A 54,178-nucleotide genomic window follows, 5' to 3' on the forward strand; every position below is an offset into this window, starting at 1 on the left:
AACCGGAACCGGAAGTGGCGCTCCGACCGGGGCCAGGTGGCGATCGAGTACATCGGCTTCGTACCGATCCTGCTGTTCGTCGCCCTCTGCGGGATCCAGCTGGGCTGGGTGGCGTACGTCCACGAGCAGGCCGACACGGCAGCCCGTACGGCGGCTCGGGTGGAGGCCCGTAACGGCGAGGGCGGTGAGGCGGCGGGGGCGGCGGCCGTCCGAACCGGCCTCGGAGCGAAGGTCAAGATTTCCAAGACCGCGGATGCCGTGACCGCAGTGGCGACGATAGAGATCAACTCCATCGTCCCAGGACTCGACCTGGACGACGCCGTGGCCACGGCGGTCATGCCCAACGACGACCCGAAGGTGACCGGACCATGAGCCTGCGTTCCCGGGTCAACACCCCCGACGACCGCCACAGCCCGCGCGAGGACGGACGCCTCGTCTCCTCCTACCGCGCCAAGCTGCTGGAGGAGATCGACCTCGCCGAGATGTCCGCGCTCGCGCCCGCCGAGCGCCGGGCGCGCCTGGAACGCGTACTCGGCCACATCATCAGCCGCGAAGGCCCCGTCCTCTCCACGGTCGAACGCGCCCAGCTGATCCGCCGCGTCGTCGACGAGGCCCTCGGGCTCGGCGTGCTCGAACCGCTCCTCGAAGACGCCTCGATCTCCGAAATCATGGTCAACGGCCCCGACCACATCTACGTGGAACGCGCCGGCCGGGTCGAACAGCTCCCCATCCGCTTCGCCTCGCACGAGCAGCTGATGCAGACCATCGAACGCATCGTCTCCACCGTCAACCGGCGGGTGGACGAGGCCAACCCGATGGTCGACGCGCGGCTCCCCAGCGGCGAGCGCGTCAACGTCATCATTCCGCCGCTCTCCCTGACCGGCGCCACCCTCACCATCCGCCGCTTCCCGCGTGCCTTCACCCTGCACGAGATGATCGCCCTCGGCTCGCTCGACGAGCAGATGCTGCTCCTGCTCTCCGGCCTCGTCGCGGCGAAGATGAACGTGATCGTCTCCGGAGCCACCGGCACCGGCAAGACCACCCTCCTCAACGCCCTCTCCGGCCTGATCCCGGAGGGCGAACGCATCATCACCATCGAGGACTCGGCCGAACTCCAGCTCCAGCAGGCCCACGTCATCCGCCTCGAATCCCGCCCCGCGAACGTGGAGGGCAAGGGCCAGATCACCATCCGCGACCTGGTCCGCAACTCCCTGCGCATGCGCCCCGACCGCATCATCGTCGGCGAGGTCCGCGGCGGCGAGACCCTCGACATGCTCCAGGCGATGTCCACCGGCCACGACGGCTCCCTGGCCACCGTCCACGCCAACAGCTCCTCGGACGCCCTGATGCGCCTGCAGACCCTCGCCTCCATGTCGGAGGTCGAGATCCCCTTCGAGGCCCTGCAGGACCAGATCAACAGTGCGGTGAACGTCATCGTCCAGCTCACCCGCTTCGGCGACGGCTCGCGCCGCATCACCGAGATCTCCGTCCTCGAATCGCACGGCCGCGAGCCCTTCCGGATCACCACGGTCTGCCGCTTCGGGGCCCAGCCGATGGGGGCGGACGGCCGCGTCCGCGGCTACTTCGAGTACTACCCGCTGCCCCGCAGGATCGCCGAACGCCTCTACATGAACAACCAGCCCATCCCGCAGGCCTTCGGCGTCGCGCCGGAAGACCCCCTGACCGCCCGCATCACCCGGACCGCCCTGTGAACCCACTCGTCCTCGCCACCCTCGGCGCCACGCTGCTCGCCTGCGTACTGGTCGTCGCCGGCCTCCAGGCGTACATGGCCGGCCGCGCCCAGCGCGCCGCCCTCATCGAACGCCTCTCGGCGAGTGGTGTCCCGGAGCCCGTCGGCCGGCGCCGCCGCTTCCCGACGGTAGACCGGCGGCTGCGCAAGACGAAGCTCGGCCGCCGGATCGAGCTGAAGCTGGCGACCACCGGCCTGGACCTCACCCCCGGCGAGTTCTTCGTCTACATGCTGGGTTCGATCGCGGGGGTCTGGCTCATCGCCTCCTCCCTCCTCGCACCGTTCTTCGGCCCGGTGGCGGGTGCCATCGGCATCTGGGCGGCGAACGCCTTCCTCAACTGGCAGCGGGCGCGCCGTACGGAACGGTTCATCAACCAACTCCCGGACCTGGCCCGCATCCTCGCCAACGCCACCCAGGCCGGACTGGCCCTGCGTACGGCCATCGGCATCGCCGCCGAGGAGCTGGAGGCACCGGCCGGCGAGGAGCTGGCGCGCGTCGCCGACCGCCTCGCCGTCGGCCACTCGATCGACGACTCCCTCGGCGAACTCACCGAGCGCCTGCCCTCCCGCGAACTGGTCGTCCTCGTCTCCACGCTCGTCCTGTCCGCCCGCGCGGGCGGCGCGATCGTGGACAGCCTGCGCAACCTCACGGTGACGCTGGAGCAGCGCAAGGAGACCCGCAGGGAGATCCGTACGCAGCTCTCCCAGGTGACGGTGACGGCGTACCTGGTCCCCGCCATCGGCCTCGGGTCCCTGCTGATGGTCGACCTGATGATGCCGGGCGCGCTGGACCGGATGACGGGCGCGTTCATCGGCCAGACGGCCGTACTCATCGCCCTCGGCCTCTTCGCCCTGGGGTTCATCCTCATCCGCCGCCTGTCGAAGATCGACGTGTGAGGGGGCGGACGGGACGATGATCGGACTCCTTCTCGCACTGGCCGTGGCCCTGTCGGTCCTCGGCGCGTTCCACGGCATCCGCCTCTACCGCGCGGACGTGAAGCTGCCCACGGACCTCGCGCTCGCCCTGGAGGTCGGTGCCACCCGTACGACGGCCGTCGGCTCCCTGGTGGACCGGATGGGCATCCGCTGGGCCCCGGCGGTGCTGCGCCTGATGGGGCCGGCGCGCGTGGCCCGCAAGCGCCGCCAGATCGACATGGCGGGCAACCCGGCAGGCCTCACGATCGACCGCTACGCGGCCCGGCGGGCGGTGTACGGGGCCCTGGGCGCCCTCGGCGCCTTCTCGATGCTGATCAACGGTCAGCTGGTCGCCGCACTCCTCATGGTGGCCTTCGGCCTGTTCTGGATCGAGGCCGGCCTGTGGTCGGCGATCCGGGTCCGCCGCGACCACATCGAACGCACCCTGCCGGACTTCCTGGACGTGCTCGCGGTCGTCGTCAGCGCCGGGCTGGGCTTCCGGCAGGCGCTGGAGCGGGTGGCGGACAAGTACGAAGGCCCCTGGGCCGACGAAATCCGCATCACACTGCAGCAGATGAACATGGGCGTCAGCCGCCGCCAGGCCTTCGACGAACTGCGCCGCCGCAATGACAGCGAACAGGTCGCGCAGTTCGTGACGGCCCTGCAGCAGGGCGAGGAGCTCGGCTCGCCGATCGTCGAAACCCTGATCGCGATCGCCGAGGACATGCGCCGCACGGATGCCCAGAACGCCCGCCGCCGCGCGGCCCGGGCCGTCCCCAAGGCGACGTTCGCCGTGACCATGTTCATGCTGCCGGGCACGCTGATCCTGCTCGTCTGCGGTTTCGTGTACGGCGCGAACGTCGACTTCGACGCGCTGTTCGGGGGTGGCTGAGCCATGGCCCGGCTGAGCGTGCTCATCGCGGACGGCAACCCGGTCATCCGGGCGGGCCTGGCGGCCATCCTGTGCACGGCCGAGGACCTCGACGTCATCGCCCAGGCGGCGGACGGCCGCGAAGCCCTGAGCCTGACCCGCCGGCACGCCCCGGACGTGATCCTGCTGGACGTCCGGATGCCGGGCGTGGACGGGATCTCCGCGCTGCCGCACCTGGTGCGGCTGGCTCCCGTACTGATGCTGACGTACAGCAGGGAAGCCGAAATCATCTGCGAGGCCCTGTCGTTGGGCGCCGGCGGCTATCTCGTACACGGCGAGTTCACGACGGACGACCTGCGGAGGGCGGTACGCGACGTCCCGCTGGGCCGCCCCCACTTCACGCCGACGGCGGCGAGCGCACTGCTCGCGGAGCTCCGGGCCTCTTCGCATCCGCAACGAGTTGTGGCACAGTCTTCTGAGCGGATGCACAACTCTGTTGTCTTCGGGCTGAGTTCCCGGGAGGTGGAGATCATGGATCTGATCGCGTCCGGGATGAGCAACCAGCGGATCGCGGCGGCCTGCTTCATCAGCGAGAAGACGGTCAAGAACCACATCAACCGCATCTTCGCGAAGCTCCAGAGCGCCACGCGCAGCGAGGCGATAGCCCGCTGGCTGGGAACCGCCCGTCCAGGAGTGACCGGTCATGGGTAGACAGAGTGCGCAGTGGGTCCGTAATTGGGCCCCGGGACCCTTGGTGACGACTGGTGACTCGCCGTACCGTCCGCAGATCGACACCGGTACCGGCCCGGGAGGGAACCCCCATGTCACAGAACACGCTGCTGAAGGCCGCCGTGGAGGCACGGATCAGGGTGAACGGCTGGACGGACTCGGCCGTGACGAGACTCCGCAAGCGCCACGCGAACCCCGACCGCGGCCAGACCGCCTTCGAATACCTGGGCATCATCTTGGTGGTCGTGGTGATCGTTGGAGCGATCGTCGGTTCTGGGGTGGGATCGGAGATCACGAAGCGGATCAAGCAGGCGGTGACGGATATCAAAGCCGGCTAGTGGATACGAGGGGGAATCATGGGCGTGACCGGGGGCAGGCGTTTCCCATCTACGTAGTCGTCGTGGCGGGTTTGCTCTTCGCCGCGCTCGCCTTCTTCGTCATCGGTCAGGCGTCAGTCAGGCGAAGCGACGCCCAGGGGGCCGCGGACGCTGCCGCCTTGGCTGCTGGGCGTGAGGCCAGGGACGCGGTACTGCTCGGTCTCGACCTCGCCGCATTGAAGCCTGCGGACTGGCAGAAGATCGTCGATGGGGTCTTTTTCAAGGCTGGTGGAGCCTGCGCGGCGGCGGAAGCCTTCGCGGCGAAGAACGATGCAAAGGCGACAGGCTGTGATCCCTCCCGCCTCCCGAGGTTCACCGTCACGGTGGAGACGAACGGGACAGTCGGAGAGTCAGTGATTCCTGAGACCGGCAGCATGCATAGCACCGCAACAGCCACGGCCTTGATCGAGCCTAAGTGTCGACTTGGCGCGGTTGCCACCCCGACTCCCACTCCCACCTCGACGGCCGGGGCCGAGTCGCCGGCCCCTACGCCTACTCCGCCAACGGTGAACTTCACGTGCAATGGGGAGCCGGTCGAACTGGATCCGTCGAAGCCAGGCTCGCTCAGTGCATTGACCAAAAAACTGTTCAGTGTGCGACTCGTCGGCTGACAAGGAACGAGAGACAAGGAAGCGTTCATAGATGAGCATTCGGCGCGTGGTGAAGGTCCGTGGGGGAATGGCCGTTGCATGTGCGGCGGTCATGGCCCTCACGCTGGCCGGCTGCGGTGGCGACGGAGACAGCAACAAGCCGAAGGAGCCGCAGAAGTCCTCGACGCTGCAGTCTCAAGGATCTGGATCTCAGAACCCGGCGCCGAGTGCTAACCAGGGCTCAGAGCCAACCGAGGTCATCGCCACGCTGAACGGACAGACCGGGATGACCCTGCTGATCAACTCCGCGCGTCGCGATCCCGGCGGCTTCCTCACCGTGACCGGGCAGATCAAGAACACGGGTAGTCAGTCGTACAAGGACACCGTTGCTTGGCGTGGGATCGAGCTCAAGGGGACTGGAGAGTCGGTCGCCGGTGCAACACTGGTCGACAAGGTCGGCAAGAAGCGCTACTACGTGCTTCGAGACACGGAGTCCAGGTGCTTGTGCACAACCGGGGTCTCCAGCGTCGATGCCGGTCAAGTGATCCCCTTCTTTGCCCAGTTCCCAGCACCGCCGGCTTCTACCAACGAGGTGGAATTCAGCCTCCCGACCTTCGCCACGGCCGCTGTCAAAATCTCTGGGTGACCCCATGACTACACGCCATCAAGTAGCTGCAACTGTCATAGTGTCTGCACTCGTTGTCGCTGGAGGGCACCTCATCGGCGCCACTGCCGCCTACGCCGACGACGTCAAGCCGTCCGTACCCCCCGGCACCGAGCCATCCGCCTCCGCACCCGTGCAGATCGACTCCAACGCCCCCGGGCTCAAGATCCCGCAGGGTGGGACGCTCGCCCCCATCAAGGTGCTGGACATCGCCGAGGTCGTCGAGGATCTCGGTGGGGAGCAGCGGCGGCAGGAGACCAATCAGACCGTCATGATGGCGCTGCAGTCGGAGGTGTTGTTCCCGGAGAACAGTGCCGTGTTCAACGCGCAGGCCGCCGCCCGGATCCAGGCCATCGCCAACGAGATCAACACGCAGAAAGCCACCCGCATCCGCGTCTTCGGGTTCACCGACGACCAGGGCAGCTACGAGCACGGCAAGGAGCTGTCCAAGCAGCGCGCCGATGCCGTGCAGGCCGAGCTGGCCAAGACCGTCACCGATCCGAACGTCGTCTTCGACGTCCGCGGCTACAGCGAGGACTACCCGATCGCCGACAACAGCACGGAGGAAGGCCGCAAGAAGAACCGCCGCGTCGAGATCACCTTCCCCCGCAGTACCGGCGGTGGCTGAGGGGCCGACGGCTTCCCGGTGTCCGGGTAGCGCCGGGCCGCACCTCGTGTGCGTAGATCTCCGCGCAGGGACGCAAGGCCGTGCTCTCGGGCGGCTGGGCGTCTGCGCGTCACCGTGACAGACGGACCGATGACGCAGTCCCTCGGTCGGTGGAGCCGTTGCCGCGGGTGTATCCCGGCCCGGGCGTCGCTCGTCGTCGCCGGCGACCGGAGGTACAGCTGCCGTACGACCCCCTCGACCGTGGTTCCTCCGGCCCGGTCCGGCAGCCGGTGCTGAGCCCGACGAGCATCGCGAGGGAGGCTGGCACGCAGGAGGCCGGCGGTGGAGGCGGCGGCGGGAGGCTTCCACGATCGTTCCGAGGGCGAGCGACTGGGCCAGTACGCACAGGACGAGCTCGGTGACGAAGGGCCATGTCCCGGGCCGGCCGTCCCCGGGGGCCATGTCATGGGCCAGTCCCGCCAAGAGGGACAGCGGGAACGCGCACAGGGCGGGCAGTACCCGTACGAGGCCAGGGTCCGACGCGAACAGCGTGACGGCCGTCGCGATGGCCACGGCGACGCCGACGAGACCAGGTAGATCACCAAAGCACGAGCGGTCATCGGGTTCCCCCCGGGGTGTGTGGACTCCCTCCATGGTCGGGAGCGCCCGGGGTCTTGTCGTGAGTGCCCGTACCCAGGATGTGCACAGTGCGGTGCGTGAGGTCCGGCCCCTCCCCTGTGGGGGCCGGACCCGTGCGCATCAGCCGAACTGGCCCGGCTGGTAGTCGCCCGCCGGCTGCTGGACGATCACGTTCATCCGGTTGTACGCGTTGATCAGGGCGATGAGGGTGACCAGCGCGGCCAGCTGGTCCTCGTCGTAGTGCTTGGCGGCGTCGGCCCACGCCTCGTCCGTGACGCCGCCGGCCGCGTCGGCGATGCGGGTGCCCTGCTCGGTCAGTTCCAGGGCCGCACGCTCGGCGTCGGTGAACGCCTTCGCTTCGCGCCAGGCCGCGACCAGGTTCAGCCGCAGCGGATCCTCGCCGGCGTGCGAGGCGTCCTTGAAGTGCATGTCGGTGCAGAATCCGCAGCCGTTGATCTGGCTGGCGCGGAGCTTCACGAGCTCCTGTGTGGCGTGCGGCAGGGTCGAGTCCGAGATGACCTTGCCCGCGGAGTTGATGTACCGGGCGAACTTGGTCGCGACCGCGTTGCCGAAGAGGTTGAGACGCGCTTCCATCGTGATCTCCTTGCCATGTCGACGGTTACACAGCTTTGACGGAATGCGCGGCCCGGATGTGACAGCCCCACGGGACACGATGGTGTGACCTGTATCACACATCCAGGAGGAGCTCCGCGATCTCCCGGGCCCGGTGGGCCGGCTCCGGGCCGGGGGTGAGGGCGGCCACCGCCGTCGCCCCTTCGGTCAGGATCAGGAGCCGGTCGGCGAGGGCGGGATCGGCGGTCAGGTCGGTCAGCAGGGCGTGGAGTTCCGCCTTGTGGGTGCGGATGATCTCCGGGGCCGCCGCCCCCAGTTCCCCGTACGCGTTGAGGAACGCGCAGCCCCGGAAGTCGGGCTCGGTGAACCAGTCCGCCAGCCAGTCGAAGACCGCGAGCACGCGCGCACGCGGCTGCGCCGGGGCGAGGGCCGCGGTGCGCAGGGAGTCCAGCCAGCGCCGGTCGCGGCGTTCCAGGTAGGCCGTGACCAGGGACTCCTTCGCCGGGAAAACGCGGTAGAGGCGCTTGAGGGGGACCCCGGAGGCGGTGCGGATGCGGTCCATGCCGACGGCCTGGATGCCGTGCCGGTAGAACAGCTCCTCCGCCGCGTCCAGCAGTCGGGTCCGTGCCTCTTCATCGTCCATGAGGGCAGGGTAGCCCGTTTCCCCTTGCGGTGAGAACGCTCGTTCTCGTACGGTGAGTGGCGAGGAGAACGTCCGTTCTCACCCTTCTCCCCTCCGGAGGATCCGTCGTGACACGTCCGCCCCTGCCGCCCTTCACCGAAGAGTCCGCCCGCGCGAAGGTCCAGGCCGCCGAGGACGCCTGGAACAGCCGCGACCCCGAGCGCGTCGCCCTCGCCTATACGGAGGACTCGGTCTGGCGCAACCGCGACCGCTTCCTCACCGGCCGCGCCGAGATCCGCGCATTCCTCGCCGACAAGTGGGAGCGCGAGCTCGACTACCGGCTCCGCAAGGAGCTGTGGGCCTTCACCGGCAACCGCATCTCCGTCCGCTTCGAGTACGAGTGGCACGACGCCGCCGGCCAGTGGTTCCGCAGCCACGGCAACGAGCAGTGGGAGTTCGACGACGACGGCCTGATGAGGCGGCGCGAGGCGAGCATCAACGACGTCCCGATCGCCGCCGAGGACCGCCGCCTCCCTGCCGCTTCGGGAAGTGGCACGGGGAGGTGACGGTGATGCAGGGGTCCGGCCCGGTCGCCCTCGCCCTCCTTGTCAGGCCAAGGCCCTACGCCTCGTGGTGGGCCTGGGTGATGAGGTCCGTCGCGACCTCCAGTGCCGCCAGGCGGGTCTCCTCCGGGTTGCCCTCGACGTGCTGGAGGAACATCATCCCGGCGTGCAGCGTGAACAGCGCGCTGACGCAGCGGACCTGGTCCGTCAGCGGGCCGTCCTGCGTGCGGAGCAGTTCCACCAGCGTGAAGAGGCGTTTCTTGACCGTCTCGCCGATGGTGAGCTCGCGCGTCGTCGCCTGGTTCTCCTGCATGAAGCGGTACAGCACGGCGCCGCCCGCCATCGCCTCGCTGTAGCGGCGCAGCACCTCGCGCTTGGTCTCCAGGGTGCGCGGCTGGCCCTCGGCCCACGTGATCAGCTCGTCGATGGGCCGCGTCAGGTCCTCGAAGATGCTGATGATGATGTCTTCCTTGGTCTTGAAGTGGTAGTACAGCGCCGCCTTCGTGACCTCCAGCCGCTCCGCGATCTCGCGCAGCGACGTCTTCTCGTACCCCTGCTCGGCGAAGAGCTCCAGTGCGACGTCCTGGATGCGCTGACGCGTGTCGCCACGGCGTCGCTGCGGACTGCTGCTGGACATGGCTCTCCCCAATTACTTACTTGACGCCCGGCTAGTTGCGGGTCTACCGTCCCCATTGTAGTGAACTAGCCGGGCGGCAAGTAAGTGCCGGTGCGGGTCGTAGTGCGAGCGGTAGGGCCAGGGGAGTGGACATGGTGGACAAAGTCAAGCCTGCGGGGACTTCGGAGGAGGTGAAGCCGCGCAGCGTACGGGTCGTCCTCATGGCACTCATGATCGCGATGCTGCTGGCGATGCTCGACAACATGATCATCGGCACCGCGATGCCGACGATCGTCGGCGAGCTCGGCGGCCTGGAGCACCTGTCATGGGTGGTCACCGCCTACACGCTGGCCACCGCGGCCTCCACTCCCATCTGGGGCAAGATCGGCGACATGTACGGGCGGAAGGGTGCCTTCCTCACCTCGATCGTCATCTTCCTGATCGGCTCCGTGCTCAGCGGCATGGCCCAGGACATGGGCCAGCTGATCGGCTTCCGCGCGATCCAGGGCCTCGGTGCCGGTGGTCTGATGGTCGGCGTCATGGCGATCATCGGCGACTTGATCCCGCCCCGTGAGCGCGGCAAGTACCAGGGCATGATGGCCGGCGTGATGGCCCTCGCCATGATCGGCGGCCCGCTGGTCGGCGGCACCATCACCGACCACTGGGGCTGGCGCTGGTCCTTCTACATCAACCTGCCGCTCGGCGCGGTCGCGCTGGCCATGGTCACCGCCGTGCTGCACCTGCCCAAGAAGCGTTCGCAGGGCAAGATCGACTACCTCGGCGCCGCGCTGCTGACCGTCGCCATCACCTCCACCGTCCTCGTGACGACTTGGGGCGGCACCGAGTACGCGTGGGGCTCCGTCGAGATCCTCGCCCTCATCGTGGTCGGCGTCCTGTCGACCGCCGCGTTCCTCTACGCGGAGACCAAGGCCGCCGAGCCGGTCATGCCGCTGCACATCTTCCGCAGCCGCAACTTCACCCTCATGTCGGTGATCGGCTTCCTCGTCGGCTTCGCGATGTTCGGCGGCGTGCTCTACCTCCCGCTGTTCCAGCAGTCGGTGCAGGGCGCCTCCGCCACCAACTCGGGCCTGCTGCTCCTGCCCATGCTGCTCTCGATGATGGTCGTCTCGCTGATCGCGGGCCGCGTCACCACCAGCAGCGGCAAGTACAAGATCTTCCCGATCGCCGGCGGCGCGCTCATGGTCGTCGGGATGTTCCTGCTCGCGACCATGGACACCGGCACCACCCGCCTCGTGTCGGGCCTCTACATGGCCGTCCTCGGCGCCGGTCTCGGCTTCCTGATGCAGATCACCATGCTGGTCGCGCAGAACAGCGTCGAGATGAAGGACATGGGCGTCGCCTCCTCCTCGGCGACCCTCTTCCGTACGCTCGGCGGTTCCTTCGGCGTGGCCCTGATGGGATCCCTCTTCACCACCCGGGTCACGGACACCATGGCCGAGCGCCTGGGCCCGGAGGCCGCCGCAGCCGCGGGCTCCGCCCAGCTGGACGCCGCGAGCCTGGCCAAGCTACCCGAAGCGGTACGCGACGCCTATCAGCACGCGGTGGCCGCCGGTACGCACTCCGCGTTCCTGCTCGGCGCGGCCATCGCCGTACTGGGCTTCGCGGCGGCCTGGTTCGTCAAGGAGGTCCCCCTCCGCGGTGCGGGCCCGGCTGCCCCGCCCGCCACCGCGGACGACGACAAGGCGGCCCCGGCCGCGCAGGAGTCGCTCGCGCACTGACCGGGTACGCACCGCACCGGCATCAGCGCCGGCATCAGCGCCGCCAGGGAGGCGGCACCACCGGGACGACCGGGGGTGCCGCCTCCCGGCCTGTCCGGGCCCGGCTACCGGGGGTCGTCCGTCTCCCAGGGGTAGGTGAAGGCGCCGGGTCGCAGGCCCCACGCGGCGAGCACGACGAGCAGACCGGCCTCGTCCGCCGCGTCCGCGGACGCGACGAGGACCGCGCCGATGTCGTGGTCGAAGCCGTCGAGGCGATCGCCGTCGTACTCCCAGTGCTCCAGGCGGAAGCGGCGGTCCGGGTCGCCGCGCACCCAGCCCTCGTCCCGCGCCCGGTGGTCGGCCCGGCTCCGGGCGGGGGCGATGTCCACGAACGCCCGCCGCTCGGGGCGGGAGGCAGGGACTTCCGTCACCAGTCTGCGGCCCAGGCGGAGCGTGGCCAGTTTGTCCCGAGGCCAGTCGGGTCCGTCATGCATGCGCCCCGTTTTCGTCCGGCCCGCCGTCCCGCGTGCCGGTGAACCACCTTCGCTGTGACGGGACTTGGCGCCCGGCGGCGCGGAGTCCGGGGATCGGCCCGTTTCGGGCGGGTTCGCGCGGGCAGGTATGCAACTCCATGGAGGACTAAAGTCCCATCGGTCCCAACCGTCCCATAACAGGGAATTTATGGGCTATTTGGCTGGAACTCCTCGGCGGCGGTGAACGTCCTGATCCACAGAACGCTCACAAAGCGGATGGGGAGGGGACAGTTCATGAGTTTCTTGGCGCGCGCGAACAAGAAGGGCGTCCGGGCCGGTGCCGCCGTCGTGGCTTCGGCCGCCGCCGTGGCGGCGACCGTGTGGGGCGTGGCGGCCCTGGTCGGACCGGACGGAACCGCCGCCTCCCAGCAGAACGTGGCCCGGCCCGGCGCCGGTGACAACTCCGGCCGTGGCGACGACGGCCGGCCCGGGCAGCAGCCGCAGGGGATACCCGAGGGCATAGCCCACGCGTCCGAGAGCGGCGGCAACGCCGTCAACATCACCATCGACGACGGCCCGGACCCCCGCTGGACCCCGAAGGTGCTGGACGTACTCCGGCAGCACGACGTCAAGGCGACCTTCTGCATGGTCGGGCCGCAGGCCAAGGCCCACCCCGACCTGGTGAAGAGGGTGGTCGCGGCCGGACACCGGCTCTGCGACCACACCATGAGCCACGACACGGCCATGGACAAGAAGTCCGTCGCCTACCAGGAGCAGCAGATCCTGGAGGCGAAGAAGCTGATCGAGGAAGCCGCGGGCAGCGGCGCGAAGGTCGAGTACTACCGGGCCCCCGGCGGCGCGTTCACCCCCGACAGCCGGCGCATCGCCGCCGCGCACGGCATGCGGCCGCTCGGCTGGAACGTCGACACCAAGGACTTCGACAAGCCGGGTACGGCCGCCATCGTGAGCGCCGTCAAACGCGAGATCGGCAACGGTCCGACGGTGCTCTTCCACGACGGCGGCGGCAACCGCGCCCAGACCGTCGACGCCCTCGACCAGGTGCTGACCTGGCTGAAGGAGCAGGGCCGGCCCACCGGGTTCCCCGTCCGCACCGCCCCGGACACCCCCGCCCCCGCAGGCGCCCCCAACGCGCCCGGCGCGCCCGGCGCCTCCTGACACGCCGTCCGCCGCGCGAACGGGTGACGGTCGACGACGCGGACCCGCCCGCGTTGTTCCCTGGTCGGGCACGGACGAACGTACGCCCGACCAGGAGGCTCCTGTGGCCATCGCCCCCGCCAGACTGTCCGACCCGGTGGTCGGCGCCCTCGTCGCCGCCGTCAACGCACACGACAAGGACGCCTTCCTCGCGGTCCTGACCGCCGACGCGACCATGTCCGACGACGGCTCCGACCGCGATCTGCACGACTGGATCGACCGCGAGATCTTCGACTCGGGCGGCCACATGGACGTCCAGTCCGAGTCCGACGGCGGCCGCACCCTCCTCGTCACCTACCGCAACGACACCTGGGGCGAGATGCGCACCACCTGGCGCTTCGTGATCGCCCCCGGCGGCGGCCGGATCAGCCGCTTCGAGACCGGTCAGGCCTGAACGGACCCCTTGGCGGCTTCCCGGGCGGGCTTCAGTTCCCGCGCCACGCCCAGCACCGCCGCCGTCAGGCGGTCGTTCTCCGGGGCGCGCCCGCCCGGGAAGGCGTAGCGGCGGCGCGTGTAGCCGTACGCGATCCCCGTGACCGGATCGGCGAAGCCCTGGGCGCCCGCGGCGCCGGAGTGTCCGAAGGCCCCGGGGCCCACCGCGGGCTGCTGCGCGAAGCCGAGCCCGAAGTGGTCCGGCTCCGCGGTCACCGCGTCCTGGCCCGGTGTGTGCAGCCGCGCGAACTCGGCGGCCGTGTCCGGCGCCAGCAGCGGAGCCCGGCCGTCCACCACGCCGATGGCCGCCGCGTACAGGCCCGCGACCCCGCGCGCCGAGCCGACGCCTCCCGCCGAGGCCGGGCCGAGCGCCCGGGTCTTCGGGTGGTTGGCGTGGGCGACCGGGTCCATCGGCGGCTCGCGGTGCGCGTTGAAGGCGACCGCCAGCAGCCTCGGCGGCGGCCCGGCCGCCTCCCGCGCCGCCCGCTGCCCGGGCGTCGGCAGCATCTCCAGCACCGGCTTCCACCGGCCCTCCTGGGAGGCCGGCAGGCCCATGTAGAGGTCCAGCCCGTACGGGGCGCGCACGCGCTCCTCGTACAGCTCCTGGATCGACCTGCCGGTCGCCCGCCGGACCACCTCGCCGGTCAGCGCGCCGATCACGAAGGCGTGGTAGCCGTAGGCCTCGCCCGGCACCCAGAACGGCTTCTGCGCGGCCAGCCGGGCCGCGATCAGCGCGTCGTCCGCGATCTCGTCGTAGTCGAAGCCCTCGTCCGTGCCGATCAGCCCCGACCGGTGGGCCAGCAGCTGGCGCAGCGTCAGCCGCTCCTTGCCGTCCCCGGTGAACTCCGGCCAGTACGAGGACACCAGGCGCTCCAGGTCCAGTACGCCGTCCTGCACGAGCAGCGCCACCACCAGGTGCGCCGCGCCCTTGGTGATGGAGAAGACCCCGCTGACGGTGTCCCCGTCGGTGTCCTCGCCCGCCCACAGGTCGACCACGCGCCGGCCCCGGTGGTGCACCACGAGCTGGGCCTCGGGGGAGTGCGGCTCGGCCGCCACGAAGGCCGCGAACTCCTCCCGCACCGGCTCCCAGCCCGCCACCACCGTGCCGCCCACGCCACCGCACACGCCACCGCCCACGCCGCCGCTCGCGTACTCGCCCACCGGATCCCCCGTCGATCGTCGCATCGTCATATCTCCTGACCCGGAACGGGAGTTGATCACCGGGTATTCCGCGGCGACCGGAACCGGGCACTCCCGTACGGGTGAAAGCGCGCCCGGCGTCGTTCCGGCCCGCCGGAGGGCCCCGTTGGTCCGGGCATGAAGCGCACCCGCATCGCCGCTCTCGCCCTCGCCACCGCCTCCGCGGCCCTCGCGCCCCTCCTGGGCCAGGCCGCCACCGCCGCGGAGGGAACGGCGTACCTCCAGGACCCGGCAGGCGGCGAGAAGACCATGAAGTCGATGTGGACCAAGGACGAGATGCACAAGGTGGAGGCGCAGTTCCGCTTCCATCCCGGGGTTCAGTACAGGACGGTCACCCGCCCCGGCTCCTCGGGCGCGCCGGACTACGAGCGCAAGGTCGCCGACCCCAAGACCCTGGCGTGGCTGCCCGGGTACGAGTTCGCCTGGTCGGTGTCGGATTCGACGGTGGTGAAGAAGGCGGTGACGGTGAAGGAGGGCGAGCACCCGATCGTCGTGCACGCCGTACTGCGCTCCGCCGACCGGGCCAAGGTCGCGGAAGTGCGCAAGGAGCTGACCGGGAAGCCGCCGACCGGGCGGGAGAAGGTCGCGGGCGACAAGCGGATCGCGTGCGACACCGGGGAGTACACGGTGGAGTGGTCGGTCACGCGCTCGGGCTACGGAACGCTGGCGGGGACGCTGCGCTGGAACTCCGGCTGCGAGCAGTACCGGACGGCGTTCGCCGCGGACCACGGGCAGCAGCGCTGAGGGTCCGGGTGGAGGCCGGCCGCCCCGTGCACCTTGTGGGTGCTCGTCGGGCGACTGGGCCGAGGCCTTGGATCAAGTGCCGTAGTGGCCATGGTGCCGCACGGGGTGGTCTGCGGCATGGGTCGAAGGTCCCGTGTCGAGGAACTTCTCAGTGCTTCTTGGAGGCCTGGGCGGCCTGTCCGGCGATGTCCTCCAGCACGCCCTTCGGGCTGCCGGCCGGTTCCACGGCGCGTCCGATGTTGCGCTTGATGGTGTCGCTGACCGTCAGCCAGGCCGGGTCGTTGACCGGGTAGAGCTGGGCGCCGCGCAGCGCGTTCAGGAACTGCGTGTCGTTCTTGTCCAGGCCGCCCCCGGCCGGGGTGCGCGAGGCCGTGACGGTGGACGGCAGCAGGTGGTACCGGTCCGCGAAGTCCGACAGGTTCTTGTCCTGGTAGATGAACTCCAGGAACTTGCCGATCTCCGCGCGCTTGCCGTTCTGCTTGAAGGCCATCATCCAGTCGGCGACACCGACGGTGGGCGGCGGCACCCCGGTGCCGAGGTTGTCCGAGACGGGCATCGAGGTGGTCGAGACACCGATGCCCTTGGTGCGCGCCTCGTGGGCGAGCGAGGGATACCCGTTGACCATGCCGACCTCGCCGCGCAGGAAGGCCGCGAAGGCGTCGGCGCGGTTCAGCTGGGACGGCGGGGTCGGGCCGGTGAGCCCGGGAGCGACCATCTCCTGCTTGACCCAGGCCCAGGTCGCGATGTTCTGCTCGGAGGCCAGGCTGTAGTTGCCGCTGCTGTCGGCGTAGCCGCCGCCGTTGCTGAGCTCCCAGATCAGCGCCTCGGCGTGCGCCTCCTCCGGGCCGAGCGGCAGGGCGTAGGGGTACTTCACTCCCTTGTCCTTGAGCGCCTTGGCGTCGGCCTTGAGGTCGGACCAGGTCTTGGGGGGCTCCTTGATGCCGGCCTTGGCGAAGAGCGCCTCGTTGTAGAAGAGGAGACGGCTGCTCGCCACGAAGGGCAGGCCGTAGAGGGTGTTGCCGACGGAGCCCGCGTCGGCGAGCGGCTGGAGGAAATTCGCCTCGGCGGTGACCGAGAGGAGTTCGTCCGCGGGATACAGCTTCCCCTGGGCCGCGAAGTCCGAGTAAGACCCCATCAGCGCCACATCCGGCGCCTTGCCGGCCTTGACCATACGGGAGACCTCGCGGTCGATGTCGGCCCACGGCAGGAGCTTGACGTCGAGCTTGATTCCGGGGTTCGCCTCGTTGAAATCGGCCGCCATCTTCTCCCAGTAGGGCTTGGAACTGGTGGCCGGGCTGTCGCCGTATTCGGCGGCGACCAGATGCAGCGTACCGCTGTCACCTGCATCGTCTCCGGACCCACCGCATCCGGCCAGTGGTATCAGCAGACCGAGCACGGCCGTGGTGGCGGTCGTGCCGGAAATTCTTCGTCGCACGGGTGTATTCCCCTGATTTTCTTTTGGATCCCGTTATTACTTATGAGTTGCTCCGGGCTGGGGTGTCCCTCGATGGCCCGTTGGCCGGAATTCTCTCCTGAGGGAGGGGTGGTTGATTCCATTGGGGGCGCACTTGTGGTCAATGCTCCAAGTGGGGGTTTTCCTAGTGGTGTTTTCCGATATGTGATCCAAATACTGGACGCGCGTAGACATGCCGAAAAGCCCGTTTCCGGTCTCGGAACGGGCTCTGCGGGTTCTCACGGCTCTGCGGGCTCTGCGGGCTCTGCGGGCGCTGCGCGCGCCTCGGGTACGGCTGAGACCTAGTCGGCGAACTCGCCCGCGTACGGGTCGGGCTCACCCGTCTCCGGGTTGCGGCCCTCCTGCCAGCGCCGCTGGGCCTTGCGCCAGTGCACGAAGCTGAGGTGGCCGCCGTCCCAGAAGGTGATGCTGACGGGGCTCACGTCGAACTCGTCGGAGCACAGCCGGTAGAGGAACTCCGCCATGCCGTACGGGTAGACCGCGAAGGAGTCGGCGGTGTGCCGCCCGCAGACCAGGACCGGCCACTGGTCCGGGTCGGGGTCGGAGGTGAGCCAGCACAGGATGTCCGACCCGCCGGTGACGCCCCAGGCGATGATCGACTCGGGGTCCACGTCGAAGGCGGAGCGGCCGCCCTCCGCCTCCCAGGTCTGGCGGGCGTTGTCGGTCTCCTCGGCCATCCCGGCCGGGTCCCACTGGAGGCCGGGCTTGGGCAGCGGCAGCAGGATGCTGGCCTCGCCGTTGATGGAGCCCGCGCCGAAGCGGCCCATGAACGCGACGAAATCGGCCGGGAACCGGGTCCCCCAGACGGCCTCAACCGCCGGCCAGTCGATGTCCTCGTCGGCGCCGTGCGTCGCCGGCATGATCTGCTCCAGCGCCTTGATCCGCGCGTTCTCCGTCATGCCGCTCCCCTGATGCCCCAGCTCAACCGCCCCAACCTACTGCCAGTGAGGGGCCTCGCCTAGCGGCGAGTGAGACGCCCGGGTACGTCCACCTTGATGAGGGTTCCGGCTCGCAGACCCCAGGCCGCCATGGCGCCGGCCGCCGACTCCAGGACGTGCCGGGAGCGCAGTCGCGGCAGCCCGAGCCGGCCCGGCTCCATGGTGACCACGGCGAGCACGCCGAGGTCGCGGTCGAGATACGCGACGTCGATCGCGAACCGCATCCGGAAGGTGTGCACGCTCGCCGCGGGGGTCAGCAGCATCGCGCCGTCGATCCCGTCCCGCCCGAGCAGCCCGCGGGTCCGCGCCCCGTACGAGGCGGCGACCTCCAGGGGGATGCGGTGCGTGCCGGCGTGCAGTGTTCCGGGGCCGTCCTGCCAGTTCGCCATGCCGGCCAGCCTAGGGGGTGTCCTGCCGGTCAGGCCGGGCTCGCGGTGGCCGGTGCCGCGCCTCGCCGCGTTGTCCTCGGCCGGCGACGCTCCGCGTCGCCTCCCTCGTCCGCCGTGCGAGCCTTCCCCCCGGCCCTGGCGGGCCTGGGGAGACCCCATGGCACCGGCCGCCGCTCCCTGTTCCGCCCTGATCGGCACGACACCCCCTCGGGGTGCCGCCGCGCGGAGCCGTCCCCTACCCGCCCTTCCGCCGTTCCCCGGGCTCCGTCCGGACCCGGTCCTCACCTGCCGGACGGGCTGAGAGGACAGATCCGGAAACCCCGCGCAGCGGGGCGCGTCGGCGCTACCGTCGCCGCATGGGTGCCGCCTTGATCGTTCTCGCCGCCGGCTACGGCGCCACCGCGGGATGGCTGCTGCCGCGTGCCGCGTACCGGCTCTCCGTCGAGCCGGGGGAGCCCTGGCGCGGCCGCTGCCCCCGGGGGCACCGGGTGCGGGGCTGGCTCGGCCCGGCCCGCTGCCCCGTTCCCGCGGACGCGGGAACGGCCCCGCACCCCTACGGCCGCCGCGCCGCTCCCCTCGCCGCCCTCGTCGGGGCATTCTGCGCCGTGCTCGGGGTGGCCGTCGGGGCGCGGCCCGAGGTGGCGGTCTTCGTGGGGCTCGCCCCGGTGGTCGTGCTGCTCGCCCTCGTGGACCGCGCCGTGCACCGGCTGCCCGACGTACTGACCCTGCCGCTCGCGGCCGGGGCGGCGGCCCTGCTCGGGGTGGCCGCCCCGCTGCCCCGCGCCGGAGGCGACTGGCGGCTCGCGCTGCTGGGCGGCGGCGCGCTCGGAGCGGCGTACCTGCTGCTCCATCTGATCAACCCCGCCGGCATGGGCTTCGGCGACGTCAAGCTGGCGCTCTCGCTGGGGGTCGCTCTTGGGTGGTACGGGTGGGGGGTATGGTCCGCCGGGGCCTTCCTCGGCCTGCTCTACGGGGCCCTGTACGGGCTGATCCTGCTGCTGCGCCGCCCCGACGAGCGGAATCAGAGCTACGCGTTCGGCCCCTTCATGGCGGCCGGAGCACTCACCGGAGTGCTGCTGGGTGGTTTCGGAGCGTAATCATCGTGCGCCAATGCACGCAGCATGCTTTACGAAGGGTTATGGTGGAACCCCCCCCTCGGGCCGGTCCGTATCCCCCCCACGGACCGGCCCGTTTTTTGTTTTCCGGCTTCTCGACCGTGCTGCGCGGCAAATGCGCAGGTCAGCCGCGTTGGGCCCAGATGTTGGTGCCGGGGGTGGAGACGGCGAGGGAGTCGATCTCCTTCAACTCGGCCTCTCCGAGCGGCGCGGACGCCAGCGCGGCCACGTTCTCCTCCAGCTGCGGCACGCTCGACGCACCGATCAGGGCCGAGGTCATCCGGTCGTCGCGAAGCACCCACTTGAGCGCCAGCTGGGCGAGGGACTGCCCGCGGCGGGCCGCGATCTCGTTCAGACCGGTCAGCCGGCGGAGCACCTCGTCCGAGAGCAGGTCCGGGTTCAGGGACTTGCCCTGCGCGGCGCGCGAGTCCGCCGGGATGCCCTTCAGGTACTTGCCGGTCAGCATGCCCTGCGCGAGCGGTGCGAAGGAGATGCAGCCCATGCCGGCGTCCTCCAGGGTGTCCAGCAGCGCGTCCTCCTCCGTCCAGCGGTTGATCATGGAGTAGGAGGGCTGGTGGATGAGCGGGCGCACGCCCATCCCGCGCAGGATCCGCACGGCCTCGGCCGTCTGCTCCGCCGTGTAGGAGGAGACGCCCACGTACAGCGCCTTGCCCTGCTGGACCGCGGACGCGAGGGCGCCCATGGTCTCCTCCAGCGGGGTCTCCGGGTCGAAGCGGTGCGAGTAGAAGATGTCGACGTAGTCCACGCCCATCCGCTTCAGCGAGGCGTCGAGCGAGCTGAGCAGGTACTTGCGGCTGCCCCACTCGCCGTACGGCCCGGGGTGCATCAGGTAGCCGGCCTTGGTCGAAAGGATCAGCTCGTCACGGTAGGGCGCGAAGTCCTGCGAAAAGATCTTGCCGAAGTTCAGCTCGGCCGAGCCGGCCGGCGGGCCGTAGTTGTTCGCCAGATCGAAGTGGGTGATGCCGAGGTCGAAGGCCCGGCGGAGGATCGCCCGCTGGGACTCCAGGGACCTGTCGTCGCCGAAGTTGTGCCAGAGGCCGAGGGAGACGGCGGGGAGCTTGAGGCCGCTGTGGCCGGTGCGCCGGTACTCCATGGAGTCGTAGCGCGAGGGCTCTGCCCGATAGGGATTGGTATCAGTCACGTTGTCCTCCCTATCACGGACTTGTGACAGACCGAGTTGGGTACCCGATCCCACCGCGCAGTAATGTGGCGGACTCGGGGGAGGGACCGCATTTCGCACGGGGGCAAGGCACGGAGGGGCTGGAAGATCGTGAAGCTGCGCGACCTGGTGTACAGGCTTTACGCACGCCGGGTGGAAGGCCGCCTCGACCATGATGCGGCGCCCAAGCACATCGGCGTCATCCTGGACGGAAACCGCCGCTGGGCGAAGGCGTCCGGAGGGACGACGGAGCAGGGCCACCAGGCCGGCGCCGACAAGATCTCCGAGATGCTGGGCTGGTGCACCGAGACGGACGTCGAGGTCGTCACCCTGTGGATGCTCTCCACGGACAACCTGGACCGGCCCGAGGTCGAGCTCCGCCCGCTGCTCAACATCATCGAGAACACCGTGCGGGGCCTCGCCGCGGACGGCCGCTGGCGCGTCCACCACGTCGGCAACCTCGACATCCTGCCCGCCCGGACGCAGACCGTGCTCAAGGAGGCCGAGCAGGCCACCCACGACGTCGACGGGATACTCGTCAACGTCGCCGTCGGCTACGGCGGCCGCCAGGAGATCGCCGACGCGGTCCGCTCGCTGCTGCTGGAGCACGCGCGCAAGGGCACCTCCTTCGAGGAGCTCGCCGAGATCCTCGACATCGACCACATCGCCGAGCACCTCTACACGCGCGGCCAGCCGGACCCGGACCTCGTCATCCGCACCAGCGGCGAGCAGCGGCTGTCCGGATTCATGCTGTGGCAGAGCGCCCACAGCGAGTACTACTTCTGCGAGGTCTTCTGGCCGGCCTTCCGCAAGGTCGACTTCCTGCGGGCCCTGCGCGATTACGCGGCCCGTCACCGGCGCTACGGCACCTGAGTCACCGCAGGGGACGTGCTGCCTCCTGCGCCCCGACGCCCCCTCCCCTCGAAGCCTTCACCAGGGATTCACCGAGCGTCCGTCATATGCCATGGCATGGCCTGGCCTGTTCGGGGAATATCCCTTTCAGGTCGATGCCCGATCCACGGGTGTCGAGTCTCAGCGGACGGCATGGGGTCGTCCGCCCGGGAGGCCCTTTGCACCAGGACGCACGTGCGGTTCGCACGGACGGAGTGGGAGGGCCGGAAATCGGCCCTGGCATGGGTGCCGATGACCGGTCCGGTCTTCATGGCCCGACCTCTTCCGAGGGGGTACGTCCTTCCGTGGTGACCAGCACAAAGAGCCGCCTGCAAGACAGGCGGACCTACGTCCTCGACACCAGCGTCCTGCTGGCAGACCCCAATGCGATCTCGCGCTTCGACGAGCACGAGGTCGTGCTCCCGATCGTGGTGATCACCGAGCTGGAGGCAAAGAGGCACCATCCCGAACTCGGCTACTTCGCGCGCCAGGCCCTGCGCCTGCTCGACGACTTCCGGGTTCGCAACGGTCGCCTGGACGCCCCCATCCCGCTGGGCGATCTGGGCGGCACCCTGCGCGTCGAGCTCAACCACTCCGACACGAGCGTCCTGCCCGCGGGCTTCAGGCTGGGGGACAACGACTCGCGGATCCTCGCGGTTGCCCGCAACCTCCAGGCCGAGGGCTACGACGTCACGGTGGTCTCGAAGGATCTCCCACTGCGCATCAAGGCCTCCTCCGTGGGGCTGATCGCCGAGGAGTACCGCGCGGAACTCGCGATCACCGACGCCGGCTGGACGGGCATGAGCGACCTCGCCCTCTCCGGGGAACAGGTGGACCTCCTCTACTCGGAGGACCGCCTCTACGTGCCGGAAGCCGCGGAACTGCCCGTGCACACCGGACTGGTCCTGCAGTCCGAGCGCGGCAAGGCCCTCGGCCGGGTCACGGCCGACGGCAACGTGAAGCTCGTACGCGGCGACCGCGAGGCCTTCGGGCTGCACGGCCGCAGCGCCGAGCAGCGCATCGCGCTGGACCTCCTCCTCGACCCCGAGATCGGGATCATCTCGATGGGCGGCCGGGCCGGCACCGGAAAGTCGGCGCTGGCGCTCTGCGCGGGGCTGGAAGCGGTCCTGGAGCGCAGGCAGCACCAGAAGGTGATGGTCTTCCGGCCGCTGTACGCGGTGGGCGGTCAGGATCTCGGCTATCTGCCCGGGGACGCCTCCGAGAAGATGAGCCCCTGGGCGCAGGCGGTGTTCGACACCCTCTCGGCGGTCGCCGGGCGCGAGGTCATCGAGGAGGTGCTGAACCGCGGGATGCTGGAGGTCCTGCCGCTCACGCACATCCGCGGCCGCTCGCTGCACGACGCCTTCGTGATCGTGGACGAGGCGCAGTCGCTGGAGCGCAATGTCCTGCTGACCGTTCTGTCCCGAATTGGAGCTAATTCGCGGGTCGTTCTGACCCACGATGTCGCCCAGCGGGACAACCTGCGGGTCGGCCGGTACGACGGAGTGGTCGCCGTGGTCGAGAAGTTGAAGGGCCACCCGCTCTTCGCCCACATCACGCTGACGCGCTCGGAGCGCTCCCCGATCGCCGCACTGGTCACCGAGATGCTGGAGAATCTCTGAGGGTCAGATCGGTCAAAAACCCCATAGCGGGAAGGTGAGTTGGCGCCGCCCGGCAAAGGCCCCAGAGCCTAGCCGGGCGGCGTCGTGCTGCACAGGTCTTTTCTCAAATCGACGGCGACATGCCAGGTGTGACCTTTCACACGCAACGGAGAATTGCCTTGCGGCGTCGCGTTCCGGCAGAGTCTGGTTTCCGTCAGGCCCCGCATACGGCACACCTGTATCTCCCGCGAGGTACGCGCAGCACCACAACTCCACAGCCGATCGCCGTATGCCGCCCGGAGTTTCACGCGGCAGCCCCCGCAAGGGGATTGCCCACGGGCCCGCGCCTCCAGTGACCGTAGAACCACGGAGGCCAGAGTCGAGGGCACTTTTGCGCCCGCGCGGTCACTGCGGACGCTGCTGGAAGGACACCGTGTGAGCCGGATCTCGGTCCGGGGGTTCGCCGTGGCTTCGGCCACCGCGGTCACCACCGTCGGCGCAGTCGTAGGCGTTGCCACCGGCGACCCCACGAACGATCTCGAGACGACCGCGTCCGGCGCGACTCTCCTTGCCGACATCCCGGTCGGCGACCAGGCACAGGTCCAGAGCGCGTCCCTGACGCAGCAGGCCGATGCCATCGCCCACGCCGCCGATGCCGACGCCAAGCGTTCCGCCGAGGAGGCCGCGCGCGTCCAGGCCGCCGAGGACGCCAAGTCCAAGAAGGCGGAGGCCGAGAAGGAGAAGGCCGAGGCCGAGGCGAAGCTGAAGAAGGAACGCGAGGAGAAGGAGCAGGTCGCCAGCCGCTCCGCCGCCCGCGACGCCGGGGACTTCGCCCCCCAGAGCTCCTACACGGTCGCTCAGGTCAAGGCCATCGCCCAGCAGATGGTCCCGTCCGGGCAGTTCCAGTGCTTCTCGAACATCATCAACCAGGAATCCACCTGGAACTACAAGGCCGTCAACTCCTCCTCGGGAGCCTACGGTCTGGTCCAGGCGCTGCCCGGTTCGAAGATGGCCTCGGCCGGCGCGGACTGGCGCACCAACCCCGCCACGCAGATCAAGTGGGGTCTGAACTACATGGAAGACCGCTACGGCAGCCCCTGCGGCGCCTGGAGCTTCCACCAGGCCAACGGCTGGTACTAGCCGGCCCGCGCCGCCGCGAGCGCCGCAGCACCGCACAACCCCGGGGGAGCCCCGCACCGTCGTACGGTGCGGGGCTCCTCGCGTGTACGGTTTTCGAGGTGAGCCCGTAGACCGGGGGCGGGGGAAGGAAAGCGACATGGCGAAGAGGGAAGGCTGGCTCGGCCGGCTCGGGAACAAGCTGAACCGGATGGAGGCGCGGCTCAACGAGCGGCGCGCCGAGGTGGAAGCCGAGACCAGGGGCGACCTGCCGGGCCCCGCCGGGCCCGGGCGGGCAACGGCGGCCGCGGCCTCCGAGGTGTCCGCCGCCGCGTCCGCCGCCGCGACGACCGTTCCCGCGCCGCCCGCCTACCCGCCCGTGGTCCCCGCGCCCCACCTCGCCGCCCCGGCCGCGCCCGTGCGCCCCGACCCGGCGAGCGTCGTCCCCTGGGGGATGCGCGTCGCCGCCGAGGCCAGCTGGCGGCTGCTGCTGCTCGCCGGGATGCTCTGGGTGCTGATGAAGGTGATCAGCGAAGTCCGTCTGGTCGTCCTCGCCTTCGCCGCCGCCATGCTCGTCACCGCGATGCTCCAGCCGTTCGTGGTCCGCCTGCGCAGACTGGGCCTGCCGCGTGGTCTGGCCACGGCCGTCACGGCGATCCTCGGCTTCGTGGTCATCGGGCTCGTCGGCTGGTTCGTGGTCTGGCAGGTCATGGAGAACCTCGACGACCTCTCCGACCGGGTCCGCGACGGCATCAACGAGCTCAAGCTCTGGGCACTGGACAGTCCGTTCCACGTGACCGAGAAGCAGATCAACGACATCGCGAAGAACCTCAGCGAGACCATCGGCACCAACACCGAGCAGATCACCTCCGCCGGACTGCAGGGCGTCACGGTGCTCGTCGAGGTCCTGACGGGCATCCTGCTCGCGATGTTCTCCACGCTCTTCCTGCTCTACGACGGCAAGCGCATCTGGAACTGGGCGCTGGGCCTGGTCCCGTCCGCCGCCCGGGCCGGTGTCGCCGGCGCCGGTCCGCGCGCCTGGCGCACGCTGACCGCGTACGTGCGCGGCACGGTCATCGTCGCCCTCATCGACGCCATCTTCATCGGCCTCGGCATCTACTTCCTGGACGTGCCGATGGCGGTGCCGCTGGCCGTCTTCATCTTCCTGTTCGCCTTCATCCCGCTGGTCGGCGCCGTGGTGTCGGGAGCCCTCGCGGTGGTCGTGGCGCTCGTGACCCAGGGCGTGTTCACCGCCCTGATGGTGCTGCTGGTGGTGCTGGCGGTGCAGCAGATCGAGGGCCATGTGCTCCAGCCCTTCATCCTCGGCCGGGCCGTACGGGTGCACCCGCTCGCGGTGGTGCTCTCGGTGGCCGCCGGCGGCATGATCGCGGGCATCGGCGGAGCGGTCGTGGCGGTGCCGCTGGTGGCCGTCACCAACACGGTGGTGGGCTACCTGAAGGCGTACTCGCGCGAGCAGCACCACCTCGGATCCGGAATGATCGGGCCGGCCCCGCACGGTTCGACCGCCCTGAGCGTGACCCCTGAGCGCGAGGGGCACGTCACACCCTGACCCTCCCCCCGGAACAAGATATTCCGGCGATCGGGGCTGCGATGATCGAACTGATTCGCGTGCCGACGGCATCGCTGAGGAAAAAGGGACACTGGGGGGACAGGCATGATCACCGATCCGGAGCTCGGCGGGGAGTGGCAGACCGAGGCTGTGGAGCCGGCCCGTTCGGCGGACCGGCTCGCTCCGCGCGAGCGGGCGACGGGCGCTCCGGGCCCGGGCCCGCGGCCGTGGCGGTGGGCGCTGGGCGGTGCCGTGGTCGCGTCGGCGGTGTGGGCGGGCGGGCTGTACGCGTCCGGGGACCGGACGGCCGGGCCGGAGATCTCCTACCGGGCGTCGAAGAACCTCTGCCAGGACTTCAAGGCCCGGGCGCTGAGCGGGATCACCGGGGACATGCACGCGAAGAAGCCGGTGAACCACGAGAGCGACCATCCGGCCGTGTACGCGGCACGCTGTCGCCTGGAGAACGCCGGCAAGGACGGGGTGGCCTCGGACTTCGAGGTGGTCGCCCAGGTCGGCCTGCACAAGAAGACGGATCCCTCGGCGGAGTTCGACGCACCGGATCTCCGCATCCTCGCCTACGCGGGCGGCGTGCGCACGGCAGCGGTGCCGGACCTCGGAGAGCGTGCCGTGATGAACGTGATGACCGGAGAGAGCTGGCTGGTCCTCAAGGTGCTGGACGGCGATGTGGTGTTCACCGTCGAAGCGGGCGCCGGCACCTTCGCGGAGACGAACGGCCGACCCGCCACCGACGTCGACGCGGTGCAGGCGGCGATGATCGAGGACACGCGTGAGCTGATGGCGGCACTCAAGAAGTAGGGGGGCGCACATGATCGGGGAGCCCGAGCTCGACGGGGAGTGGGGGCCGGCGGCCCCGGCCGAGGTCGTGGAGGGCGTCGTGGAGCGCGCGCCCGTACGGGTACGGGTACGGGCGTGGCCGTGGCGCTGGGTCGCGGCGGCGGTGGTGGCCACCTCCGCGCTCTGGGCGGGCGGGCTGTATGCCTTCGGGGAGCGGCTGACCGGGCCCGAGATCCGCTACCGGGTCACGGACGACCTGTGCGCCCAGTTCAAGGCCCCGGCCCTGGAAGGGCTGCTCGGTGGTCTCGCGGACGGTTCACCGGAGGCGGGTGTCCGGCATCCGGCGCTGGACTGGGCGTCGTGCTCCCGCAGCGGCGACAGGCCGGCCGTGAGCGGGGGCGTGCACGTCATGGCCACGGTCGAGTTGCACAAGAAGACCGATCCGGCGCCGGAGTTCACGGCCGACTCTCCCGCCGGTCTGTTCTATGCGCCCGACGGCGACGGGTGGGAGTCCGTGCCCGGTCTCGGGGACGAGGCCCTCGTCTCCCGCCCCGGTGGCGGTGGCGGCCTCGCCCTGCGCGTCCGTGACGGCGGCGCGGTGTTCTCCGTCTCGGTGGTGGTCTTCCCCGTGACGAGCCAGGACGGAGCCGATCCCCGGGCGGAACCCCTGCCGGACCCTGACCGGGAGGCTCTGGTGGCCGCGGCGGTCGAGGACGCGCGGGCGCTGATGGCAGCACTGCGCACGAGCTGACGACACAGGGCCCCGCGACCGTTTCCGGTCGCGGGGCCCTGTGTCGTCGTACGGGGTGCCGTTACTCGGCGGCGAGGGCGGCCTCGGCGTCGAGGGTGACGGCGACGGCCTGGATCACAGAGGCGATCTTGAAGGCCTCCTGGATCGTCTCGCGGTCGACGCCCGCCTTGCGCAGGACCTGCTCGTGCGAGTCCAGGCACTGGCCGCAGCCGTTGATCGCGGAGACCGCGAGCGACCACAGCTCGAAGTCGACCTTCTCCACGCCCGGGTTGCCGATGACGTTCATCCGCAGGCCCGCGCGCAGCGTGCCGTACTCCGGGTCGGACAGCAGGTGCCGGGTGCGGTAGAAGACGTTGTTCATCCCCATGACCGCGGCGGCGGACTTGGCGGCGGTGTACGCCTCCGGCGAGAGGTTCGCCTTCGCCTCGGGCTCCAGCTCACGCAGGACGATGGCCGAGCGGGCGGCGATCGCGCAGGACAGGACGGTGCCCCACAGCTGCTGCTGCGGGAGGTCGCTGTTGCCGATGACCGAACCGAGGTTCAGCTTCAGGTCCTTGGCGAAGTCCGGTATGGCCGACTTCAGGGAGTCGAGGGACATCCGTCACTCACCGGCCAGCAGCGCGCCGGCGTCGATGGTGCTGTCACCCTTGTTCCAGTTGCACGGGCACAGCTCGTCGGTCTGCAGGGCGTCGAGGACCCGCAGGACCTCCTTGGGGTTACGGCCCACGGAACCGGCGGTCACCATCGAGAACTGGATCTCGTTGTTCGGGTCCACGATGAAGACGGCGCGCATCGGGAGGCCGTCCTCGCCCAGGATGCCCAGCTCGGCCGACAGCTCGCGCTTGATGTCGGACATCATCGGGAAGGGCAGGTCACGCAGGTCGGCGTGGTCCTTGCGCCAGGCGTGGTGCACGTACTCGGAGTCGAGCGAGAAGCCGAGGATCTGCGCGTCGCGGTCGGCGAACTCCTCGTTCAGCTTGCCGAAGGCGGCGATCTCGGTCGGGCACACGAAGGTGAAGTCCAGCGGCCAGGCGAAGATGACCTTCCACTTGCCCTCGTAGGTCTTGTGGTCGATCTGCGCGAACTCGGCTCCGGCCTCGAGCGAGACACAGGCGGTCAGGTCGAAGGCGGGGAACTTGTCACCAACAGTGAGCACGCGCTCTCCTTATGCAGTGGAAAATAACCCTTTTGGGGGTTTTCCGATGGGGTTGGACGTATCTCACATGCTGACACACCTGCATTGATTACAGAAATAGCTACTCTTGTGCCGGGTGATCGGAGGTACCTATCAGTGGCTGTCAGTAGTAGGGGAGCGAAGCAACCGACGCTCGCGCAGCTGCGCGCCTTCGCGGCGGTCGCCGAGCACCTGCACTTCCGGGACGCCGCCGCGGCCATCGGCATGAGCCAGCCCGCCCTCTCCGGAGCCGTCTCCGCCCTGGAGGAGGCCCTCGGCGTGCAGCTGCTGGAGCGCACCACCCGCAAGGTGCTGCTCTCCCCGGCGGGCGAGCGGATCGCGGCGCGGGCGCAGGTGGTCCTCGACGCCATGGGCGGGCTGCTGGAGGAGGCCGAGGCGGTACGGGCGCCCTTCACCGGAGTCCTGCGGCTCGGGGTGATCCCCACGGTGGCGCCGTACCTGCTGCCGACCGTGCTCGGGCTGTTCCACCGGCGCTACCCGCGCATGGACCTCCAGGTGCACGAGGAGCAGACCGCCTCGCTGCTGGAGGGCCTCGGCGGCGGGCGCCTGGACCTGCTCCTGCTGGCGGTGCCGCTCGGGGTTCCCGGAGTCACCGAACTGCCGGTCTTCGACGAGGACTTCGTCCTGCTCGCACCCCGGGAGCACGCACTGGCCGGGCGCCGGGACATCCCGCTGGAGGAACTGCGCGGACTGCAGCTGCTGCTGCTCGACGAGGGGCACTGCCTGCGGGACCAGGCCCTCGACATCTGCCGGGAAGCGGGCCGGACGACCGGTGCGGACGTCACGACGACCGCCGCCGGGCTGTCCACCCTCGTACAACTGGTCGCCGGGGGACTGGGGGTGACGCTGTTGCCGCGCTCCGCGCTGCGGCTGGAGACCGCCCGCAACGAGTACCTGTCCACCGGGTACTTCACCGAGCCCGCCCCCTCCCGGCGGATCGCCCTGGCCATGCGCACCGGGACCGCCCGGCAGGAGGAGTTCAGGGCGATCGCCGCGGCCCTGCGCGAAGCCGTACGCCCGCTCCCGGTCTGGCCCACCGACTAGGGGGTGTCTTGGGGGCGTCGCCGGGAACGGGCGTACGGGGTCCGGGGGTCACACCGCGAAGGTCACTCCGTGCGCAGGCCGTCCGGGCGCATCAGGCGCAGCAGCGGCGGCAGGCTGAGCAGGGTCACCACGACCACCACACCCGCGCCGGCCGCCGTCATCCCGAGCACCGACGCCCAGTCGATCCGGATCGGCTGGGCGGCCATGCCCATCAGGACGGCGCCCAGCCCGACGCCGACCCCGGCCGCCAGCACCAGGCCGAGGACGATCGGCACGGCCGTCTGCCACAGCACCGACAGGCCCAGCGTGGAGCGCTTGGTGCCGAAGGCGACCAGGGAGGACAGCAGCCGCCGGCGCTCGCGCAACTGCTCCAGCTGGGAGACCAGCAGGCTTCCGCCGATCAGGACCAGTACGGCGGTGGCGCCGAAGAACAGCCCCGTGCGGATCGAGGAGTAGCCGGCGGCCTCCGTGGAGTGCCGCAGCGTCATCGCCGTGACGAACGGGTCCGCCTTGAACACGGCGTTGCGCGCCCGGTCCAGGGCGTCCGGACCGGACTCGTCGACCTGGACGAAGATCCGAGCGTCCGGGAAGTCGCCGATCTCCTTCGGCGCGGCCGACGGGGTCACCAGCAGGCCGCTGCGCAGATGGCCGGTGGGGTCCTCCCGGCTGGGGACCGTGCGGGCGTCGGCCGGGAACGTCCACTTCGCCGGTCCGGGCCGGCCGCCCGTCCCGGAGCCGGCCCCGGACCCCCGGACGTTGCCGACGAACAGCTCGTCGCCGGGCTTCGCCGTGGCTCCGTAGAGACCCTGCCCCTGCGTGACCGGTGCGGGGGAGCCGGTCAGTACGAAGGCGTCGCCGTCCTTGCAGGAGTCGAGCACCGCCACCTCACCGAGCGCGTCGCAGGTGCCGATGGTCACCTGGACCGTCTCCTCCGTCGCGGGCACCTGGTGGGCGGCCTGCGCGGAGGTCAGCGGCACGGCCCGGGTGACGCCCTGCACGGCGGAGATCCGCTGCGCGAGGCCGTCCATGTCCGTCTGCGTATCGCGGTTCACCATGACCGCGACGGTTGCCCTGCCGGGATCCTGGCCGGTCGACTTCGTGTAGTCGCCCTCGACGCCCGCGAAGAGCATCTGGAGGGCGATGGCGCCCGCGACGGCCACGGCGATGCCGTTGACGAGGCGGGCGGCGGCGCCGCTGTTGACCTGGAGCCGGCGCACGGCCAACTGCCAGGAGACCGGGCCGCCGGACACCTTCGCGACGAACCGTTCCAGCAGCCAGGGCAGCAGCACGGTGACCCCGACCAGCAGCAGCACCACACCCGCGCTGACCTGCCACTGGTTGAACCTGCCGTGGTTGTTGCCGCGGCCGTCCAGGGGTACGAGCAGGCCGAGCCCGACCAGCGGGAGCAGCAGCCGCCACCAGACGCGGCGCCGCGACGGCTTGGCCGTACGGACGACGCCCAGCGGCTCGATGACCACACCGCGCAGCGCGAACAGGGTCACGGCCACCGCCGCCGCGGGCACCGCGAGGGCGACCAGGACGGCCAGCCAGGGCGCCGGGTCGAGGTCGGCGGGGAAGACGCTGCGCTGCTGGAGGCTGACGCTGCCGACCAGGGAGCGGCCGACGGCGAAGAAGCCGGTGCCCAGCACCAGTCCGACCAGAGAGCCCGCCAGCGCCTCGCCGGCCGCGATCCGGCGCACCATCCGGCTGTCGGCGCCGACCAGCCGCAGCGCGGCGAGCCGCCGGTCGCGCCGGTCCCCGCCGAAGCGGACGGCGGTGGCGATGAACACGGCGACCGGCATCAGCAGGGCGACGAACGTCAGGACGACCATCAGCATGAGCACGGGGTCCAGGCCCTCGCGGTCCGCGTCGTAGCCGAAGCCGGTGACGCGCTCGACGCGGTAGTCCTCGGGGCCGTTCTTCCGGAGGGTGTCGCTGCCCAGGTAGAAGAGCAGCTCGCCGGGGTCGACCAGTCCCGGGGCGCCGACGATCTCACCGACCCGCGCGTCGAGCCGCTCGCGCAGCAGGGCGCCGTCGGAGGACTTCAGCAACGCGTCGAGCGCCGGGGAGAGGGCCATCTCGCCCGGGCCGGGGATCCGCTTCAGGCCGGGCGGCAGCGGGGCGTCCGGGCCCTCGGCCCGCACCATGTGCCCCTCGATGTCCTTCCGGTGGTACGTCTGGCGGAGACTGGCGATCAGCAGGGTGTCGGGGCCGGGGTCGTCGGCCCGCTCGGAGCTCATCGTCGACCGCGCGTCGCCGCGCTCGTACCGCGCCGCGAGGGCGCCGGGGATGGCGGTGCTGATCAGGAGCAGTGCGACGCCGAGACCGACGCCGACGCCGGTGAGGAGGGTGCGGATCCATCCTTCGCGGCCGCCGCCGAAGGCGAAGCGGGCGCCCATGCCGAGGTCGCGGGTCCAGACCTGGAGCCGGCTCATACGACGCGCTCCATGTCGCGGGATTTGCCGTCGCGTACGACGATCTCGCGGTCGGAGTAGGCGGCCACGCGCGTCTCGTGCGTCACGAGCACGACGGCGGCGTTCGCGGACCGGGCGGCCTCGGTGAGCAGCTGCATGACGAGTTCGCCGTTGAGGGAGTCGAGGGCTCCGGTGGGCTCGTCGGCGAAGATCACCCGGGGGCCGGTGACGAGGGCGCGGGCGACGGCCACGCGCTGCCCCTGGCCGCCGGATATCTCGCCGGGCCGCTTGGCGCCGAGGTCCTCCACCTGGAGCTGTTCCATCCAGCGCAGGGCGGTGCGTTCGGCCTCCTTGCGCTTGACGCCGGTCAGGCGCAGCGGGAGGGCGACGTTCTCCACGCAGGTCAGCTCCGGTACGAGCTGGCCGAACTGGAAGACGAAGCCGAACTCGGTGCGGCGCAGCTCGCTGCGCTCGGCGTCGCTCATCGAGGTGAGCTCACGGCCGGCGTAGGTGATGGAGCCGGAGTCGGGCGCGACGATGCCCGCGAGGCAGTGCAGCAGGGTCGACTTGCCCGAGCCGGAGGGGCCCATGACGGCGACGACCTCGCCGGCGTGGATGGAGAACTCGGCGCCGTCGAGGGCGTTGGTGGTCCCGTACGCCTTGCGCAGGTCCGTGGCCGCGAGCAGCGAGCCGGCCGGGGTCATCGGCGTACCTCCTGGGCGAGCTGGTCGAGGCGGGCCGCGGTGAGCTCCAGCCACCGCAGGTCCGCCTCCAGGTGGAAGAGGGCGTGGTCGCACACGAGCTGGTCGGCGATGTCCCCCTTGCGCTTGCGCTGGGTGAGGATGCGCATGAGGCGCAGGTGCTCGGCGCGCTGGGTGTCCAGCAGCTCGTCGGCGCGGCGGCCGGTGAGCAGGGCGAGGACGACCTTCGTGTAGAGGGTCGAGTGGAGGTACGGCTCGGGCTTCTCGGGCTGCGAGAGCCAGGCGTCGACGTCGGTGATGCCGGCGTCGGTGATGGCGTACCGCTTGCGGTCGGGGCCGCCGCCGCTCTCTATCCCGTCGACCTCGACGAGGCCGTTCTTCAGGAGGCGGGACATGGTCGAGTAGACCTGCCCGTACGCGAGGGGGCGGTCGTGGCCGAACTTCTCGTCGAAGGTGCGCTTGAGGTCGTAGCCGTGGCGCGGGCCGGCCTCAAGGAGGCCCAGGAGGGTGTGACCGATGGACATGACCGCGACTCTACACTGTGTGTATACGCGGAGTGTATAGAGGGCGGGCGGGGGCCGGACGAGGGCCGATCGCGGGGGATCGGCGGGGACCGGGAGCCGGTCGGCGGCGCCGGGTCCCGGAACGCCGCACGCCCGGTGGGGCCGGAAATCCGGCCCCACCGGGCGTGCGGGTCATTCTGCGGGCTTCGGGGGGCGTCCCCGGCGCGGGATGGGGCCGGGGGCCGAGGGGAGGCGTCCGGCCTCGGCGAGGGCCCGGCGGAGCAGGAACTCGATCTGCGCGTTGGCGCTGCGCAGTTCCTCGCCCGCCCAGCGGGCCAGCGCGTCGTACACCTGCGGGTCGAGTCGCAGCAGCACCTGCTTGCGCGCCTGCCGGCCGGCCGGCTTCTCCTCGCCGCCGGGGGTCACTGGTAGAGGGTTCCCGTGTTGACCACCGGCTGGGCGGCGCGGTCGCCGCACAGGACGACCATCAGGTTCGAGACCATGGCCGCCTTGCGCTCCGGGTCCAGGTCCACGATGTCCTGCTCCGCCAGCCGGGTCAGTGCCAGTTCGACCATGCCCACCGCGCCCTCCACGATCTGCTTGCGCGCCGCCACGACCGCGCCCGCCTGCTGGCGCTGGAGCATCGCGGAGGCGATCTCCGGAGCGTACGCGAGGTGCGTGAAGCGGGACTCGATGATGTGCACACCGGCCGCGTCCACGCGCTCGCGCAGTTCGACCGCCAGCTTCTCGGTGATCTCCTCGGCGTTCCCGCGCAGCGACAGGCCGCCCTCCTCGTGCGCGTCGTACGGGTACTCGATGGCGATGTGCCGGACCGCCGCCTCGGCCTGGGTCTCGACGAACTCCGTGAAGTCCTCGACCTCGAAGGTGGCCCGGGCCGTGTCCTCGACCCGCCACACCACGACCGCCGCCAGCTCGATCGGGTTGCCGTAGGCGTCGTTGACCTTCAGGACGGCCGTCTCGTGGTTGCGCACCCGGGTGGAGATCTTCTCGCGGGAGGTCAGCGGGTTGACCCAGCGCAGCCCGTCGGTGCGGACGGTGCCCTTGTAGCGGCCGAACAGCTGGACGACCCGGGCCTCGCCCGGCGCCACCGTGTTCAGCCCGCACATCGCGAACGTGGAGACCAGGCTGAGGAGCACGCCGAGCGATATGAGGGTCGCCTTGGCCGCGACGGCCATGGCCACCGAGCCGGCCACGATCAGGCCCGCGCTCGCCAGCAGACCCAGCAGACCCAGCAGCAGTGCCGGCCCGCCGCCGATGCTGCGCGCGGTGAACTCCCTTGCTCCGTCAGGGGTGGCGTTTTCGTTCGTCATGGTTTGCCCCGTTTCTCAGCTCACGGCCGGTCGAGCCGTCTAGCAAAGTGATATCACTTTTTTGCGCTACGGCAACCCTTCGGCTTAGGTGAGCGTCGGTTCCCATGACGCGGGTGCTGATTCTCACGTCCGAAATGACCGTAATTAGTCATGGTTGGCCAACTTTTGTCACAGCCTGCGGTGTTAGCTTTCTGAGCTGACGTCGGGGGGGAAATCGAGCGGAGCGGGAGCGATGGGCCGAGCAGAAGTGCGTAAGGCGCAGCAGCAGCGCGGTGCGCGGCGTGCGCCGAGCGGACGCGCGCAGGGCACCAAGGGAAGCGGAAGTACCGGCAAACGCACCGGCATACGCCGCTTCTTCACCTGGAAGAAGATCCTGGGCACGTTCCTCGGGCTGACCCTGCTCGTGATGGGCGCGCTGATCGGCCTGTACTTCTACGTGGACGAGCCGGACCCCAACAACCAGGCGCTCCAGCAGAGCAACGTCTACAAGTACTCAGACGGCACGATCATGGCCAGCAAGGGCAAGGTCAACCGCGAGATCCTGGCGATCGACAAGATCCCGATGGACGTGCAGGAGGCGTTCATTGCGATCGAGAACAAGTCCTTCCGCAACGACCAGGGCGTGGACTTCAAGGGTCTGGCCCGCGGTCTGTGGAACACGGCCACCGGGCGCGGCAAGGCCGGTGGCTCCACGATCACCCAGCAGTACGTCAAGAACTACTACTTGACCCAGGATCAGACGGCGAGCCGCAAGCTCAAGGAGCTGGTGATCTCCCTCAAGGTCGACCAGCGCATGAAGAAGCCCGAGATCCTCGCGGGCTACCTGAACACCAGCTACTTCGGGCGCGGCGCGTACGGCATCCAGGCGGCCGCCCAGGCCTACTACGGCGTCGACGTCGGCCAGTTGACGCTGGAGCAGGGCGCGTACCTCGCCACCCTCGTCCAGGCCCCCAGCCAGTACGACTGGTCGACCGCCAGCGCCGACACCAAGAAGCGGATCACGATCCGCTACGAGGCCACCCTCGTGAACATGGTCGAGAACGGCACGCTGGACGAGGCCAAGCGCAAGGCGACCAAGTTCGCCGAGCCGATCCCGCCGCAGCCGCCGATGGGCATGGACGGCCAGAAGGGCTACCTGGTCCAGGCGGCCGAGGCCGAGCTCAACGCCCAGGGCGTCGAGAAGAAGCTGATCGACGCCGGTGGCTGGACGTTCACGCTGAACATCGACCCGAAGAAGCAGGAAGCGCTGGAGAAGGCCGTCCAGGACGAGCTGGAGTCCAAGCTCGACCGCAAGGACACCAAGGGCAAGCCCCAGGACCAGAGCGTGCAGGCCGGTGCCACCTCCGTGGACCCGAAGACCGGCGCGATCGTCGCGATGTACGGCGGTACGAGCCTGAAGGACCACTGGTCGAGCAACGCCCTGCGCAAGGACTACCAGCCCGGCTCGACCTTCAAGCCGATCGTGCTCGCCTCCGCGCTGGAGAACGGGGCGAAGACCCAGGACGGCAAGCCGATCACGCCGAACGCGCTCTACGACGGCACCAGCAAGCGCCCGGTCGTCGGCAGCGACATCCCGTTCGCCCCGCAGAACCAGGAAGACCGCAACTTCGGCACCCCGATGATGACGGTCCAGGAGGCGACCAACTTCTCGGTCAACTCCGTCTACGCGCAGATGATCGTGGACGTCGAGCCGCGCAACGTGAAGAAGACGGCCCTGGCCCTCGGCATGAAGGACCGTGAGGGCTGGCCCGAGGACAAGCCGGCCATGTCGCTCGGCACCATGAGCGCCAACACCGTGGAGATGGCGGGCGTCTACGCCACGTTCGACAACCACGGCAAGAAGGTCACGCCGACCATCATCAAGAAGGCCGAGCACAAGGACCGCGAGGTCGCGCCGGCCCAGCCCGTCGGTTCCCAGGCCATCAGCCGCAAGACCGCCGACACCGTCACCAAGGTGCTCACGGGCGTCGTCAACGACGAAGGCGCCTCCGGCAACAAGATCCGCAGCAGCTCCTACGAGGCCGCGGGCAAGACCGGTACCACCGAGAACAACGTCTCCGGCTGGTTCTCCGGATTCACCCCGGAGCTGGTCACCGTCGTCGCGATCTTCGGTGAGGAGCCCGCCACCGCCAAGCAGGTCACCCTCACCGGTACGGCCGGCCTCGGCCGACTCGGCGGCTCCAGCTTCCCGGCCTCGATCTGGAAGGCGTACACGCTCGCCGTCCTCAAGGGCAACGCGGGCAAGTTCCAGCTGAGCGATGCGGAGATGGGCGCCGTCCAGACGCCGTCCCGCAGCGCCTCGCCGACGCCGTCGGCGTCGCCGTCCTCCAGCGCCCCGGCGGCCAGCAGCAGCCCGCCGCAGTCCCCGACGCCGACCCCGACGCCCACGGCGACCAAGACGACCCCGACGTCGCCGACCCCGACGACGCCGACCCCGACGCCCACGGCGACCAAGACCAACGGCCCCAAGCCGCCGGACCCGCCGCTGGTGCCCGAGCGCTAGGCCCTGCCAGGCCCTGCCGGACCACGAAAGACCGCCGCCCCGCAGCCTTCCAAGGCTGCGGGGCGGCGGTCTTTCCGTTCTTGCCGTTCCTTCCGCTCTTTCCGCCGTCCCGCGATCAGCGCCGCTCGGGCGTCGCCGGCAGCGACAGCTCGAACCAGACGACCTTTCCGCTGCTGAGCCGTGTCGCGCCCCAGCGGCGGGCCATCCGGTTGACCAGGAACAGGCCGCGGCCGCCCTCGTCGGTGTCCCGGGCCCGGCGCTGGCGCGGCAGCTGCGGCGAGTCGTCGCCGACCTCGCAGCGCAGTACGTCCGTACGCAGCAGGCGCAGGGTCACGGGCCGCTCCGCGTACCGCACGGCATTGGTGACCACCTCGCTGACCAGCAGTTCGAGCGAGTCGCTCAGCTCCTCCAGACCCCACCGGGTCAGGGCGCGGCGGGCGAACCGGCGGGCCCGGCCCGGGGCGGTCTCCTCCGGGTCCAGGAACCAGTACGCGACGTCACTGGGCGCGATCCCGTCGAACCGGGCCGCGAGCAGCGCGATGTCGTCGTCCCGGTCGCCCGGGCCGAGCATGTCCAGGACGTCGTCGCAGAGCGCCTCCAGCGGCGGCGGGTGGTCCAGGCCGGTCAGCTGGGCGGTGGTGGCGAGGCGCTCGCGGAGCTGCTCGATGCCGGTCCACACGTCCCGCAGGCGCGATTCCACCAGGCCGTCGGTGTAGAGCAGCAGGGTGCCCCCGGCGGGCGCGTCCAGCTCCACGGCCTCGAAGTCCACGCCGCCGACGCCGATGGGGGCGCCGGGGGGCACGCGGAGCACCTCGGCGCGGCCGCCCAGGTGCAGCAGCACGGGCGGCGGATGGCCCGCGTTGGCGATGGTGATCCGGTGCGCGACGGGATCGTAGACGGCGTACAGGCAGGTGGCCATGCGGTCGGAGCCGAGGCGCTGGGCCTGCTCGTCCAGGTGGTGCAGGACCTCGGCGGGCGGCAGGTCCAGCTGCGCGAGGGTCTGCGCGGTGGTCCGCAGCTGGCCCATGATCGCGGCGGAGGTCATGGAGTGGCCCATGACGTCGCCGACGACGAGCGCGACGCGGCTGCCGGGCAGCGGTATGGCGTCGTACCAGTCGCCGCCGACCCGGGCCGTCTCGGCGGCGGGCAGGTAGCGGGAGGCGAGCCGCACCCCGGTGGGCTGCGGGAGGCTGTCGGGCAGCATGGTGCGCTGCAACTCGTCGGCGATGTACGCCTCGCGGCCGTACAGCACCGCCTTGTCGATGCCGAGCGCGGTGTGGGTGGCCAGCTGGGCGGCGACCAGGAGGTCGTTCTGCTCGAAGGCGGGCCGCTCGGGGCTGCGCAGGAAGACCGCGGCGCCGATCACGCGGCGGCGGCCGCGCAGGGGCGCGAGGACGGCCCGGTTGCCGCGCGGCAGCGGGTGGTCGACGCCGAGCAGCTCGGGCAGGGCAGCCCTGGCGGCGGCGGAGGACCCGAAGACGGGCCGTACGCCGCGCAGCACTTCGGCGAGCGCGCCGCCGGGCCGGATCTCGCACAGCTCGGCCGCGGGCAGGTCACCCTGCGGGCCGACCAGCGGCAACTGGCTGAAGTCGAGCTCGCCGGTGGCCCCCGCGGCCCCGGCGAGGTCCATCCCCGCGCCGATGGTGCTGCTGATGTCGGTCAGGTCGTCGATCGGCCGGAGCCGGTCGGTGCGCCGGAGCCTTAAAACGACCGGGCCGACGGGCCGCTCGTCGCCGACCGGGAGCGGGTCGCGCAGGTAGACGAGGATGGCGTCCGAGAAGGTCGGCACGGTGGCCCGGCACAGGCCCAGCACGATCTCGTCGAGGTCGATGCCGCGGGCGATCCGCCTCGTCGCGGCGCCGACGAAGCGCAGCCGGTCCCCCTCGCGGCGTGCGACGGTCGCCTCTCCGGCGGGCACGGCGTCGCCTCCGTGGCGGCCGGCCCCGCCTTCACCGCTCGTCAACGTGCCGGCCGCGGGGCCGTCGTCGTCATCGTCCATGGCGTCACTCCCGCCGCGCGGGCGCGGGGCCTCGGCGGGACCGTCGTGCCCGGTCGCCCCGATCGACGCGTCGAGGGCGCCCGCACCGGGCCGGGGACGGGCCGCGCCCTGGCCGGGCTCGGCCGGTACCTCGCCGGGGGCGGCCGCGTTGCGGCGGGGCCGGGGGAGCCCGGCGGAACCGCCCGCGCCCGCCGCGGAGCGGGCCGCGCGCGCGTCGGAGGCCGCAGCGGCAGCCGCACCGTCCGGCTCGGTCGACGGGCCGGCACCGGCGCTCGCGGCATGCGTGCGTACGGCCTCGGTGGCGGCGATGGGCGCCTTGCCGTGGCCGGCCTCGTCCGTACCTCCGCCGGAGGCGACGGGCTGCGGGCCCTCCTGGGAGGTGGGGTACTCCGTCACGCGTGGATTTCCGTCCGTTTGCGCTCGATGTGCGCTGCACTCAACTCGGTCAGTCGCGGTATACCCGCTCAGCGGCCCGGGCACCATCACCCCGAGGTTCCTGCCCCAAACTTCTCTCCCCACCTCCGGCCGGGAGGTGCCCCTGACGGACCCCCGCCCCCTCGTCGCCTCTCGTCGTGCGTCCGACCTCCGGTCAAATCCCGCGTGCGGAGCGACACTTGCACAACGGTGCATCCACCGCACCGTCCCGCGCGCGTGATCTCGTGGAGGACGATCCTACGTTTGAACCCTGGGGGCGCATCAAGGGTCTCATGAGGTCATATGCGCCGGGGTGCCGTCCCAGTCCTCCGGAAGGGCCGGAATCCTCCAGGCCGGATCCGGCCGCCAGTCCTCCCAGCCGCCGGAGAACGGGGCTCCCCATTGCGTGATCACCTCGACCGCCGCGCGGCCCGCCTCCCTTACCCGGTCGGCCTGCTCACGGTCCATCAGGCCGCACCGCTGCGCCTGCGCGAACTCGTCCTCGTCCAGCCACTGCCAACTGCGGTCCGGGTAGACGGCGATGTCCAGGAAGTGGTCCACGGAATCCACCCCGCCGGCCCAGCGCGAGCGCGGCTCCTCCAGGTTCACGTACCAGTTCTTGAACTGCCAGCCGGGGCCCCAGAACAGCCACACCGACCAGGAGTCCCCGGGCCGGGCCAGTTTCAGGACACCGCCGCCGAACCAGCGCGACCGTGCGGTCGTCCGCGGCGCCGTGTAGCGGGTGGCGAGCGGCTCCTCGTGGACGGAGGTGCCGTCGGCGAGGACCGGCTTGACGCACTCGGTGCCGGGGGCCATCCACACCGCCAGCAGCTCGTCCGTGTCCTGGACCACGGTCACCGGGCGGCAGATGTGGACCGGGCCCTTCAGTCCCGGGGCGTGATCGCGGTAGCGCCAGAGGATCTGCTCCCCGGGTGTCCAGCGCGAGCCCTGCGCGGGGCTCCGCGGCGCGCTCCGCGCCGCGGAGTTCCCGGGCTTGAAAGTACCTGTCATGCGCAGATCTTAGGGCGGGGGTCCCCGGGCCCGCTGCGGCGCAGGTCACCGGGGGGTTCGGCGATGAGAATCGACCGGATCCGGCCCCCGCCCGCGGGGGCGGCCGGACGGGTCAGGGATGCGTCATGCGCAGCACGTCGAGGGCCTCGTCGAGCTGCTCCAGGGTGAGGGCGCCGCGCTCCACGTAACCGGACTCCAGGACCACCTCCCTGATCGTCTTGCGCTCGGCGAGGGACCTCTTGACGACCTTGGCGGCCTCCTCGTAGCCGATGTAGCGGTTGAGCGGGGTGACCACGGAGGGCGAGGACTCGGCGTATTCCCTGGCCCGGGCCGCGTTGGCGGTGATTCCGTCGATCGTGCGGTCGGCCAGCAGGCGGCTCACGCTGCCGAGCAGCCGGATCGATTCGAGGAGGTTCCTGGCCATCACCGGGAGCATCACATTGAGTTCGAAATTGCCGGCCGCGCCCGCCACGGCGACAGCCGCGTCGTTCCCCATGACCTGTGCGGCGACCATCAGGACGGCCTCCGGGACCACCGGATTGACCTTCCCGGGCATGATCGAGGAGCCCGGCTGGAGATCCGGGAGATTGATTTCGGCCAAACCGGTGCGCGGCCCGGAAGCCATCCAGCGGAGGTCGTTGGAGATTTTGGTGAGGGAGACGGCGACCGTGCGGAGCATTCCGGAGGTCTCCACGAGGGCGTCGCGGGCCCCCTGGGCTTCGAAGTGGTCGCGGGCCTCGGTCAGCGGCAGCCCGGTCGTGGCGGCGACCTCGGCGATCACCGCGGCGGAGAACCCGGGCGGGGTGTTGATCCCGGTGCCCACCGCGGTGCCGCCCAGCGGCAGCTCGGCCAGCCGCGGCAGGGCCGCCCGCAGCCGCTCGACGCCGTAGCGGATCTGGACGGCGTACCCGCCGAACTCCTGGCCGAGAGTGACCGGGGTGGCGTCCATCAGGTGGGTCCGCCCGGCCTTGACGACCTGCGCGAACTCGGCGGCCTTGCGCTCCAGCGCGGCCGCCAGGTGTTCCAGTGCCGGGATCAGCTCGCCGGTGACGGCGGCGGTGGCGGCGATGTGGATGGACGACGGGAACACGTCGTTGGAGCTCTGCGAGGCGTTGACGTGGTCGTTGGGGTGGACCTCGCGGCCCAGGCGCTCGGTGGCGAGGGTGGCGATCACCTCGTTGGTGTTCATGTTGGACGAGGTTCCGGAGCCGGTCTGGAAGACGTCCACGGGGAAGTGGTCGTCCCAGCGGCCGTCCGCGACCTCGGCCGCGGCGGAGCGGATCGCGTCGGCGACGTCCTGGTCCACCACGCCGAGCTTCGCGTTCACCACGGCGGCGGCGGCCTTGATCCGGGCGAGCGCCTCGATGTGGGCGCGCTCCAACCGCTGCCCGGAGATGGGGAAGTTCTCGACCGCGCGCTGGGTCTGGGCACGCCATTTGGCGTGCCGGGGCACCCGTACGTCGCCCATGGAGTCGTGCTCGGTCCGGAACGCATCGGCCTGCTGGTCATCCGTCATTTCTGTGGCCTCCTCAAAAAGTTGAGCAATTGTCTTGTTCGAAGTGTTCCCAACTCACCTACCGGCCAGTAAATACCGGGGGTAACACCCACTTCCGGGGAGGCGTTCCATGGCACGTGCCCGTACGAGACCCATGCTCAGATCTACCTTCGCCGCCGTCGCGGCGATCGCGGCCGCCCTCGGGGGTGTCACCGCCATCACCCCCATGGCCCAGGCGGCGCCCGCCTCCGGGGCCGCCGCCGTGCCGCTGTCGCCCGAGCTGGAGGCCATCCGGGCCGCGGAGGCCACCAAGATCTATGGCGATCCTGCCGTACGTCCGCTGAACGAGCGCAAAACCGGCCTGATCTCGCTGGGTGACAGCGAGATTTCGGGCGAAGGCGTCGGCAACTACGACCCCGCGACCAACACGCCGAACAACCAGTGCCACCGCTCGCCGGACTCGGCGATCCACCGCACCGGCATACCGGCCGACCTGACCTTCAACGTCGCCTGCTCCGGCGGCTACACCGGCAACATCAGGATCGGCGGCGGCAAGCAGTACGCCGACGAGCTGGTGCAGAGCGACAACCTGGCCGTCAAGGCGCGCAACACGAAGATCAAGATGGTCCTGCTGGTCGCCGGGGCCAACGACGACCTCCAGTTCGGCCCGGTCATGACCGACTGCGTGACCCGCTGGGTGCTCAGCCAGGGCACCTGCGAGCCCAAGTACGGGCCCGGCTGGCAGGCGCGCGTCGACGGCCTCAAGCCCAAGGTGGAAGCCACGGTCGCGGACCTCAAGACCGTCATGCGCGACGCCGGCTACGCCGACTCCGACTACAAGCTCGTCGTGATGGGCTACCCCAGCCCCATCGGGCCCGACTTCTACGACAACCCGAACTTCCCCGGCAAGCTGCCCGGCGGCTGCGCCGGCTACGACTCCGACGCCGCCTGGGGCCGCAACTACGCGGTGCCCGCCTTCGAGAAGGGGATGCGCGCGGCGGCCCTCGCCTCCGGCGCGGTCTACCTCGACAACTCGCGGCTCTTCCACGGCCACGAGGTCTGCATGGAGGACACCTGGGCGCGCGGCCTCTACCTGGACCTCGGAGACCACTTCCCGTGGGACGAGAACACCGCCCGCCAGTCCTTCCACCCCAACTACCGCGGCCACGGCGCCTTCGCGTCGTGCCTGACCCAGCTCTACAACTCGGGCCTGCGCGAGGCCTCCTGCGCCGACCCCGCGAGCACCGGGACGCCCGTCCTGCAGGCCGGAGCCTGGGACGACAAGTTCAAGGCCCTCAAGAACGAGGCGACCGGCAACTGCCTCGACTCCTTCGGCGGCTCCAGCGCGAATGAGACCAAGATCGTCGGATGGGACTGCCACGGCGGCCGCAACCAGGGCTGGTGGTACGACGGCGTCCGCAGGTCCGTCCACATCGAACTGACCCAGGACCGCTGCCTCGACGCCCCCGGCGCCAACTACGGCTCCGGCACCGGCCTGATCATCTGGAACTGCCACGGCGGCGCGAACCAGCAGTTCGTCCGCGACGGCGCCACCTTCCGCCCCGCCGCCGCCCCGGGCATGTGCCTGACGGTGGCCGCCGCCCACGAGCCGCTGCGCCTGCAGACCTGCAACGGGTCCGCCGGCCAGCGCTTCGTGTAACCGCCCCGCACCCGCAGACCCCCCACGCCCGGCCGGCGCACCCCGGCCGGGTGTTTCCACGCCGGGTCGGGTGCCAGACCCGATGTCGCGCCTGATCCCCCGCGGGACGTTCTTGTGTTCGGCGAACACATGTCCGCTGTTCGGAGCGGGTGTCGTGGCAGGGTGACCGTGGCCCCCCGGCCTCCGGTGGTCGCCGGCCCGATGCCTCGTTCCCACCGTTCCGACCGTTTCCACGTAAGGGTGAGTCCGATCCTCGTAGCAGCCGCGGCCCTCCTCCTGGCCCTCCCGGCCGGGGCCTTCCTCCTGGCCCTCCCGGCCGCGGCCCTGCTCCTGGCCCTCCCGGCCGGGGCCTTCCTCCCCGCCAAAGCGGTGCACCTGCCGGCGTGGGCGCCGTGCGCGCAGGCTCCTCGTCGAGGTCCTCGCGCACCGCGGCGCAGCGGGACTGACCGGACCCGCCGCCCGGCCGCGCGTCAGCGGCTCTCCAACTGCTCCCGCACCTGCCGGGGCCGGTTGGTGATGATCGTGTCCACACCGAGCCGCACGCACAGCTCCACATCCTGCGGCTCGTCCACCGTCCACACCCGCACCGACAGCCCCTTCGCCTTCAGCCGGGCCACCAGCCCCGGGTCCTCGCGCACCAGGTCGATGCCCGGCCCGGCATGCCCCGCGAACGGCGGCCGGAGCGGCCGCAGCCGCCGCTCGATCAGGTAGACGGCCGGCAGGCCGGGCGCGAGCCGGTTCAGCCTGATCAGGGCGCCCCGCGAGAAGCTCATCACCTCGACCAGGCCCGTCGAGCCGTCGGCCAGTCCGTGGTCCTTCAGGACCCGCACGAGCTCGGCCTCCAGGCGGCCGCCGGTGCGGGTGGGGTGCTTGGTCTCCACGGCCAGCCCGACGGGCCGGTCGGCGGCCAGCGCCTCCTTCAAGAGGTCCTCGAAGAGCAGCACCTGCGCCCCGCGGTGCTCCGCGCCCTTCCAGCCGCCGAAGTCGAGCGCGGACAACTGCGCGTAGGTCATCTCGGAGACCACCCCGCGCCCGTCGGAGGTCCGCTCCACCCGCCGGTCGTGCACGCACACCAGCTTGCGGTCGGCGGTGAGGCGTACGTCGCATTCGAGCGCGTCGGCCCCGTCGGCGATGGCCTGCCGATAGGCGGCGAGGGTGTGCTCGGGGTACTCGTCGGAGGCCCCGCGGTGGGCGACCACCCGGACGGTGCGGGCGGTGGCGGGGAGCATGGACTGCCGGTTCATGGAAGAGACGTTATCCGGATGCGGTGACCGGCCCGGTGCCGCACGCTGCCCGGATGCCGGAACAGGAGATGTACGCCGTCCGGTGGCGCGACCGCGGCCGGGGCGTACCGCCGCCGTGGATCCGCGAGCGCACCGTGGCCCGGGAGGGCACGGTCCACCTGCCGGCCGGCGGTCCCGACGGGGTGCCGGTCGCCGTGCTGCGCCGGGTGTACGGGCTGCCGATCGCCGAGGTGGCGGCCGCGCGGAAGGCGGGGCACCGGGCCACCCCCGTTGAGGCCCGGTACCTGTCGGATCCTGACGCCGTGACTACGACTTCGGCCGCGGGGCCAGGGGGGCCGGGTTGACCTTGAAGCCGCCCTTGGTGACCTCGGTGAAGGGGGCCGGGGCCATGCACGTGCCCACGCGGGGCTCGGCCACCGATCCGTCGGCCTTCACGTCGACGTTGGCGATGCCCCACGAGAAGCCCACCCGGTCGGGCCCGCCGCGCTCCCCGTCCTGGACGCTGATCCCGATCCGCTTGCCCTCCCAGCCGACGTTCGAGGACGTGACCACCGCGGTGATCGTGGCCGTTTTGCCGCCGGTGACCATGCAGTCCACCTCCGCCTCGGCGACGGCCGTGAAGTCCGCGTCGGGCATGGCGTGGTAGACGGTCACCTTGCCGCGCGCGTCGACCGGCATGCCCTGTTCCCCGCCCGGGGCCGGGAAGGGCCTGCTCCACGGGGCGGCGTCGGCGTCGACGGTGAAGCGGATGTCGTGCTCCTTCGGGACGTAGGGGTAGGACACCGTCCCGCCGCCGTGCACCGAGGCGAGCTTCGGCGCGGCCGGCGCCGCGGGGGCCGGAGCCGCGCCGATCAGCGTCGCCACGAGAGCGGCGGCGGTTCCGGCCAGGACGAGCGCGCGCTTGCGGTTCTTCATCGTGAACTCCCGTTGAAAGTGAAGCCGTTCGGCTACGGGAACAGCCTCGCCGGGAGCCCGCAGGCCTGCCATCTGCCGATGGGCGGATATGCCTGAGGGCCTCTCCCCCGAACGGGGGAGAGGCCCTCAGGCGGGGTCGTTCGGGGAGTCGAGCCACGCCCACGCCCGTCCGCCGTCGCCGTCAACGGACAAGCCGAAGCGATCGAATCCGGGTCGCCCCCTTTCCTCCCACCAGCGGTAGGCGGCTTCTGTCTCGTCCCACAGCCTGCGGGGGCCGGACTGGACGACCTCGTACTCCTGCCGCTGCGGCACATGGTCGGCCGAGGCCCACGACTTCCTGTCGGTGCTGTAGGTCCACAGCGTGTACGCGCCGTCGTCGTAGCGCTCCACCGTCCAGAACGCCCCGGGCACGCGGAGCCCGATGACGAACTGTTCCAACCACCCGCCGACCTCGGCGGGAGGCAGCACCGTCGTGCTCCGGTCGCCATCCGCGGGCCATTCCCGCCCCTTGAGGTACTCGCCATGCGGGGGCCGGTTCCGGCGCTGCTGCCGAAGCCGCATGAAGGCACTGGAACGGGTGAAGTGGCCGCCGGCCGTGCCGTCGCCGTTCGCGGTGAGCCGGACAATCGCCTCGCCGCCGTACTCCGTCCCCCAGGGGGCGACGATCGTTCCGCCGGGCACGGTCTGCTCGATCCACGCAGGGGGGACCTCACCGATCGAGCACGTCGCGATGACGCGGTCGTACGGCGCACCTCCCGCGAAGCCCAGCCGGCCGTCCCCCACGATCACCAGAGGGGACAGGCCGGCGCCCCGGAGGTTCCCGACCGCGCCCTTGGCCACCCCGGGGTCGAACTCGACGGAGACCACGTTCCCGGGCCCGAGCCGGTGCGAGAGGAGGCCTGCGTTCCAGCCCGTACCCGTACCGATCTCAAGGACCCGATGCCCATCCCTGACGTCGAGATCGGCCAGCATCGAGAACACCATGCGTGGTTGGGAACTGGAACTGCTCGGGGTCGTGCCGAGGCCGTCCCCCGCGTGGTTGCCGTCATCCCACTGCGTCGTGAGAGGGATGTCGGAGAACACCGCGCGGAACCAGGCACGGGGGTCGGTGGTGCGGTCCACCAAAGGGTTCTGCCGGGTGCCGTCAGGGATGCCCGGCCACATGCGGTCAGGCACGAACAGGTCTCGGGGCACTGCCTTGTACGTCGGCAGCCAATCGGAGTGCAGAGCGCCCGACTGGACGAGCGCGGAGGCGAGCCCCTGGGGGCCCGCCTCTTCTGTGCGCGCGGTCATCTGACCTACTTCTTCGCGGGGCCGGAGCCGTCGGAGGAGTTTCCGCCGCTACCGGTGTCGGTGCCGCCGCCTCCGTGTCCGCGCCCGCTGCTGCCGTCGTCCTGCTGACTGCCGCCCTGGCCGCTGCCCGTACCGCCGCCGTGCTTTCCGTTCATTGGTTCCTCCTTGGCAATCGGTTTGATGAACGTGCGACCCGCCCGGTGAGGAGCGGGGTCTGTGCTGGACTGTGCGCCGTCAGGCGCGTGCTCCTCGGGCGACTGTCAGCGCCGCGGGCACGCGGCCGACCGGGCAGGCCGATCGGGCCGGATGGGCTTCTTGCGTGCGGGGCACGTCTCACGCTTCTTCGTGTAGGTCGCGTACTCCCACGCCTGTTCCGCCGTCTGCCCGGTGCCCGCCATGGCGTCCTCCCGATCGCTCCCGAAGTCGATGGAACGAACCTAGGGAGCCGCTGGAATGAGACTCCACAAACTTGCATGACCTTGCACGCCAATTCGCGTTGCTTGTAGCGGTATTGACGTCATATCGGCTGCTCGGAGAAGCTCATGCAAGCCCGAGCAAGCACCTAGACCAGGGAGCCAGCCATGGCCGTACAGTTCGTCGGCATCGACCCGAACACGGACCGGGACCACTGCCCCACCGTGTGGGCGGACGCGGACGCTCAGGAGATCCTGTTGCAGGGATGGAAGCCGAGCGCCGAAACTCAGGCGGACTGCGAGGCGAGCAGCCCCGCGAACGGACCGGTCCCCGACAGTGAAGCCATCGTGAGGATTCCGGCCCGGATGATCCCGATGATCAGGGAGGCGTGCGATGCCGTCGAGCGTGCCCAGCTTCGCTGAGCTGCTTGGCCAGTGTGAGCGGTCCGCTGTCCATCTGGAGCTCCGCGACTCCTACGCCCCGACGGATCGGTTCGAGGCGTGGAAGCGCGGCGAGCGGATCAACTGGCAGGACCGCGAGTCCTGGTGGCATTCCTACGATCAGTTGATTACGGACACTGTGGCCCGTGGCGTATCTGTGCGCCGAGCTCGGGTGGTCTCCGAGCCTGTCTCGGAATACATCCGCTGGGAGCACTACGTCACCCACGCCAACGTCACGGCGGGCGAGGCGGTCCGGTGGCTGCCACGCCGCAGAGCTACGAGCATCGCCTTGCCGGGAAATGACTTCTGGCTGTTCGACGGTGCTCTTCTGCGTGTGCACCACTTCTCCGGCGACGGAATGGTGGTCGAGGACGAGATCACGTCTGACCCGGAGACCGCGAAGCTGTGCTCCGCTGCCTTCGAAGCGGTCTGGGAGCGAGCGATTCCGCATCACCTGTACGAGATCTGACGAAAGCCGGCTCCATGCCTCCACACCCCTCTTCGAGCGTGCAGAAAGCCCGCGAAGACCTCGCCGGCCGTCTACGCGAGATCCGAAGGGACGCGGGGATCAGTGGGCGGGAGCTGGCCGTCAGGTGCGGTTGGTCGGAGTCGAAGTCGTCCCGGATCGAGAACGCCAAGACACCACCCTCGGACACAGACATCAGATCGTGGTGCCGAGCCTGCCGCGCTGAAGACCAGGTAGCTGACCTGGTCGCGGCGAACAGGCAATCAGCCGATGCGCACGTTCAGTGGAGACGACTTCAGCGGAGTGGTCTCCGCCGCCTGCAAGAGTCCACGGGGGAGCTGTATCAGGAGAGCAAGTTGTTCCGGGTCTACGTCTCCGACGTCATCCCAGGCTTCCTCCAGACGCCTGCATACGCCACGGCCCTGCTGTCATCCATCGCAGACTTCCGGGGAACCCCGGACGACGTGAGTGACGCCGTGGCGGCCCGCATGCGACGAAACGCAGTGCTGAACCATGGCGCGCGGCGGTTCTCCTTCGTGTTGGAGGAAGCCGTACTGCGGTACCGGATGTGCAGTTCGGAGGCCATGGCGGCACAGCTTGGCCACCTGCTCGGGGTGATGGAGCTCCAGAACGTCGCGGTGGGCATCATCCCGTTCTCGGCGCAACGGACCGTATGGCCCATGCCAACCTTCACGATCTTCGACGATGCCAGGGTGCACGCGGACACGTTGGATGCCGCTTCCACGCTCACTCAGCCGAGTCAGGTCGAGCTGTACGCCCAGGCCTTCGATCGGCTCTCGCAGGGCGCCTCGCGGGGCCCTGCGGCGCGTTCCCTCGTAGCGGGTGCGCTGGCGTCCCTGGACTGAGCACGGCCGCATCCGGCCGGGCGCGAGACCGCTGATCAGGCAGAGAGCCCCCGGCGGGTGCCAGGGGCTCTCAACAGGTGTTGCTGCAGGGGTCAGCCGAGACCCGGGCCGCGGACCGGGATGTGGGTGAACGTCGGCTCCGGGGCCGGGTTCTGGAAGAAGTCGTTGCCCTTGTCGTCGACCACGATGAAGGCCGGGAAGTCCTCGACCTCGATCTTCCAGACCGCCTCCATGCCGAGCTCCTCGTACTCCAGGACCTCGACCTTCTTGATGCAGTCCTGGGCGAGGCGCGCCGCCGGGCCGCCGATCGAGCCCAGGTAGAAGCCGCCGTGCGCACCGCACGCGTCCGTCACCTGCTGGGAGCGGTTGCCCTTGGCCAGCATGACCTTGGAGCCGCCCGCCGCCTGGAACTGCTCGACGTAGGAGTCCATGCGGCCGGCCGTGGTCGGGCCGAAGGAGCCCGACGCGTAGCCCTCGGGGGTCTTCGCGGGACCCGCGTAGTAGACCGGGTGGTCCTTCAGGTACTGCGGCATCTCCGCGCCCGAGTCCAGCAGCTCCTTGATCTTGGCGTGCGCGATGTCGCGCGCCACGACCAGCGGGCCGGTGAGGGAGAGGCGGGTCTTCACCGGGTGCTTGGTCAGGGTCGCCAGGATGTCGTCCATCGGCTGGTTCAGGTCGATCTTGACGACGTCCGCCGAGTCGTTCAGGTGCTCGTCCGTGGTGTCCGGCAGGAAGCGCGCCGGGTCCGTCTCCAGCTGCTCCAGGAAGACACCCTCGGCGGTGATCTTCGCGGTGGCCTGGCGGTCCGCCGAGCAGGACACGGCGATGGCGACCGGCAGGGACGCGCCGTGCCGGGGGAGGCGCACGACGCGGACGTCGTGGCAGAAGTACTTGCCGCCGAACTGCGCGCCGATGCCGATCTTCTGGGTCAGCTCGAAGACCTGCTGCTCCAGGGCCTCGTCGCGGAAGCCGTGGCCCAGCGGGGAGCCCTCGCGGGGCAGCTCGTCCAGGTAGTGCGCCGAGGCGTACTTGGCGGTCTTCAGCGCGTGCTCGGCGGAGGTGCCGCCCACCACGATCGCCAGGTGGTAGGGCGGGCAGGCCGCCGTACCGAGCGAGCGGATCTTCTCCTCCAGGAACTTCATCATGGAGGCCTCGTTGAGGACCGCCTTGGTCTCCTGGTAGAGGAAGGACTTGTTGGCCGAGCCGCCGCCCTTGGCCATGAAGAGGAACTTGTACGCGCCGCCGTCGGTCGCGTACAGCTCGATCTGCGCGGGCAGGTTCGAGCCGGTGTTCTTCTCCTCCCACATGGTGAGGGGCGCCATCTGCGAGTAGCGCAGGTTGAGGCGGGTGTACGCGTCGTAGATGCCGCGGGACAGGGCCGCCTCGTCACCGCCCTCGGTCAGCACGTTCTGGCCCCGCTTGCCCATGACGATCGCCGTGCCCGTGTCCTGGCACATCGGCAGGACGCCGGCCGCCGCGATGTTCGCGTTCTTCAGCAGGTCCAGGGCCACGAACTTGTCGTTCGAGGAGGCCTCGGGGTCGTCGATGATGCGGCGCAGCTGCGCGAGGTGCGCGGGGCGCAGGAAGTGCTGGATGTCGTGGATGGCCTCTTCGGCGAGCTTGCGCAGCGCCTCCGGCTCCACCTTGAGGAACGTACGGCCGTCCGCCTCGAAGGTGGACACGCCCTCGGCGGTCACCAGCCGGTACGGGGTGGTGTCCTCGCCCAGGGGCAGCAGGTCGGTGTACGCAAACTCTGGCATGACGGCAGTCATTCCTCACTCGGCAGAAGGCGCTGGCGACCAATTGGCAGCGCGGTTAACCAGCGTAGGACCTCTCCCCGCGGGCGCGTCTGTGAGGTAAGGCTCACTCGGCAGTATCGCGATCTATCGTGTCTGGCTATGCTGGGCGTCGTGGACCTGGAAAAGCACCCCGCCGCCCCCGCACCCGCCCCCGATCCCGCCGGGCTGCGCGCCTCCGACGCGGACCGGGACCGGATCGCGCAGATCCTCGGCGACGCCCTCGCCGAAGGCCGGCTGACGGCCGAGGAGCACTCCGACCGCCTGGACACGCTCTACGCGGTCAAGACCGTCGGAGAGCTGGAAGTGCTCGTACGGGATCTGCCCGCGCCCGGCGGCGTCCATGCCCCACCCGCCTACGCGGCCCCCTCCACCGCCCCGGGCGGCCCCGCCGAGACCATAGTGGCCGTCTGCAGCAGCTCGGCCCGCAAGGGCCGCTGGCGGCCGGGCGCGCACACCCGCGCGATCTCGGTCATGGGCGACATCAACATCGACCTCACCGAGGCGGTCTTCGAACAGCAGGTCACCGAGATCAACGTGACCTGTGTCCTCGGCAACGTCGAGGTCCTGGTCCCGGAGAACGTCACCCTGCGCGGCTACGGCAGCGGGGTCCTCGGCAACTTCGAGGTGCGCGGCGAGGGCCGCGGCGAGAGCGACCCGCAGGCACCGGTGGTGATCGTGCGGGGCTTCGCCCTGCTGGGCAACATCGAGGCGCGGCCCAAGCCCGGCGCCCGCCTGGTGGACCTGGCCCGCAAGCTGCGCAAGCGCCTGGACGGCTGAGCCCACACGGCCCGGCGCACCGCGGGGCCGACGAAATCCGGCCGACGGTCCACCCGGGCGCCCCTGGGGGTGTCTTGCCGGTCGGGCCGGGCTCGCGGAGCCCGGCCCGCACGCTCGCCGCGTTCTCGTCGGTCGCCGACGCTCCGTGTCGACTCCCTCCTCGGCCTCGCGATCTTCCCCTCGGCTTTGGCGGGCCTGGGGAGGCCCCATGGCACCGGCCACCGCTCCCTGATCCGGCCCGCCCGGCAAGACACCCCCTAGGGTCCGGACCATGACGACAACCAAGTGGGAACTGCTCGACCAGGCGTACGCGACCCTGCGCGAGGCCGTCGCGGGGGTGCCCGCCGACGGCTGGGACCGCCCGACCCCCTGCGCGCAGTGGAACGTCACCCAGGTCCTCCAGCACGCCGCGGGCGACCAGCTGGCCTACGCCGCGCGCCTGACCGGCGGGCCCGGGCCCGCCGAGGACCCCTTCGCGCCCTCCGGCGCCCTGGCGGGCACGCCGGCGGACCTGCTGGACCCGGCGCTCGCGGCCGCGGCCGAGGCCTTCGCCGGGGTCGCCCCCGGTGACGTCGAGGTGGCCGTGCCGCTGCCGCCCTTCTCCGTACCGGCCGGGACGGCCGTCGGCGCCGCCGCCCTCGACGCCGCCGTGCACGCCTGGGACATCGCCGTCGCCACCGGCCGCCCGCCGGGCCTGACCGACGCGCTGGCCGCCGCCCTGCGCCCGGCCGCCGACGCCCTCGCCGAGCCCCTGCGCGGCTTCGCCTACGGCCCGGTCTTCCCCCTCGCGCCCGGCGCGGACGAGGGCGCCGCGGCGCGCCTGCTGGCCTTCCTCGGGCGGGATCCCGGATGGGCCGCACCCGTGGCGTGAGGGCCCGCCCGGCGGGGTCTCGTTTCGGACGAACCCCCGGCGGCCCGTGGCGCGCGGTGCATAGGGGCGCGTACAGCGGGTAGGGACAGGTGCGTCGTCTCTCGCTCACGTACACGTCGTCAGGAGTAGACCGTGCCGCATCCGCCGCATCAGTCCTTGCAGGTAGCCGCCGTCCAGAGTTTTCCGGGGCGCGCGGCGGCCGTGCCGAAGCCGCGGGTGCCGGCGAGGGCGGAGGACGGCCCATGGCATGCGGAGGCGGTGTGCCGTCGCGACGAGGCCGGGCTCTTCTTCGCGCCGTCCAAGGAGCCGACCGCGGCCCGGCTCTCCCGCGAGGAGGCCGCCAAGCGCGTCTGCGCCCGCTGCCCGGTGATGGTTGCCTGCCGGGAGCACGCGCTGCTCCAGCCCGAGCCGTACGGGGTGTGGGGCGGGCTCACCGCCGCCGAGCGCCGGGTGGTGCTGGCGCGGATGCGGCGCAGGGCCGCCGAGCTGCGCCAGGCCCCGGGGTCCGGGCCGATCGCCGCGGCGGGCTGAGCCGGTCGCGGGTCGTCCGTGGGTCACCCGTGGTCGACCGCCGGGGCGCCGGACGACGGATGCCGGAGCCGGACGCGGCTCGGCCGGACGTGGATGTGCGAGAGGGGCGGTCCCGCCGCACGCGGTGACCGCCCCTCTCGCTTCCTCACTCCGGTGACTGGGCGGTCTCTTCCGGATCTTGCCTGACCCTCCCCCAGCCCCAGGGGGCTGGGAGGTGCCCCCTGCCCCCTGCCGCCTGGCACCGCACCTTGCCGCGTCGTCGGGCGCGCCCGAGTACGTCCAGTACACGGGCGGCCCTCCGCCTTGCGAGGCACGGCACCGGACGGCGCGGGCTCAACCGGCAAGATCCGGAAGAGACGGCCTAGTGCGCGCGGTCGAAGTCGATCGCGCTGTACGCACGCAGCTTCGACAGGCGGTGCGTGGAGTCGATCCGCCGGATCGTGCCCGACTTCGAGCGCATGACCAGCGAGGACGTCGTCGCCGTCTCCGAGCGGTAGTGGACACCGCGCAGCAGCTCGCCGTCGGTGATGCCGGTGGCGACGAAGAAGACGTTCTCGCCGGACACCAGGTCGTTCGTGAACAGGACGCGGTCCAGGTCGTGGCCGGCGTCCAGCGCGCGCTGGCGCTCGGCGTCGTCCTTCGGCCACAGCTTGCCCTGGATCGTGCCGCCGAGGCACTTTATGGCGCACGCCGAGATGATGCCCTCGGGGGTGCCGCCGATGCCGAGGAGCAGGTCCACACCGGTGCCCTCGCGCACCGCCATGACCGAGCCCGCGACGTCGCCGTCCGAGATGAACTTGATCCGGGCGCCGGTCTCGCGGATCTCCTTGACGATGCCCTCGTGGCGGGGGCGGTCCAGGATGACCACGGTGACGTCCTCGACGGCCATGTTCTTGGCCTTGGCGACCCGGCGGATGTTCACCGAGACGGGTGCGTTGATGTCGACGAAGTCGGCGGCCTCGGGGCCGGTGACCAGCTTCTCCATGTAGAACACCGCGGACGGGTCGAACATGGTGCCGCGGTCGGCGGCGGCCAGGACGGCGATGGCGTTCGGCATGCCCTTGGCGTTCAGGGTGGTGCCGTCGATCGGGTCGACGGCGATGTCGACCTCGGCGCCGGTGCCGTCGCCGACCCGCTCGCCGTTGAAGAGCATGGGGGCTTCGTCCTTCTCCCC

56 protein-coding genes and 1 pseudogene (2 of these 57 only partly in view) are annotated in these 54,178 nt (G+C 70.7%); 31 read left to right on the forward strand and 26 right to left on the reverse strand.

All coding sequences use genetic code 11. The features are described 5' to 3' along the window. The 9 genes from ACFY0D_RS18720 to ACFY0D_RS18760 all read left to right on the forward strand — a co-directional run. Positions 1-372: the 3' portion of a TadE/TadG family type IV pilus assembly protein gene (locus tag ACFY0D_RS18720; protein WP_390799291.1), read on the forward strand. It extends 3 nt beyond the left edge of the window; only the last 372 of its 375 coding nucleotides appear in the window; its start codon lies off the left edge, out of view; the stop codon is at positions 370-372. Beyond that, positions 369-1,712, forward strand: coding sequence for a CpaF family protein (locus tag ACFY0D_RS18725; protein WP_301366960.1), 1,344 nt, complete (start codon positions 369-371; stop codon positions 1,710-1,712). Before ACFY0D_RS18720 ends, ACFY0D_RS18725 begins: the two co-directional genes overlap by 4 nt. Beyond that, positions 1,709-2,647, forward strand: a complete 939-nt coding sequence (locus ACFY0D_RS18730; RefSeq protein WP_390799292.1) for a type II secretion system F family protein — start codon at positions 1,709-1,711, stop codon at positions 2,645-2,647. Before ACFY0D_RS18725 ends, ACFY0D_RS18730 begins: the two co-directional genes overlap by 4 nt. Before the next feature lie 19 nt (positions 2,648-2,666). Further along, on the forward strand, positions 2,667-3,557 hold the full coding sequence (locus tag ACFY0D_RS18735) for a DUF5936 domain-containing protein (protein WP_301374512.1): 891 nt from the start codon (positions 2,667-2,669) through the stop codon (positions 3,555-3,557). Positions 3,558-3,560: 3 nt separating this feature from the next. Beyond that, complete coding sequence (locus ACFY0D_RS18740) at positions 3,561-4,247, forward strand: response regulator (RefSeq protein WP_390799293.1); 687 nt, start codon at positions 3,561-3,563, stop codon at positions 4,245-4,247. Between the two features lie 110 nt (positions 4,248-4,357). Next, complete coding sequence (locus tag ACFY0D_RS18745; RefSeq protein ID WP_390799294.1) at positions 4,358-4,603, forward strand: hypothetical protein; 246 nt, start codon at positions 4,358-4,360, stop codon at positions 4,601-4,603. Further along, a complete protein-coding gene (locus ACFY0D_RS18750) occupies positions 4,603-5,253 on the forward strand; it encodes a pilus assembly protein TadG-related protein (protein WP_390799295.1) in 651 nt (216 codons plus the stop codon). Before ACFY0D_RS18745 ends, ACFY0D_RS18750 begins: the two co-directional genes overlap by 1 nt. Before the next feature lie 31 nt (positions 5,254-5,284). After that, on the forward strand, positions 5,285-5,878 hold the full coding sequence (locus ACFY0D_RS18755; protein ID WP_390799296.1) for a hypothetical protein: 594 nt from the start codon (positions 5,285-5,287) through the stop codon (positions 5,876-5,878). 4 nt (positions 5,879-5,882) lie between these two features. Beyond that, on the forward strand, positions 5,883-6,524 hold the full coding sequence (locus ACFY0D_RS18760) for an OmpA family protein (RefSeq protein ID WP_390799297.1): 642 nt from the start codon (positions 5,883-5,885) through the stop codon (positions 6,522-6,524). Between the two features lie 345 nt (positions 6,525-6,869). Here the strand turns inward: ACFY0D_RS18760 and ACFY0D_RS18765 are convergent. From ACFY0D_RS18765 to ACFY0D_RS18775, 3 genes and pseudogenes are all read right to left on the reverse strand, one after another. Then, positions 6,870-7,157, reverse strand: a pseudogene (locus ACFY0D_RS18765) (SCO4225 family membrane protein); the annotation flags it as partial. 105 nt (positions 7,158-7,262) lie between these two features. Further along, entirely contained in the window at positions 7,263-7,736 is a 474-nt protein-coding gene (locus ACFY0D_RS18770; RefSeq protein ID WP_390799298.1) for a carboxymuconolactone decarboxylase family protein, read from the reverse strand. Between the two features lie 94 nt (positions 7,737-7,830). Beyond that, positions 7,831-8,358 (reverse strand): TetR/AcrR family transcriptional regulator, encoded by a 528-nt coding sequence (locus ACFY0D_RS18775; protein WP_390799299.1) that lies wholly within the window; start codon positions 8,356-8,358, stop codon positions 7,831-7,833. A 107-nt stretch (positions 8,359-8,465) separates the two neighbouring features. Between ACFY0D_RS18775 and ACFY0D_RS18780 the strand changes: the two genes are divergently transcribed. Beyond that, a complete protein-coding gene (locus ACFY0D_RS18780) occupies positions 8,466-8,903 on the forward strand; it encodes a DUF1348 family protein (RefSeq protein WP_390799300.1) in 438 nt (145 codons plus the stop codon). Positions 8,904-8,958: 55 nt separating this feature from the next. Here ACFY0D_RS18780 and ACFY0D_RS18785 read toward each other — a convergent pair whose 3' ends face one another. Further along, positions 8,959-9,537 (reverse strand): helix-turn-helix domain-containing protein, encoded by a 579-nt coding sequence (locus tag ACFY0D_RS18785; protein ID WP_351159803.1) that lies wholly within the window; start codon positions 9,535-9,537, stop codon positions 8,959-8,961. Between the two features lie 131 nt (positions 9,538-9,668). Between ACFY0D_RS18785 and ACFY0D_RS18790 the strand changes: the two genes are divergently transcribed. Then, positions 9,669-11,255, forward strand: coding sequence for an MDR family MFS transporter (locus ACFY0D_RS18790; RefSeq protein ID WP_390799301.1), 1,587 nt, complete (start codon positions 9,669-9,671; stop codon positions 11,253-11,255). 104 nt (positions 11,256-11,359) lie between these two features. On the opposite strand, the gene ACFY0D_RS18795 is transcribed toward ACFY0D_RS18790, so the two are convergent. Further along, positions 11,360-11,728: a hypothetical protein gene (locus tag ACFY0D_RS18795; protein ID WP_390799302.1), complete on the reverse strand. Its 369-nt coding sequence runs from the start codon at positions 11,726-11,728 to the stop codon at positions 11,360-11,362. 273 nt (positions 11,729-12,001) lie between these two features. Between ACFY0D_RS18795 and ACFY0D_RS18800 the strand changes: the two genes are divergently transcribed. Together ACFY0D_RS18800 and ACFY0D_RS18805 are read left to right on the forward strand one after the other, a co-directional pair. Next, the gene (locus tag ACFY0D_RS18800) at positions 12,002-12,883 is read left to right on the forward strand and encodes a polysaccharide deacetylase family protein (protein WP_390799303.1); all 882 of its coding nucleotides are present in this window, start codon (positions 12,002-12,004) and stop codon (positions 12,881-12,883) included. 103 nt (positions 12,884-12,986) lie between these two features. Continuing rightward, positions 12,987-13,316, forward strand: coding sequence for a nuclear transport factor 2 family protein (locus tag ACFY0D_RS18805; RefSeq protein ID WP_202199948.1), 330 nt, complete (start codon positions 12,987-12,989; stop codon positions 13,314-13,316). Here ACFY0D_RS18805 and ACFY0D_RS18810 read toward each other — a convergent pair. Then, entirely contained in the window at positions 13,307-14,539 is a 1,233-nt protein-coding gene (locus tag ACFY0D_RS18810; protein ID WP_390799304.1) for a serine hydrolase domain-containing protein, read from the reverse strand. The two genes, ACFY0D_RS18805 and ACFY0D_RS18810, sit on opposite strands and share 10 nt — an antisense overlap. A gap of 132 nt (positions 14,540-14,671) precedes the next feature. Here ACFY0D_RS18810 and ACFY0D_RS18815 point away from each other — a divergent pair, with 132 nt between their 5' ends. Continuing rightward, positions 14,672-15,298: a hypothetical protein gene (locus tag ACFY0D_RS18815; RefSeq protein ID WP_390799305.1), complete on the forward strand. Its 627-nt coding sequence runs from the start codon at positions 14,672-14,674 to the stop codon at positions 15,296-15,298. Positions 15,299-15,446: 148 nt separating this feature from the next. On the opposite strand, the gene ACFY0D_RS18820 is transcribed toward ACFY0D_RS18815, so the two are convergent. The 3 genes from ACFY0D_RS18820 to ACFY0D_RS18830 form a co-directional block, all read right to left on the reverse strand. Beyond that, entirely contained in the window at positions 15,447-16,733 is a 1,287-nt protein-coding gene (locus ACFY0D_RS18820) for an extracellular solute-binding protein (protein ID WP_390799306.1), read from the reverse strand. Between the two features lie 320 nt (positions 16,734-17,053). Continuing rightward, positions 17,054-17,671: an SMI1/KNR4 family protein gene (locus tag ACFY0D_RS18825; protein WP_390799307.1), complete on the reverse strand. Its 618-nt coding sequence runs from the start codon at positions 17,669-17,671 to the stop codon at positions 17,054-17,056. A 59-nt stretch (positions 17,672-17,730) separates the two neighbouring features. After that, positions 17,731-18,099: a DUF192 domain-containing protein gene (locus ACFY0D_RS18830; protein ID WP_390799308.1), complete on the reverse strand. Its 369-nt coding sequence runs from the start codon at positions 18,097-18,099 to the stop codon at positions 17,731-17,733. A 356-nt stretch (positions 18,100-18,455) separates the two neighbouring features. Between ACFY0D_RS18830 and ACFY0D_RS18835 the strand changes: the two genes are divergently transcribed. After that, positions 18,456-19,196: a prepilin peptidase gene (locus ACFY0D_RS18835; protein ID WP_390799309.1), complete on the forward strand. Its 741-nt coding sequence runs from the start codon at positions 18,456-18,458 to the stop codon at positions 19,194-19,196. Between the two features lie 142 nt (positions 19,197-19,338). Here ACFY0D_RS18835 and mgrA read toward each other — a convergent pair whose 3' ends face one another. Then, on the reverse strand, positions 19,339-20,376 hold the full coding sequence (gene mgrA, locus ACFY0D_RS18840) for an L-glyceraldehyde 3-phosphate reductase (RefSeq protein WP_390799310.1): 1,038 nt from the start codon (positions 20,374-20,376) through the stop codon (positions 19,339-19,341). A 129-nt stretch (positions 20,377-20,505) separates the two neighbouring features. On the opposite strand from mgrA, the gene ACFY0D_RS18845 reads away from it, so the two are divergent. From ACFY0D_RS18845 to ACFY0D_RS18870, 6 genes are all read left to right on the forward strand, one after another. Then, positions 20,506-21,267 (forward strand): isoprenyl transferase, encoded by a 762-nt coding sequence (locus ACFY0D_RS18845; RefSeq protein ID WP_030385783.1) that lies wholly within the window; start codon positions 20,506-20,508, stop codon positions 21,265-21,267. A gap of 323 nt (positions 21,268-21,590) precedes the next feature. Next, positions 21,591-22,907, forward strand: a complete 1,317-nt coding sequence (locus ACFY0D_RS18850; protein WP_030712123.1) for a PhoH family protein — start codon at positions 21,591-21,593, stop codon at positions 22,905-22,907. A gap of 414 nt (positions 22,908-23,321) precedes the next feature. Beyond that, on the forward strand, positions 23,322-24,026 hold the full coding sequence (locus ACFY0D_RS18855) for a transglycosylase SLT domain-containing protein (protein ID WP_390799311.1): 705 nt from the start codon (positions 23,322-23,324) through the stop codon (positions 24,024-24,026). Between the two features lie 136 nt (positions 24,027-24,162). Beyond that, positions 24,163-25,572 (forward strand): AI-2E family transporter, encoded by a 1,410-nt coding sequence (locus ACFY0D_RS18860; RefSeq protein WP_390799312.1) that lies wholly within the window; start codon positions 24,163-24,165, stop codon positions 25,570-25,572. Positions 25,573-25,677: 105 nt separating this feature from the next. Then, positions 25,678-26,388, forward strand: coding sequence for a hypothetical protein (locus ACFY0D_RS18865; RefSeq protein WP_390799313.1), 711 nt, complete (start codon positions 25,678-25,680; stop codon positions 26,386-26,388). Positions 26,389-26,398: 10 nt separating this feature from the next. Beyond that, a complete protein-coding gene (locus ACFY0D_RS18870; RefSeq protein WP_390799314.1) occupies positions 26,399-27,118 on the forward strand; it encodes a hypothetical protein in 720 nt (239 codons plus the stop codon). A 61-nt stretch (positions 27,119-27,179) separates the two neighbouring features. Here the strand turns inward: ACFY0D_RS18870 and ACFY0D_RS18875 are convergent, their stop codons facing one another. Then, positions 27,180-27,716, reverse strand: coding sequence for an alkyl hydroperoxide reductase (locus ACFY0D_RS18875; RefSeq protein ID WP_030010674.1), 537 nt, complete (start codon positions 27,714-27,716; stop codon positions 27,180-27,182). Between the two features lie 3 nt (positions 27,717-27,719). Then, entirely contained in the window at positions 27,720-28,274 is a 555-nt protein-coding gene (locus ACFY0D_RS18880) for a peroxiredoxin (protein ID WP_351159774.1), read from the reverse strand. A 135-nt stretch (positions 28,275-28,409) separates the two neighbouring features. On the opposite strand from ACFY0D_RS18880, the gene ACFY0D_RS18885 reads away from it, so the two are divergent. After that, entirely contained in the window at positions 28,410-29,357 is a 948-nt protein-coding gene (locus ACFY0D_RS18885; protein ID WP_390799315.1) for a hydrogen peroxide-inducible genes activator, read from the forward strand. 62 nt (positions 29,358-29,419) lie between these two features. Here the strand turns inward: ACFY0D_RS18885 and ACFY0D_RS18890 are convergent, their stop codons facing one another. The 5 genes from ACFY0D_RS18890 to ACFY0D_RS18910 form a co-directional block, all read right to left on the reverse strand. Continuing rightward, positions 29,420-31,792, reverse strand: a complete 2,373-nt coding sequence (locus ACFY0D_RS18890) for an ABC transporter permease (RefSeq protein WP_390799316.1) — start codon at positions 31,790-31,792, stop codon at positions 29,420-29,422. Beyond that, entirely contained in the window at positions 31,789-32,475 is a 687-nt protein-coding gene (locus ACFY0D_RS18895; RefSeq protein WP_390799317.1) for an ABC transporter ATP-binding protein, read from the reverse strand. Before ACFY0D_RS18895 ends, ACFY0D_RS18890 begins: the two co-directional genes overlap by 4 nt. Further along, complete coding sequence (locus ACFY0D_RS18900) at positions 32,472-32,996, reverse strand: PadR family transcriptional regulator (RefSeq protein WP_390799318.1); 525 nt, start codon at positions 32,994-32,996, stop codon at positions 32,472-32,474. The genes ACFY0D_RS18895 and ACFY0D_RS18900 overlap by 4 nt, the downstream gene beginning before the upstream one ends. 171 nt (positions 32,997-33,167) lie before the next feature. Continuing rightward, positions 33,168-33,401: a hypothetical protein gene (locus ACFY0D_RS18905; protein WP_052876466.1), complete on the reverse strand. Its 234-nt coding sequence runs from the start codon at positions 33,399-33,401 to the stop codon at positions 33,168-33,170. After that, positions 33,398-34,306, reverse strand: coding sequence for an SPFH domain-containing protein (locus ACFY0D_RS18910; RefSeq protein ID WP_390799319.1), 909 nt, complete (start codon positions 34,304-34,306; stop codon positions 33,398-33,400). The genes ACFY0D_RS18905 and ACFY0D_RS18910 overlap by 4 nt, the downstream gene beginning before the upstream one ends. A gap of 232 nt (positions 34,307-34,538) precedes the next feature. Here ACFY0D_RS18910 and ACFY0D_RS18915 point away from each other — a divergent pair, with 232 nt between their 5' ends. Next, on the forward strand, positions 34,539-36,809 hold the full coding sequence (locus tag ACFY0D_RS18915; protein WP_390799320.1) for a transglycosylase domain-containing protein: 2,271 nt from the start codon (positions 34,539-34,541) through the stop codon (positions 36,807-36,809). A gap of 115 nt (positions 36,810-36,924) precedes the next feature. Here the strand turns inward: ACFY0D_RS18915 and ACFY0D_RS18920 are convergent, their stop codons facing one another. From ACFY0D_RS18920 to ACFY0D_RS18930, 3 genes are all read right to left on the reverse strand, one after another. After that, positions 36,925-39,204, reverse strand: a complete 2,280-nt coding sequence (locus tag ACFY0D_RS18920) for a SpoIIE family protein phosphatase (RefSeq protein ID WP_390799321.1) — start codon at positions 39,202-39,204, stop codon at positions 36,925-36,927. 309 nt (positions 39,205-39,513) lie between these two features. Continuing rightward, positions 39,514-40,233, reverse strand: a complete 720-nt coding sequence (locus ACFY0D_RS18925) for a DUF402 domain-containing protein (RefSeq protein ID WP_390799322.1) — start codon at positions 40,231-40,233, stop codon at positions 39,514-39,516. A gap of 112 nt (positions 40,234-40,345) precedes the next feature. Continuing rightward, the gene (locus tag ACFY0D_RS18930; RefSeq protein ID WP_390799323.1) at positions 40,346-41,749 is read right to left on the reverse strand and encodes a class II fumarate hydratase; all 1,404 of its coding nucleotides are present in this window, start codon (positions 41,747-41,749) and stop codon (positions 40,346-40,348) included. A 133-nt stretch (positions 41,750-41,882) separates the two neighbouring features. Between ACFY0D_RS18930 and ACFY0D_RS18935 the strand changes: the two genes are divergently transcribed. After that, positions 41,883-43,388 (forward strand): ricin-type beta-trefoil lectin domain protein, encoded by a 1,506-nt coding sequence (locus ACFY0D_RS18935; protein WP_390799324.1) that lies wholly within the window; start codon positions 41,883-41,885, stop codon positions 43,386-43,388. Positions 43,389-43,858: 470 nt separating this feature from the next. On the opposite strand, the gene ACFY0D_RS18940 is transcribed toward ACFY0D_RS18935, so the two are convergent. Further along, positions 43,859-44,632 carry a glycerophosphodiester phosphodiesterase gene (locus ACFY0D_RS18940; protein ID WP_390799325.1) on the reverse strand — a complete coding sequence of 258 codons (774 nt, stop codon included), beginning with the start codon at positions 44,630-44,632 and terminating at the stop codon, positions 43,859-43,861. A 53-nt stretch (positions 44,633-44,685) separates the two neighbouring features. On the opposite strand from ACFY0D_RS18940, the gene ACFY0D_RS18945 reads away from it, so the two are divergent. After that, positions 44,686-44,976 carry a hypothetical protein gene (locus ACFY0D_RS18945; protein ID WP_390799326.1) on the forward strand — a complete coding sequence of 97 codons (291 nt, stop codon included), beginning with the start codon at positions 44,686-44,688 and terminating at the stop codon, positions 44,974-44,976. Here ACFY0D_RS18945 and ACFY0D_RS18950 read toward each other — a convergent pair. The 3 genes from ACFY0D_RS18950 to ACFY0D_RS18960 form a co-directional block, all read right to left on the reverse strand. Further along, positions 44,939-45,547, reverse strand: coding sequence for a hypothetical protein (locus tag ACFY0D_RS18950; protein ID WP_390799327.1), 609 nt, complete (start codon positions 45,545-45,547; stop codon positions 44,939-44,941). The genes ACFY0D_RS18945 and ACFY0D_RS18950 overlap by 38 nt on opposite strands. A 126-nt stretch (positions 45,548-45,673) precedes the next feature. Beyond that, complete coding sequence (locus tag ACFY0D_RS18955) at positions 45,674-46,840, reverse strand: protein-L-isoaspartate(D-aspartate) O-methyltransferase (protein ID WP_390799328.1); 1,167 nt, start codon at positions 46,838-46,840, stop codon at positions 45,674-45,676. Positions 46,841-46,845: 5 nt separating this feature from the next. After that, entirely contained in the window at positions 46,846-46,995 is a 150-nt protein-coding gene (locus tag ACFY0D_RS18960; RefSeq protein WP_390799329.1) for a hypothetical protein, read from the reverse strand. A gap of 426 nt (positions 46,996-47,421) precedes the next feature. Between ACFY0D_RS18960 and ACFY0D_RS18965 the strand changes: the two genes are divergently transcribed. The 3 genes from ACFY0D_RS18965 to ACFY0D_RS18975 are packed head-to-tail and all read left to right on the forward strand — an operon-like array spanning position 47,422 to position 49,026. Then, positions 47,422-47,676 carry a hypothetical protein gene (locus ACFY0D_RS18965; RefSeq protein WP_390799330.1) on the forward strand — a complete coding sequence of 85 codons (255 nt, stop codon included), beginning with the start codon at positions 47,422-47,424 and terminating at the stop codon, positions 47,674-47,676. After that, positions 47,648-48,163 carry a DUF6879 family protein gene (locus tag ACFY0D_RS18970; protein ID WP_390799331.1) on the forward strand — a complete coding sequence of 172 codons (516 nt, stop codon included), beginning with the start codon at positions 47,648-47,650 and terminating at the stop codon, positions 48,161-48,163. The genes ACFY0D_RS18965 and ACFY0D_RS18970 overlap by 29 nt, the downstream gene beginning before the upstream one ends. 14 nt (positions 48,164-48,177) lie before the next feature. Next, positions 48,178-49,026, forward strand: coding sequence for a helix-turn-helix domain-containing protein (locus ACFY0D_RS18975; protein ID WP_390799332.1), 849 nt, complete (start codon positions 48,178-48,180; stop codon positions 49,024-49,026). A gap of 92 nt (positions 49,027-49,118) precedes the next feature. On the opposite strand, the gene ACFY0D_RS18980 is transcribed toward ACFY0D_RS18975, so the two are convergent. Beyond that, positions 49,119-50,786 (reverse strand): fumarate hydratase, encoded by a 1,668-nt coding sequence (locus ACFY0D_RS18980; protein WP_390799333.1) that lies wholly within the window; start codon positions 50,784-50,786, stop codon positions 49,119-49,121. A gap of 150 nt (positions 50,787-50,936) precedes the next feature. Here ACFY0D_RS18980 and ACFY0D_RS18985 point away from each other — a divergent pair, with 150 nt between their 5' ends. From ACFY0D_RS18985 to ACFY0D_RS18995, 3 genes are all read left to right on the forward strand, one after another. Further along, positions 50,937-51,602, forward strand: a complete 666-nt coding sequence (locus tag ACFY0D_RS18985) for a DUF1707 domain-containing protein (protein WP_390799334.1) — start codon at positions 50,937-50,939, stop codon at positions 51,600-51,602. Positions 51,603-51,873: 271 nt separating this feature from the next. Then, entirely contained in the window at positions 51,874-52,473 is a 600-nt protein-coding gene (locus ACFY0D_RS18990) for a TIGR03086 family metal-binding protein (RefSeq protein ID WP_390799335.1), read from the forward strand. A 132-nt stretch (positions 52,474-52,605) separates the two neighbouring features. Further along, on the forward strand, positions 52,606-53,004 hold the full coding sequence (locus ACFY0D_RS18995) for a WhiB family transcriptional regulator (RefSeq protein WP_390799336.1): 399 nt from the start codon (positions 52,606-52,608) through the stop codon (positions 53,002-53,004). Positions 53,005-53,365: 361 nt separating this feature from the next. Here ACFY0D_RS18995 and glpX read toward each other — a convergent pair whose 3' ends face one another. Then, a protein-coding gene (gene glpX / locus ACFY0D_RS19000) for a class II fructose-bisphosphatase (protein WP_390799337.1) crosses the window boundary here: on the reverse strand, positions 53,366-54,178 show its 3' portion. 219 nt of this gene lie beyond the right edge of the window; only the last 813 of its 1,032 coding nucleotides appear in the window; its start codon lies off the right edge, out of view; the stop codon is at positions 53,366-53,368.

This window comes from Streptomyces sp. NPDC001502, assembly GCF_042894785.1.
Classification (GTDB): Bacteria; Actinomycetota; Actinomycetes; order Streptomycetales; family Streptomycetaceae; genus Streptomyces; species Streptomyces kutzneri.

Excerpts from the sequence above, each read along its gene's own strand:
- ACFY0D_RS18725 (WP_301366960.1), top strand. The coding sequence starts at position 369 with ATGAGCCTGCGTTCCCGGGTCAACACCCCCGACGACCGCCACAGCCCG.
- ACFY0D_RS18740 (WP_390799293.1), top strand. The coding sequence starts at position 3,561 with ATGGCCCGGCTGAGCGTGCTCATCGCGGACGGCAACCCGGTCATCCGG.
- ACFY0D_RS18745 (WP_390799294.1), top strand. The coding sequence starts at position 4,358 with ATGTCACAGAACACGCTGCTGAAGGCCGCCGTGGAGGCACGGATCAGG.
- ACFY0D_RS18755 (WP_390799296.1), top strand. The coding sequence starts at position 5,285 with ATGAGCATTCGGCGCGTGGTGAAGGTCCGTGGGGGAATGGCCGTTGCA.
- ACFY0D_RS18760 (WP_390799297.1), top strand. The coding sequence starts at position 5,883 with ATGACTACACGCCATCAAGTAGCTGCAACTGTCATAGTGTCTGCACTC.
- ACFY0D_RS18770 (WP_390799298.1), bottom strand. The coding sequence starts at position 7,736 with ATGGAAGCGCGTCTCAACCTCTTCGGCAACGCGGTCGCGACCAAGTTC.
- ACFY0D_RS18775 (WP_390799299.1), bottom strand. The coding sequence starts at position 8,358 with ATGGACGATGAAGAGGCACGGACCCGACTGCTGGACGCGGCGGAGGAG.
- ACFY0D_RS18785 (WP_351159803.1), bottom strand. The coding sequence starts at position 9,537 with ATGTCCAGCAGCAGTCCGCAGCGACGCCGTGGCGACACGCGTCAGCGC.
- ACFY0D_RS18790 (WP_390799301.1), top strand. The coding sequence starts at position 9,669 with ATGGTGGACAAAGTCAAGCCTGCGGGGACTTCGGAGGAGGTGAAGCCG.
- ACFY0D_RS18795 (WP_390799302.1), bottom strand. The coding sequence starts at position 11,728 with ATGCATGACGGACCCGACTGGCCTCGGGACAAACTGGCCACGCTCCGC.
- ACFY0D_RS18800 (WP_390799303.1), top strand. The coding sequence starts at position 12,002 with ATGAGTTTCTTGGCGCGCGCGAACAAGAAGGGCGTCCGGGCCGGTGCC.
- ACFY0D_RS18810 (WP_390799304.1), bottom strand. The coding sequence starts at position 14,539 with ATGCGACGATCGACGGGGGATCCGGTGGGCGAGTACGCGAGCGGCGGC.
- ACFY0D_RS18815 (WP_390799305.1), top strand. The coding sequence starts at position 14,672 with ATGAAGCGCACCCGCATCGCCGCTCTCGCCCTCGCCACCGCCTCCGCG.
- ACFY0D_RS18825 (WP_390799307.1), bottom strand. The coding sequence starts at position 17,671 with ATGACGGAGAACGCGCGGATCAAGGCGCTGGAGCAGATCATGCCGGCG.
- ACFY0D_RS18830 (WP_390799308.1), bottom strand. The coding sequence starts at position 18,099 with ATGGCGAACTGGCAGGACGGCCCCGGAACACTGCACGCCGGCACGCAC.
- ACFY0D_RS18835 (WP_390799309.1), top strand. The coding sequence starts at position 18,456 with ATGGGTGCCGCCTTGATCGTTCTCGCCGCCGGCTACGGCGCCACCGCG.
- ACFY0D_RS18860 (WP_390799312.1), top strand. The coding sequence starts at position 24,163 with ATGGCGAAGAGGGAAGGCTGGCTCGGCCGGCTCGGGAACAAGCTGAAC.
- ACFY0D_RS18865 (WP_390799313.1), top strand. The coding sequence starts at position 25,678 with ATGATCACCGATCCGGAGCTCGGCGGGGAGTGGCAGACCGAGGCTGTG.
- ACFY0D_RS18870 (WP_390799314.1), top strand. The coding sequence starts at position 26,399 with ATGATCGGGGAGCCCGAGCTCGACGGGGAGTGGGGGCCGGCGGCCCCG.
- ACFY0D_RS18875 (WP_030010674.1), bottom strand. The coding sequence starts at position 27,716 with ATGTCCCTCGACTCCCTGAAGTCGGCCATACCGGACTTCGCCAAGGAC.
- ACFY0D_RS18890 (WP_390799316.1), bottom strand. The coding sequence starts at position 31,792 with ATGAGCCGGCTCCAGGTCTGGACCCGCGACCTCGGCATGGGCGCCCGC.
- ACFY0D_RS18895 (WP_390799317.1), bottom strand. The coding sequence starts at position 32,475 with ATGACCCCGGCCGGCTCGCTGCTCGCGGCCACGGACCTGCGCAAGGCG.
- ACFY0D_RS18900 (WP_390799318.1), bottom strand. The coding sequence starts at position 32,996 with ATGTCCATCGGTCACACCCTCCTGGGCCTCCTTGAGGCCGGCCCGCGC.
- ACFY0D_RS18910 (WP_390799319.1), bottom strand. The coding sequence starts at position 34,306 with ATGACGAACGAAAACGCCACCCCTGACGGAGCAAGGGAGTTCACCGCG.
- ACFY0D_RS18915 (WP_390799320.1), top strand. The coding sequence starts at position 34,539 with ATGGGCCGAGCAGAAGTGCGTAAGGCGCAGCAGCAGCGCGGTGCGCGG.
- ACFY0D_RS18925 (WP_390799322.1), bottom strand. The coding sequence starts at position 40,233 with ATGACAGGTACTTTCAAGCCCGGGAACTCCGCGGCGCGGAGCGCGCCG.
- ACFY0D_RS18930 (WP_390799323.1), bottom strand. The coding sequence starts at position 41,749 with ATGACGGATGACCAGCAGGCCGATGCGTTCCGGACCGAGCACGACTCC.
- ACFY0D_RS18935 (WP_390799324.1), top strand. The coding sequence starts at position 41,883 with ATGCTCAGATCTACCTTCGCCGCCGTCGCGGCGATCGCGGCCGCCCTC.
- ACFY0D_RS18940 (WP_390799325.1), bottom strand. The coding sequence starts at position 44,632 with ATGAACCGGCAGTCCATGCTCCCCGCCACCGCCCGCACCGTCCGGGTG.
- ACFY0D_RS18945 (WP_390799326.1), top strand. The coding sequence starts at position 44,686 with ATGCCGGAACAGGAGATGTACGCCGTCCGGTGGCGCGACCGCGGCCGG.
- ACFY0D_RS18950 (WP_390799327.1), bottom strand. The coding sequence starts at position 45,547 with ATGAAGAACCGCAAGCGCGCGCTCGTCCTGGCCGGAACCGCCGCCGCT.
- ACFY0D_RS18955 (WP_390799328.1), bottom strand. The coding sequence starts at position 46,840 with ATGACCGCGCGCACAGAAGAGGCGGGCCCCCAGGGGCTCGCCTCCGCG.
- ACFY0D_RS18960 (WP_390799329.1), bottom strand. The coding sequence starts at position 46,995 with ATGAACGGAAAGCACGGCGGCGGTACGGGCAGCGGCCAGGGCGGCAGT.
- ACFY0D_RS18965 (WP_390799330.1), top strand. The coding sequence starts at position 47,422 with ATGGCCGTACAGTTCGTCGGCATCGACCCGAACACGGACCGGGACCAC.
- ACFY0D_RS18970 (WP_390799331.1), top strand. The coding sequence starts at position 47,648 with ATGCCGTCGAGCGTGCCCAGCTTCGCTGAGCTGCTTGGCCAGTGTGAG.
- ACFY0D_RS18975 (WP_390799332.1), top strand. The coding sequence starts at position 48,178 with ATGCCTCCACACCCCTCTTCGAGCGTGCAGAAAGCCCGCGAAGACCTC.
- ACFY0D_RS18980 (WP_390799333.1), bottom strand. The coding sequence starts at position 50,786 with ATGCCAGAGTTTGCGTACACCGACCTGCTGCCCCTGGGCGAGGACACC.
- ACFY0D_RS18990 (WP_390799335.1), top strand. The coding sequence starts at position 51,874 with ATGACGACAACCAAGTGGGAACTGCTCGACCAGGCGTACGCGACCCTG.